The sequence below is a fragment of the Pseudomonas aylmerensis genome, assembly GCF_001702265.1.
Classification (GTDB): Bacteria; Pseudomonadota; Gammaproteobacteria; order Pseudomonadales; family Pseudomonadaceae; genus Aquipseudomonas; species Aquipseudomonas aylmerensis.
In genome coordinates this window covers 57,332-113,082 of sequence record NZ_MAUE01000040.1, presented here as the reverse complement: position 1 = coordinate 113,082, position 55,751 = coordinate 57,332, and the positions used below count along the sequence as shown (strand labels likewise).

General features: G+C 63.7%; 50 protein-coding genes and 1 pseudogene (1 of these 51 cut by a window edge). 28 read left to right on the top strand and 23 right to left on the bottom strand.

Going from position 1 to position 55,751, the window contains the following annotated elements; genetic code table 11:
- Nucleotides 1-1,038 precede the first annotated feature (1,038 nt).
- Nucleotides 1,039-2,529, bottom strand: coding sequence for an FAD-dependent oxidoreductase (locus BBG20_RS24580; protein WP_065908054.1), 1,491 nt, complete (start codon nt 2,527-2,529; stop codon nt 1,039-1,041).
- A gap of 49 nt (nt 2,530-2,578) precedes the next feature.
- Here BBG20_RS24580 and BBG20_RS24575 point away from each other — a divergent pair, with 49 nt between their 5' ends.
- The gene (locus tag BBG20_RS24575) at nt 2,579-3,076 is read left to right on the top strand and encodes a MarR family winged helix-turn-helix transcriptional regulator (RefSeq protein ID WP_226939970.1); all 498 of its coding nucleotides are present in this window, start codon (nt 2,579-2,581) and stop codon (nt 3,074-3,076) included.
- A gap of 302 nt (nt 3,077-3,378) precedes the next feature.
- Here BBG20_RS24575 and nirD read toward each other — a convergent pair whose 3' ends face one another.
- Nucleotides 3,379-3,741: a nitrite reductase small subunit NirD gene (gene nirD / locus BBG20_RS24570; protein WP_065908050.1), complete on the bottom strand. Its 363-nt coding sequence runs from the start codon at nt 3,739-3,741 to the stop codon at nt 3,379-3,381.
- Nucleotides 3,741-6,284, bottom strand: coding sequence for a nitrite reductase large subunit NirB (nirB, locus tag BBG20_RS24565; protein ID WP_065908049.1), 2,544 nt, complete (start codon nt 6,282-6,284; stop codon nt 3,741-3,743). The genes nirD and nirB overlap by 1 nt, the downstream gene beginning before the upstream one ends.
- A gap of 573 nt (nt 6,285-6,857) precedes the next feature.
- Between nirB and BBG20_RS24560 the strand changes: the two genes are divergently transcribed.
- From BBG20_RS24560 to BBG20_RS33560, 3 genes and pseudogenes are all read left to right on the top strand, one after another.
- Nucleotides 6,858-10,859, top strand: coding sequence for a bifunctional nitrate reductase/sulfite reductase flavoprotein subunit alpha (locus BBG20_RS24560; RefSeq protein ID WP_065908047.1), 4,002 nt, complete (start codon nt 6,858-6,860; stop codon nt 10,857-10,859).
- 138 nt (nt 10,860-10,997) lie between these two features.
- A pseudogene (locus BBG20_RS33565) lies at nt 10,998-12,095 on the top strand (cache domain-containing protein); the annotation flags it as partial.
- Between the two features lie 87 nt (nt 12,096-12,182).
- On the top strand, nt 12,183-12,950 hold the full coding sequence (locus BBG20_RS33560) for a methyl-accepting chemotaxis protein (protein ID WP_404940351.1): 768 nt from the start codon (nt 12,183-12,185) through the stop codon (nt 12,948-12,950).
- Here BBG20_RS33560 and BBG20_RS24550 read toward each other — a convergent pair.
- From BBG20_RS24550 to BBG20_RS24535, 4 genes are all read right to left on the bottom strand, one after another.
- Nucleotides 12,940-13,734: an alpha/beta fold hydrolase gene (locus BBG20_RS24550; protein ID WP_065908044.1), complete on the bottom strand. Its 795-nt coding sequence runs from the start codon at nt 13,732-13,734 to the stop codon at nt 12,940-12,942. The genes BBG20_RS33560 and BBG20_RS24550 overlap by 11 nt on opposite strands.
- A gap of 79 nt (nt 13,735-13,813) precedes the next feature.
- Nucleotides 13,814-14,716 carry a LysR family transcriptional regulator gene (locus BBG20_RS24545; protein WP_065908043.1) on the bottom strand — a complete coding sequence of 301 codons (903 nt, stop codon included), beginning with the start codon at nt 14,714-14,716 and terminating at the stop codon, nt 13,814-13,816.
- A 1,113-nt stretch (nt 14,717-15,829) separates the two neighbouring features.
- Nucleotides 15,830-16,624: a nucleotidyltransferase domain-containing protein gene (locus BBG20_RS24540; protein ID WP_065908041.1), complete on the bottom strand. Its 795-nt coding sequence runs from the start codon at nt 16,622-16,624 to the stop codon at nt 15,830-15,832.
- Complete coding sequence (locus tag BBG20_RS24535; RefSeq protein WP_065908039.1) at nt 16,621-17,100, bottom strand: AAA family ATPase; 480 nt, start codon at nt 17,098-17,100, stop codon at nt 16,621-16,623. Before BBG20_RS24535 ends, BBG20_RS24540 begins: the two co-directional genes overlap by 4 nt.
- Nucleotides 17,101-17,362: 262 nt before the next feature.
- Here BBG20_RS24535 and BBG20_RS24530 point away from each other — a divergent pair, with 262 nt between their 5' ends.
- The 4 genes from BBG20_RS24530 (at nt 17,363) to BBG20_RS24515 (ending at nt 20,473) form a co-directional block, all read left to right on the top strand.
- A complete protein-coding gene (locus tag BBG20_RS24530; RefSeq protein ID WP_065908037.1) occupies nt 17,363-17,686 on the top strand; it encodes a hypothetical protein in 324 nt (107 codons plus the stop codon).
- An 85-nt stretch (nt 17,687-17,771) separates the two neighbouring features.
- Nucleotides 17,772-18,194 (top strand): DUF2231 domain-containing protein, encoded by a 423-nt coding sequence (locus BBG20_RS24525; RefSeq protein WP_065908035.1) that lies wholly within the window; start codon nt 17,772-17,774, stop codon nt 18,192-18,194.
- Nucleotides 18,191-19,483, top strand: coding sequence for a PQQ-dependent sugar dehydrogenase (locus BBG20_RS24520; RefSeq protein ID WP_065908033.1), 1,293 nt, complete (start codon nt 18,191-18,193; stop codon nt 19,481-19,483). The genes BBG20_RS24525 and BBG20_RS24520 overlap by 4 nt, the downstream gene beginning before the upstream one ends.
- Before the next feature lie 69 nt (nt 19,484-19,552).
- Complete coding sequence (locus BBG20_RS24515) at nt 19,553-20,473, top strand: bifunctional helix-turn-helix transcriptional regulator/GNAT family N-acetyltransferase (protein ID WP_065908031.1); 921 nt, start codon at nt 19,553-19,555, stop codon at nt 20,471-20,473.
- Nucleotides 20,474-20,515: 42 nt separating this feature from the next.
- Here the strand turns inward: BBG20_RS24515 and BBG20_RS24510 are convergent, their stop codons facing one another.
- Both BBG20_RS24510 and BBG20_RS24505 read right to left on the bottom strand, forming a co-directional pair.
- On the bottom strand, nt 20,516-21,919 hold the full coding sequence (locus tag BBG20_RS24510) for an MFS transporter (RefSeq protein WP_065908029.1): 1,404 nt from the start codon (nt 21,917-21,919) through the stop codon (nt 20,516-20,518).
- 144 nt (nt 21,920-22,063) lie between these two features.
- Nucleotides 22,064-22,588: a GNAT family N-acetyltransferase gene (locus BBG20_RS24505; protein ID WP_065908027.1), complete on the bottom strand. Its 525-nt coding sequence runs from the start codon at nt 22,586-22,588 to the stop codon at nt 22,064-22,066.
- 479 nt (nt 22,589-23,067) lie between these two features.
- Between BBG20_RS24505 and proP the strand changes: the two genes are divergently transcribed.
- Together proP and BBG20_RS24495 are read left to right on the top strand one after the other, a co-directional pair.
- Nucleotides 23,068-24,570: a glycine betaine/L-proline transporter ProP gene (proP, locus tag BBG20_RS24500; protein ID WP_065908025.1), complete on the top strand. Its 1,503-nt coding sequence runs from the start codon at nt 23,068-23,070 to the stop codon at nt 24,568-24,570.
- Between the two features lie 51 nt (nt 24,571-24,621).
- Nucleotides 24,622-25,128, top strand: a complete 507-nt coding sequence (locus BBG20_RS24495) for a GAF domain-containing protein (protein WP_065908023.1) — start codon at nt 24,622-24,624, stop codon at nt 25,126-25,128.
- Here BBG20_RS24495 and BBG20_RS24490 read toward each other — a convergent pair.
- Nucleotides 25,103-26,026: an AraC family transcriptional regulator gene (locus BBG20_RS24490; RefSeq protein ID WP_065908021.1), complete on the bottom strand. Its 924-nt coding sequence runs from the start codon at nt 26,024-26,026 to the stop codon at nt 25,103-25,105. The two genes, BBG20_RS24495 and BBG20_RS24490, sit on opposite strands and share 26 nt — an antisense overlap.
- A gap of 166 nt (nt 26,027-26,192) precedes the next feature.
- On the opposite strand from BBG20_RS24490, the gene BBG20_RS24485 reads away from it, so the two are divergent.
- Together BBG20_RS24485 and BBG20_RS24480 are read left to right on the top strand one after the other, a co-directional pair.
- A complete protein-coding gene (locus BBG20_RS24485) occupies nt 26,193-27,215 on the top strand; it encodes an alpha/beta hydrolase (protein ID WP_065908020.1) in 1,023 nt (340 codons plus the stop codon).
- Nucleotides 27,215-28,399 (top strand): MFS transporter, encoded by a 1,185-nt coding sequence (locus BBG20_RS24480; RefSeq protein ID WP_065908018.1) that lies wholly within the window; start codon nt 27,215-27,217, stop codon nt 28,397-28,399. Before BBG20_RS24485 ends, BBG20_RS24480 begins: the two co-directional genes overlap by 1 nt.
- On the opposite strand, the gene BBG20_RS24475 is transcribed toward BBG20_RS24480, so the two are convergent.
- Nucleotides 28,392-29,213: an AraC family transcriptional regulator gene (locus BBG20_RS24475; RefSeq protein ID WP_065908017.1), complete on the bottom strand. Its 822-nt coding sequence runs from the start codon at nt 29,211-29,213 to the stop codon at nt 28,392-28,394. The genes BBG20_RS24480 and BBG20_RS24475 overlap by 8 nt on opposite strands.
- 97 nt (nt 29,214-29,310) lie before the next feature.
- Between BBG20_RS24475 and BBG20_RS24470 the strand changes: the two genes are divergently transcribed.
- Together BBG20_RS24470 and BBG20_RS24465 are read left to right on the top strand one after the other, a co-directional pair.
- Complete coding sequence (locus BBG20_RS24470) at nt 29,311-30,522, top strand: MFS transporter (RefSeq protein WP_065908015.1); 1,212 nt, start codon at nt 29,311-29,313, stop codon at nt 30,520-30,522.
- A gap of 109 nt (nt 30,523-30,631) precedes the next feature.
- Nucleotides 30,632-31,795 (top strand): GGDEF domain-containing protein, encoded by a 1,164-nt coding sequence (locus BBG20_RS24465; RefSeq protein ID WP_065908013.1) that lies wholly within the window; start codon nt 30,632-30,634, stop codon nt 31,793-31,795.
- Between the two features lie 51 nt (nt 31,796-31,846).
- On the opposite strand, the gene iolG is transcribed toward BBG20_RS24465, so the two are convergent.
- Together iolG and BBG20_RS24455 are read right to left on the bottom strand one after the other, a co-directional pair.
- On the bottom strand, nt 31,847-32,851 hold the full coding sequence (iolG, locus tag BBG20_RS24460; RefSeq protein ID WP_065908011.1) for an inositol 2-dehydrogenase: 1,005 nt from the start codon (nt 32,849-32,851) through the stop codon (nt 31,847-31,849).
- A 33-nt stretch (nt 32,852-32,884) separates the two neighbouring features.
- A complete protein-coding gene (locus BBG20_RS24455) occupies nt 32,885-33,910 on the bottom strand; it encodes a LacI family DNA-binding transcriptional regulator (RefSeq protein ID WP_065908008.1) in 1,026 nt (341 codons plus the stop codon).
- A gap of 124 nt (nt 33,911-34,034) precedes the next feature.
- On the opposite strand from BBG20_RS24455, the gene BBG20_RS24450 reads away from it, so the two are divergent.
- From BBG20_RS24450 to BBG20_RS24440, 3 genes are read left to right on the top strand one after another with little or no spacing between them, the layout of a single operon-like run.
- The gene (locus tag BBG20_RS24450) at nt 34,035-34,880 is read left to right on the top strand and encodes an SDR family oxidoreductase (RefSeq protein ID WP_065908005.1); all 846 of its coding nucleotides are present in this window, start codon (nt 34,035-34,037) and stop codon (nt 34,878-34,880) included.
- Nucleotides 34,880-36,013 (top strand): phytanoyl-CoA dioxygenase family protein, encoded by a 1,134-nt coding sequence (locus BBG20_RS24445; RefSeq protein WP_065908004.1) that lies wholly within the window; start codon nt 34,880-34,882, stop codon nt 36,011-36,013. The genes BBG20_RS24450 and BBG20_RS24445 overlap by 1 nt, the downstream gene beginning before the upstream one ends.
- 35 nt (nt 36,014-36,048) lie before the next feature.
- Nucleotides 36,049-36,972: a sugar ABC transporter substrate-binding protein gene (locus tag BBG20_RS24440; RefSeq protein ID WP_065908003.1), complete on the top strand. Its 924-nt coding sequence runs from the start codon at nt 36,049-36,051 to the stop codon at nt 36,970-36,972.
- 139 nt (nt 36,973-37,111) lie between these two features.
- On the opposite strand, the gene BBG20_RS24435 is transcribed toward BBG20_RS24440, so the two are convergent.
- Nucleotides 37,112-37,432 (bottom strand): DUF2834 domain-containing protein, encoded by a 321-nt coding sequence (locus tag BBG20_RS24435; RefSeq protein ID WP_065908001.1) that lies wholly within the window; start codon nt 37,430-37,432, stop codon nt 37,112-37,114.
- An 84-nt stretch (nt 37,433-37,516) separates the two neighbouring features.
- Here BBG20_RS24435 and BBG20_RS24430 point away from each other — a divergent pair, with 84 nt between their 5' ends.
- On the top strand, nt 37,517-38,305 hold the full coding sequence (locus BBG20_RS24430) for a helix-turn-helix domain-containing protein (RefSeq protein ID WP_065907999.1): 789 nt from the start codon (nt 37,517-37,519) through the stop codon (nt 38,303-38,305).
- 54 nt (nt 38,306-38,359) lie between these two features.
- Entirely contained in the window at nt 38,360-40,069 is a 1,710-nt protein-coding gene (locus BBG20_RS24425; protein ID WP_083221477.1) for an amidase, read from the top strand.
- A 111-nt stretch (nt 40,070-40,180) separates the two neighbouring features.
- Here the strand turns inward: BBG20_RS24425 and BBG20_RS24420 are convergent, their stop codons facing one another.
- The 3 genes from BBG20_RS24420 to BBG20_RS24410 are packed head-to-tail and all read right to left on the bottom strand — an operon-like array spanning nt 40,181 to nt 41,605.
- The gene (locus BBG20_RS24420; protein WP_065907996.1) at nt 40,181-40,915 is read right to left on the bottom strand and encodes a CPBP family intramembrane glutamic endopeptidase; all 735 of its coding nucleotides are present in this window, start codon (nt 40,913-40,915) and stop codon (nt 40,181-40,183) included.
- 4 nt (nt 40,916-40,919) lie between these two features.
- Nucleotides 40,920-41,390: a RidA family protein gene (locus BBG20_RS24415; protein WP_065907995.1), complete on the bottom strand. Its 471-nt coding sequence runs from the start codon at nt 41,388-41,390 to the stop codon at nt 40,920-40,922.
- Nucleotides 41,387-41,605: a DUF6434 domain-containing protein gene (locus BBG20_RS24410; RefSeq protein ID WP_065907993.1), complete on the bottom strand. Its 219-nt coding sequence runs from the start codon at nt 41,603-41,605 to the stop codon at nt 41,387-41,389. Before BBG20_RS24410 ends, BBG20_RS24415 begins: the two co-directional genes overlap by 4 nt.
- A gap of 249 nt (nt 41,606-41,854) precedes the next feature.
- Here BBG20_RS24410 and BBG20_RS24405 point away from each other — a divergent pair, with 249 nt between their 5' ends.
- The gene (locus BBG20_RS24405; protein WP_065907991.1) at nt 41,855-42,286 is read left to right on the top strand and encodes a nuclear transport factor 2 family protein; all 432 of its coding nucleotides are present in this window, start codon (nt 41,855-41,857) and stop codon (nt 42,284-42,286) included.
- An 80-nt stretch (nt 42,287-42,366) separates the two neighbouring features.
- The gene (locus tag BBG20_RS24400) at nt 42,367-43,008 is read left to right on the top strand and encodes a LysE family translocator (protein ID WP_065907990.1); all 642 of its coding nucleotides are present in this window, start codon (nt 42,367-42,369) and stop codon (nt 43,006-43,008) included.
- Here BBG20_RS24400 and BBG20_RS24395 read toward each other — a convergent pair.
- Nucleotides 43,005-44,333, bottom strand: a complete 1,329-nt coding sequence (locus BBG20_RS24395) for an aminotransferase-like domain-containing protein (protein ID WP_065907989.1) — start codon at nt 44,331-44,333, stop codon at nt 43,005-43,007. The two genes, BBG20_RS24400 and BBG20_RS24395, sit on opposite strands and share 4 nt — an antisense overlap.
- Nucleotides 44,334-44,423: 90 nt before the next feature.
- Here BBG20_RS24395 and BBG20_RS24390 point away from each other — a divergent pair, with 90 nt between their 5' ends.
- Nucleotides 44,424-45,314: a DMT family transporter gene (locus BBG20_RS24390; protein ID WP_065907988.1), complete on the top strand. Its 891-nt coding sequence runs from the start codon at nt 44,424-44,426 to the stop codon at nt 45,312-45,314.
- Here BBG20_RS24390 and BBG20_RS24385 read toward each other — a convergent pair.
- Nucleotides 45,311-45,865: a YceI family protein gene (locus tag BBG20_RS24385; RefSeq protein ID WP_065907985.1), complete on the bottom strand. Its 555-nt coding sequence runs from the start codon at nt 45,863-45,865 to the stop codon at nt 45,311-45,313. The genes BBG20_RS24390 and BBG20_RS24385 overlap by 4 nt on opposite strands.
- 121 nt (nt 45,866-45,986) lie before the next feature.
- On the opposite strand from BBG20_RS24385, the gene BBG20_RS24380 reads away from it, so the two are divergent.
- Nucleotides 45,987-46,481: a PaaI family thioesterase gene (locus BBG20_RS24380; RefSeq protein ID WP_065907984.1), complete on the top strand. Its 495-nt coding sequence runs from the start codon at nt 45,987-45,989 to the stop codon at nt 46,479-46,481.
- A 44-nt stretch (nt 46,482-46,525) separates the two neighbouring features.
- Complete coding sequence (yghX, locus tag BBG20_RS24375) at nt 46,526-47,413, top strand: YghX family hydrolase (RefSeq protein ID WP_065907982.1); 888 nt, start codon at nt 46,526-46,528, stop codon at nt 47,411-47,413.
- Between the two features lie 71 nt (nt 47,414-47,484).
- On the opposite strand, the gene BBG20_RS24370 is transcribed toward yghX, so the two are convergent.
- Entirely contained in the window at nt 47,485-48,669 is a 1,185-nt protein-coding gene (locus BBG20_RS24370) for a DUF2252 domain-containing protein (protein ID WP_065907980.1), read from the bottom strand.
- Nucleotides 48,670-48,912: 243 nt separating this feature from the next.
- Here BBG20_RS24370 and BBG20_RS24365 point away from each other — a divergent pair, with 243 nt between their 5' ends.
- The 3 genes from BBG20_RS24365 (at nt 48,913) to BBG20_RS24355 (ending at nt 52,328) form a co-directional block, all read left to right on the top strand.
- Nucleotides 48,913-50,184: an aspartate aminotransferase family protein gene (locus BBG20_RS24365; protein ID WP_065907979.1), complete on the top strand. Its 1,272-nt coding sequence runs from the start codon at nt 48,913-48,915 to the stop codon at nt 50,182-50,184.
- Nucleotides 50,181-51,683, top strand: a complete 1,503-nt coding sequence (locus BBG20_RS24360) for an APC family permease (RefSeq protein ID WP_065907977.1) — start codon at nt 50,181-50,183, stop codon at nt 51,681-51,683. Before BBG20_RS24365 ends, BBG20_RS24360 begins: the two co-directional genes overlap by 4 nt.
- 69 nt (nt 51,684-51,752) lie before the next feature.
- Nucleotides 51,753-52,328: a DUF1349 domain-containing protein gene (locus BBG20_RS24355; protein ID WP_065907976.1), complete on the top strand. Its 576-nt coding sequence runs from the start codon at nt 51,753-51,755 to the stop codon at nt 52,326-52,328.
- On the opposite strand, the gene BBG20_RS24350 is transcribed toward BBG20_RS24355, so the two are convergent.
- Nucleotides 52,329-53,222, bottom strand: a complete 894-nt coding sequence (locus BBG20_RS24350) for a LysR family transcriptional regulator (RefSeq protein WP_065907975.1) — start codon at nt 53,220-53,222, stop codon at nt 52,329-52,331.
- 286 nt (nt 53,223-53,508) lie between these two features.
- Nucleotides 53,509-54,384, bottom strand: a complete 876-nt coding sequence (locus BBG20_RS24345) for a LysR family transcriptional regulator (RefSeq protein WP_065907973.1) — start codon at nt 54,382-54,384, stop codon at nt 53,509-53,511.
- Between the two features lie 125 nt (nt 54,385-54,509).
- Here BBG20_RS24345 and ampC point away from each other — a divergent pair, with 125 nt between their 5' ends.
- A complete protein-coding gene (ampC, locus tag BBG20_RS24340) occupies nt 54,510-55,664 on the top strand; it encodes a class C beta-lactamase (RefSeq protein ID WP_065907972.1) in 1,155 nt (384 codons plus the stop codon).
- A 79-nt stretch (nt 55,665-55,743) separates the two neighbouring features.
- Here ampC and dctM read toward each other — a convergent pair whose 3' ends face one another.
- On the bottom strand, nt 55,744-55,751 hold the final stretch of the coding sequence (gene dctM, locus BBG20_RS24335) for a C4-dicarboxylate TRAP transporter large permease protein DctM (RefSeq protein WP_065907971.1). The gene runs 1,273 nt beyond the window's last position; only the last 8 of its 1,281 coding nucleotides appear in the window; the start codon falls outside the window, past its right edge; the stop codon is at nt 55,744-55,746.

Below are 55,751 nucleotides of genomic sequence, written 5' to 3'. Positions count from 1 at the left end.
ATGGGGTGTGACTCAAGGCTGCTTGCGGTGGGCCAGAATCGAGGCCAACACCGCCGATTCCCTGTGGGAGCCGTCGAGCCCCGGCGAGGCCGCGAAGGCGGTGGGTCAGGCCCTAAATTCATTGGCAATGCCGCCTTCGCGGCCTCGCTGGGGCTCGACGGCTCCCACATTTGATCTTTGGGGCGGCGGATTATGGGGTGTGACTCAAGGCTGCTTGCGGTGGGCCAGAATCGAGGCCAACACCGCCGTTCCCCTGTGGAAGCCGTCGAGCCCTGGCGAGGCCGCGAAAGCGGTGGGTCAGGCACTAAATTCATTGGCAATGCCACCGCCTTCGCGGCCTCGCCGGGGCTCGACGGCTCCCACATTTGATCTTTGGGGCGGCGGATTATGGGGTGTGACTCAAGGCTGCTTGCGGTAGGCCGGTATCGAGGCCTACACCACCGATCCCCTGTGGGAGCCGTCGAGCCCTGGCGAGGCCGCGAAGGCGGTGTGTCAGGCACTAAATTCATCGGCAATGCCGCCGCCTTCGCGGCCTCGCTGGGGCTCGACGGCTCCCACATTTGATCTTTGGGGCGGCGGATTATTGGGGTGTGACTCAAGGCTGCTTGCGACAGGCCGGTATCGAGGCCGACACTGCCGATCCCTTGTGGGAGCCGTCGAGCCCCGGCGAGGCCGCGAAAGCGGTGTGTCAGGCACTAAATTCATTGGCAATACCGCCGCCTTCGCGGCCTCGCTTGGGCTCGACGGCTCCCACATTTGATCTTTGGGGCGGCGGATTATGGGGTGTGACTCAAGGCTGCTTGCGGTAGGCCCGTATCGAGGCCAACACCGCCGATTCCCTGTGGGAGCCGTCGAGCCCTGGCGAGGCCGCGAAAGCGGTGTGTCAGGCACTAAATTCATCGGCAATGCCGCCGCCTTCGCGGCCTCGCTGGGGCTCGACGGCTCTCACAGGAGGGGATCGGGGCGTTTGCTCGGACTCGTTTAATGCCCACGACAATCCGTGTAGCGCCAGCGAGTCTGCGATGGCGGTGGCGCTGTCTAGAGCAAGACCCGCTGAAGGTAACCCTCAAGAACGTCAACCTGCGCGGATGAAACAATCGCGGCGATATACCCGTCAGGGCGCACCAGCACCCAGTCACCGAGCGCCAGTTCATAAGCGCGCTGAAAGTGTCCCTGCGCATCGATCATGTCGCCTTGCAGGCCGAACCGATGGATATGCAGCCCCGGCCGCGCGGCCACTGAGCCGCGTTTTACCCCGTACCCGAGCAATGTCCAATGCGTGCCCTGGAAGAGGTTGAACAGTCGCAACGATTGGCCTGCCGCACCCCGGATCGGAGCATCCGGTGCCCGGTCGCCGGCGCGCAGGCTGGCGGTACGTGTCGGCTGCGCCAGGGCCAGCGAGGACTGCGGGTAGCCGATATCCAGCTGGTGCACTTCCCTGCCCCGGCGCAAGTCGCCGTTGGCCATCGCGCCCAACAGTTGGGTGGCCAGGCCGAGTACGGATGCGGCGACGGGACGGCGCTCTGCCTCGTAGCTCTCGAGCAGATCATCGGATGCGCCGTGAGCCGCCGCGGCGAGTTTCCAGCCGAGGTTGTAGGCGTCCTGCACGCTGGTATTGAGGCCCTGGCCGCCGGTGGGTGGATGGATATGGGCGGCGTCGCCCACCAGCAACACACGGCCGACGCGGTAGTGGTCGGCCAAGCGCGCATTCATGCTGTAGGCCGATGCCCAGGACACGCAATGCACTTCAATATCCTCACGCCCGGTGCGCTGGGCGATGAGCGCCGTCAGCCCTTCTGCACTCATGTCGACATCAACCTCCAGAGGAATCGGGCCCTGGATCTGGAACAGATCGGTGCCGGCCAACGGGCATATCGCGACTTGTCGCTGCACATCGCCCTCGCCAAAACGGTGCCAATGGTCACGCGACAGCCCGGTGAGCACCACGTCCGCCACCAGCGCGCGTACGCCCAGCGTCCTGCCAGGAAAGCCAATCTGCAGCGCATGCCGCACAAAACTGCGACCGCCATCGGCGCCCACCAGCCAGCGCGCGCGAACGGTGTCGGCGCCCGTCGGCCCCATCACCTGCGCCGTGACGCCGTCATCGTCCTGGACAAAGTCCAGCAGTTCACAGCCGAATTCAGGCCGATGCCCCAGCTCCAGCAGACGCTCGCGCAGCACTTGCTCAGTCAGAAATTGCGGCACCATCAGCGGCTGTTGATAGGGCTCGGCCGGTGTCGCAGGATGCTGCGCGATAGAATTGCCGTCACTGAAGCTGCCATCGTCGCGGTGGCGCCGTTCAGTCGGATAGACTCCCCCCATTGCCACCAGGCGGTCGAGAATCCCCAGGTCTTCGAAGACTTCCTGTGACCTTGGCTGGATGCCCTTGCCGCGCGAGCCATGGAACGGCTGTGGGCTCTTCTCGATCAGACGGAAGGTGATGCCCCGTCTGGCTAAGTCGATCGCGAGGGTCAAGCCGGCAGCACCGGCACCGCAAATCAGTACATCGACAGCGCATCGCTCGTTCATACGGGCCACCTATATGTGCAATACGCACATATTAAGAGGGAGAAGCACAGTGTCAATTAAAAATGTGCAAAGCGCATATATATCCGCCCAACTGCGCGACCTGCATGGATCGCTGGTGGAAATCGTCGGCGTGATGAATCGCCCGCAACGCGACGAGGCGATGGTGCGCGAAGCCGGGATTTCCCTGGATCGCGCGCTGTTTCCGCTGCTTGTGCTGGTGGAGCGGCTGGGCCCGATTGGCGTGGTCGAACTGGCCGATCGTGTTGGCCGCGACTACACCACCGTAAGCCGGCAGGTGGCGAAACTGGAAAGCCTCGGCCTGATCCTGCGCCAGGAAAGTGCAGCGGACCGCCGCGTGCGTGAGTCGGTGATTACCGACAAGGGCAAGGCCATGACGGACCGTGTCGATGAGGCGCGGGAGAGGATCGGCCAGTCGATCTTCTCGACCTGGGACGAGGGTGATTTCGACAACCTGGTGCGGCTGATGCGCAAGTTTGCCGAGGACATCAAGGACGATTCAGTGCGGGCGACGAAGGGGATGAAATGAAGCCATCCACTGCGCTCTGGTGAGCCAAGCTGAGTTGTTGAGGCAAGCGGGCATCCTATGGTGAGCGGGATTGTTGTGGCGAGCGGGCTTGCCCCGCGTTGGGCTGCGCAGCAGCCCCAAACCCAACCCCTCGGTTTACCTGAAACAGCGCAGTGATCTTGAGAGGGGCCGCTGCGCGCCCCAACGCGGGGCAAGCCCGCTCACCACAACAGGATCGCTAGCCACAACAGGCCCGCTAGCCACAGGAAGCCACTCACCACAACAAACCCGCCAGCACATAGGCACAACCGCCCCGCGCCCTATCAATCCACCCCCAACTCCACCACCCCGCCGTTCAACCGCACCGGCCATACCCGCAACCGCTGGTCCGGCGCCTCAAGGCATTGACCGTCCTGCAGCCGATAATGCTGCTTGTAGATCGGCGCAGCCACCACCAGTTGGCCCTTGATGCTGCCGACCAGGCCACGGCCGATGACGTTCGCGCCGGACTGCGGGTCATGGTTGTCGATGGCGTACAGCGTCTGGTCCGGCGCCTGCGGCAGGTAGAACAGCGCCACCTGCACGCCGTCGACCCATACCACCACGCCGGAATTGCTCACCAGGTCTTGTTCGGTACACACGCGTTTCCAGCTGGCCAGGTGTCGCTGGCTATTGGGCTGGCTCATCAGGCAATCTCCTCGGTGACGGCAATCAGGTTGAGTTCGGCGGCCATGATCGGCCGGCGCTGGCCGCGTTCCTGCACAAAGTGAATGTCCGGATCAGCGCGCTTGTCGTTGACGAACGTGCGGAAGCGCTTGAGTTTCTCCGGGTCCTTGAGGGCGTTGGCCCACTCGCATTCATAGCGGTCGACCACCCGTTGCATCTGCGCTTCAAGTTCCGCGCCGAGGCCCAGGCTGTCGTGCACGATCACGTCCTTGAGGAACTCCAATCCGCCCTCCAGGCTTTCGCGCCACACCGAGGTGCGTTGCAGCTTGTCGGCGGTGCGGATGTAGAACATCAGGAAGCGGTCGATGTACTGGATCAGCGTGGCGTCATCTAGGTCGGTGGCGAACAGTTCCGCATGGCGTGGGCGCATGCCCCCGTTGCCGGCGATATACAGGTTCCAGCCCTTCTCGGTGGCGATCACGCCGACGTCCTTGCTCTGCGCTTCGGCGCACTCGCGGGTGCAGCCCGACACCGCGAATTTGAGCTTGTGCGGCGAGCGCAGGCCCTTGTAGCGGTCTTCGATCAGCAGCGCCATTTTCACGCTGTCCTGCACACCGTAGCGGCACCAGGTGCTGCCCACGCAGGACTTCACCGTACGCGTGGACTTGCCATACGCATGCCCGGTTTCAAAGCCGGCGGCGATCAGCTCGGCCCAGATGTCCGGCAGCTCATGCAGTTGCGCGCCGAACAGGTCGATGCGCTGGCCGCCGGTGATCTTGGTGTAGAGGTCGTATTTCTTCGCGACCTCGCCGATCACGATCAGCTTGTCGGCGGTGATCTCACCGCCCGGAATACGCGGGACCACCGAGTAGGTGCCGTTCTTCTGCATGTTGGCCATGAACGTGTCGTTGGTGTCCTGCAGCGGCACCAGGGACGGGTCCATGATCGGCTGGTTCCAGCAGGAGGCGAGGATCGAACCCACCGCCGGCTTGCACACATCGCAGCCGGTGTGGCCACGCCCATGCTTGGCCAGCAGCTCCTCGAAGGTGCTCAGCCCTTCCACCCGCACCAGCGCATACAACGCCTGCCGGGTGTGGGCAAAGTGTTCGCACAGGCTTTTATCGACACTGACGCCACGCGCGATCAGCTCATGCTCGAACACCTGCTTGAGCAACCCGGCGCAGCCGCCACAACCGGTGCACGCCTTGGTCTGGGACTTGAGCACGTCGAGGTCGCTGCAGCCGCCGTCGATGGCCGAGCAGATCGCGCCTTTGGTGACGTTGTGGCACGAACACACCGTGGCCGATTCCGGCAACGCGCCAGGCCCGAGTGTCGGTGCGCCGCTGGACGACGGCAGGATCAGGCTCGCCGGTTCCGCCGGCAACGCGATGCGGTTCTGGAGGTATTGCAGCAAGGTGTCGTAGTAGCTGTTGTCACCGACCAGCACCGCGCCGATCACGTGCTTGCCGCTCGCATCCACCACCAGGCGACGGTAGCTGGCGCTCGCCTCGTCGATAAACTGGTAGCTGCGCGCGCCGGGCGTGTGGGCATGCGCATCGCCGATGGAGCCGACGTCGACGCCAAGCAATTTGAGCTTGGTCGACATATCGGCGCCCACAAAAGGCTCGGCGGCCTCCCCGCTCAATAACGCTGCCACGCCGCGGGCCATCTGGTAGCCCGGCGCGACCAGGCCGAACAGGCTGCCGTTCCAGGATGCGCACTCGCCAATCGCGTAGATGTTTGGGTCGCAGCTCAGGCATTCGTCGTTGATCACCACCCCGCCGCGCGGGCCGATCTCCAGCCCGGCCTGGCGAGCCAAGGCGTCCTGGGCGCGGATACCGGCAGAGAACACGATCAGGTCGGTTTCCAGATACGCCTCACCGGCGAAGTTCATGCGGTAGCGGTACTGCTCGCCCGCACTGATCGATTGAGTGGCGCGCGACAAATGCACGCCGACGCCGAGGCGTTCGATCTGGGCCTTGAGCGCCAGGCCGCCAAAATCATCCAGCTGCACCGGCATCAGGCGCGGCGCGAACTCCACCACATGGGCTTCCAGGCCCAGGCTCTTCAAGGCGTTGGCGGCTTCCAGGCCCAACAGGCCGCCGCCAACCACCACGCCGCGTCGGGCATTGGCTGCCGCCGCGCGAATGGCGTCGAGGTCTTCAAGGGTACGGTAGACCAGCCGCGAATCGCCTTCGGCGCCTTCAATCGGCGGCACAAACGGGAAGGAACCGGTAGCGAGCACCAACTTGTCGTAGGCCACGCAACCATTGGCGGTGATGACCTCGCAACGGGCGCGGTCGATTTCCAGCACCGGCACGCCGAGGTGCAGGGTAACGCCCGGCGTCTGGTACAGCGACGCCTCGGACAGTGCCAACGATTCGGCATCGCGGCCGGTGAAGTATTCGGAAAGGTGCACACGGTCATAGGCACGCATCGGCTCTTCGCTGAACACGTGCAACCGATAATGCGCCAGCGCGCCGCGCTCGATCAGTTGCTCCACACAGTGGTGGCCGACCATGCCATTGCCGACGACGATCAGGGTTTTCATCTGTTTATTCATTCCAAGCACCCGGCAACGTTCATCACGGTTTTAAAAGCAAAAAAAAACGCCTGAAACCTTGCGGTTCCAGGCGTCTTTGCCTGTTCTTCTGCGGGATCGGATCGGCGACTGCGCCGGCTCTGCCGCGATTGCCCCTGGTGTCGATCGTCGTTGACCGAGATGGGTTGAGGATGAACTTGCAGGCGGCGTGCCAACCCGCCCAGGTGCCCGTAACAGCCACACCCGGCGCCTCCTCTGCCCCTCCAATACGCCGAATCCCGCCTCCAACTGGTGCGCCCTGCTTCATAACTGCGCACTGGAGCGTTTATGTGGCGAGGGTGCTGGCTCTCGTTGGCGTGCGTAGCGCACCGAGGATTTTGGCGCCTCTGCGCAGCCCGGCGGGAGCCAGCGCCCTCGCCACGACACGTGAGCCCGCCTGCGTTCAAACCTGGCGCGTGACTTGCTAGGAACCCCACATACAGCAGTCAACGCTGACTGCCCAATCACGACAAAGGCGCCGTGCAATCCCCGTTTCCAACGGAGGGTTGCAGGGCGCTTTTTTTATGCCGGGCACAAAGCAGTCGAGGGGTACGGATGGCAATTCAAAGCGTGCGCAGCGTGTGCCCTTATTGTGGTGTGGGCTGCGGCATCGTCATGCAGATCGAGCGCAACAAGGTGGTCAAGGTGATCGGCGACAAGGCCCACCCCACCAACTTCGGCCGCCTGTGCACCAAGGGCACCACCTGCGGGCAAGCCATTGCCGAGTCCGGCCGCATGGAAAACGCCTACGTGCGTCAGGCGCGCGCTCACGACCCGGTGCGCATCGGCATCGACACGGCCATCAGCGACACAGCCAGCCGTTTGCGCCACATCCTCGACACCCACGGGCCCGACGCGCTGGCGTTCTACGTGTCCGGGCAAATGTCCCTGGAAGCCCAATACCTGGTCAACAAACTCGCCAAGGGGTTTGTGCGCACCCAGCACATCGAGTCCAACTCGCGCCTGTGCATGGCCAGCGCCGGCAGTGGCTACAAGCTGTCCCTGGGCGCCGATGGGCCTCCGGGATCCTATGCAGATTTCGACCGCGCCGACCTGTTCTTCGTGATCGGCGCGAATATGGCCGACTGTCACCCGATCCTGTTCCTGCGCATGATGGACCGGGTCAAGGCCGGGGCGAAACTCATCGTGGTCGACCCCCGACGCAGTGCCGCGGCGGACAAGGCCAACCTGTTCCTGCAGATCGCCCCCGGCACCGACCTCGCCCTGCTCAACGGCCTGTTGCACCTGCTGGTGAAAAACGGCCACACGGACCCGGCCTTTATCGCGGCCTTCACCGAAGGCTGGGACGCCATGCCCGGTTTCCTCGAGGACTACTCGCCGGCGCGGGTTGCACAACTGACCGGCCTGGCTGAAGCCGACATCCGCCAAGCCGCCGCCTGGATCGGCCAGGCCGGCGATTGGATGAGCTGCTGGACCATGGGCCTCAACCAGAGCACCCACGGCACCTGGAACACCAACGCGCTGTGCAACCTGCACCTGGCCACCGGCGCGATCTGCCGCCCCGGCAGCGGGCCGTTTTCCCTCACCGGCCAGCCCAACGCCATGGGCGGGCGCGAAATGGGCTACATGGGCCCGGGCCTGCCGGGGCAGCGCTCGGTGCTGGTCGAGGCCGACCGCGCCTTTATCGAAGACCTCTGGCAACTGCCCGCAGGCAGCCTGCCGCGCCAGGTCGGCGGCGGCACCGTGGCGATGTTCGAGCAGATGGCCGCCGGGCAGATCAAGGCCTGCTGGATCATCTGCACCAACCCGGTGGCCAGCGCGCCGAATCGACGCAAGGTCATTGAAGGTTTGCAGGCCGCCGAACTGGTGATCACCCAGGACGCCTTCCTCGACACCGAGACCAACCGCTACGCCGACATCCTGTTGCCCGGCGCACTCTGGGCCGAAGCCGAAGGCGTGATGATCAACTCCGAACGCAACCTGACCCTGATGCAGAAAGCCGTCGACGCCCCCGGCGAGGCCTTGCCCGACTGGCAGATCATCGCCCGGGTCGCCTGCGCGATGGGCTTTGCCGAGGCCTTCACCTACACCTGCGCCGGCGACGTCTTCGAGGAAATCAAGCGCGCCTGGAACCCCAAGACCGGCTATGACATGCGCGGCGCCAGCCATGCCCGCCTGCGCGAAACGCCCTTGCAATGGCCCTGTACATCCGCCGATGGCGCCGACCGCAACCCGATCCGCTACCGGCATGGCGACACACTCAAGTTCGCCACCGAAACCGGCAAGGGCCAGTTCCTCGCACGTCCGCACATGCCGCCGGCGGAGATGCCCGATGCGGCGTTTCCCTTTGTGCTCAACACCGGCCGCCTGCAGCACCAGTGGCACACCCTGACCAAGACCGGCAAGGTCGCCACGCTGAACAAACTCAACCCCGGCCCGTTCGTGGAACTGCACCCCGAAGACGCCGCGCAACTGGGCATCAAGGACCAGGACCGAGTCGAAATTCGCTCATCACGCGGGCATGCCGTGCTGCCTGCGGTGGTCACCGACCGCGTGCGGGCGGGCAACTGTTTTGCGCCGTTTCACTGGAACGATGTGTTTGGCGAACACCTGGCGATCAATGCAGTGACCAACGACGCCGTCGACCCGATTTCGCTGCAGCCGGAATTCAAGTTCTGCGCCGTGGCCCTGACACGGATCGAGCTGATCGATCATCAGTTCCTCGACGCGCCCAAACCCGCAACCTGCGTTATCCCCCCTTCAGCAGAGGACCTCACCATGTCGCGCCTCGACGCCTTCGCCGATCTCGCGGGCCTGCGCAACGTGCCGGCGCCGGCACTCAGCGACAGCGAACGCACCTACCTTGCGGGCTTTCTCAGTGGCCTGCGCGCCAGCAGCGGCCACGAAACCGGCGTACCGGTGATGCCGGCGCAGGCCCCCTTGGCCAAAGACACTCGGTTGTGGCTCGACGGCCTGCTGGGTGGGCTGTTCAGTCGTGCGCAAGCGGGCGAAGCCAGCGCCCTGCCCGGCCCGGCCGTCACCCTGCTGTGGGCCTCGCAAACCGGCAACGCCGAAACCCTGGCCGAGCGCTGTGCCCAACGCCTGCGTGACGCCGGCATAGAGGTGGTGCTCAGCGCCATGGCTGACTTCCCCGCCAGCAGACTCGCCAGTACCCACACCCTGGCCCTCATCACCAGTACCTTCGGCGACGGCGACCCACCGGACAACGGCGAAAGTTTCTGGCACAGCCTCAGCAGCGCCGACACTCGCCTTGAATCGTTGCGCTATGCGGTGCTGGCGCTGGGCGATCCCAATTACGACCAGTTCTGCAAGCACGGCAAACAGCTCGACCAGCGCCTGCAGGAATTGGGCGCCACCCGCCTGCTGGAACGCGTCGACTGTGACACCGAATTCGAAAGCCGTGCCGACGCCTGGCTGGCGCAATTGCAGCAAACCCTCAACCCGGCAAAACCTGCAGCGCCCGCCACACCCGCCGGCAAAACCAAGCTGTTTGGGTCACGGCTGCTGCTCAACCGGCACTTGAACCCGCAGAGCGCGCACAAGGAAACCCGCCAGTTCGCCCTCGACCTGGCCGACTCCGGGCTGAGCTATGAAGCCGGCGATGCGTTAGGGGTGATGCCGCGCAACTGTCCGGAACTGGTCAGCGAACTGCTCGACCTGACTCGCCTGCGCGCCAGCACCTGCGTGAATGTCGACACCTTCGGCGAAGTGGCCCTGCAACAGGCGCTGACCCAGCACTTCGAAATTGCCCGTCCCAGCAGCGACACGCTTGCGTTTATCGCCGAGCGCAGCGCCAATCCGGGCCTCAAGCAGTTGCTCGAACCCGAGCGCAAAGCCGAGCTGAAGGACTGGCTGTGGGGCCGACAGCTGGCGGACGTGCTGCACCACTATCCAATTGAATGCACGGCGCAGGAGCTGCTCGGCACCCTCAAGCGCCTGCAACCGCGCCTGTATTCAATCGCCTCCAGCGCCAAGGCTTATCCGCGCGAAGTCCATCTCACGGTGGCTGCGGTGCGTTATGGCCGGCGCAAAGGCGTGTCGTCGACCTTCCTCGCCGACCGCGCCGGCGACGCCGAGGTGCCGGTGTTTGTGCAGCCGTCGCGGCACTTTCGGACACCCACCGACGGTGATGTGCCGATGATCATGATCGGCCCCGGCACCGGTGTGGCGCCGTTCCGCGCGTTTTTGCAGGAACGCCGGGCACAGGGGCATCAAGGCCGCAACTGGCTGTTCTTCGGTGAACAACATGCGGCCAGCGATTTTTACTACCAGGAGGAACTGCAAGACTTGCAGCACGATGGCCTGCTGACCCACCTGAGCCTGGCGTTTTCCCGCGACCAGGCGCAGAAGGTCTACGTGCAGGACCGCCTGCGCGAACACGGTGCGGAGCTGTGGCGCTGGTTGCAGGAAGGCGCGCAGCTGTATATCTGCGGTGACGCCAGCCATATGGCCAAGGATGTCGACCAGGCACTCCGTCAGATCGCGCAAACCCACGGCGGGCTTGGCGCGGAGAGCGCGGCGGAGTACTGGCGCGCATTGAGCGAGCAGAAGCGTTATCTGCGTGATGTGTACTGATTGGATACAGAACAATAAGCATTTTGTATTGTGTACAAAAAACCCTAAAGATTTATCCGACCCGGGCCGAAACAGCAGGCATAGCAAATCGCCGCCACTCTAGGTTGGACGGCGTCGATTTGGCCGCCCTCCACGCTGATGGTCGTCTCGATGAAAATAAAAAATAAGCTTGTACTCGCGTTTGTCTCGGTCGCATTCATCCCGGTAAGCCTGGTCGCCGTGATTTCGGTGATGAACACGCGGACCCAGGCCGTCGATCAGTTCATCGACGGCAGCACGCGGGAAATCCGCCAGATCGATGGCAACATCCGGCAGTTCTTTGATGGCACGCTGCAAAACGTCGATCAAATGGCCACGGATCCTGTATACACTTCCGTGAACACCCTGAAGAACTATCAACCCGCCGATGCCGCCAGCCAGCCTATGCCGGCCGAGGCCCAAGCGATGATCGAGCGCTTCGCGCGCTTCGGTGCCACGCACCCGGCGGCGGCCATCCTGTCCATCGGCCTGGAAGACGGCACCTACGTGAAATGGCCGGATGACCCGCAGCTGGCCAAGTACGATCCGCGCACACGCCCCTGGTACAAGGCGGCAATGGCCAGCCCCGGCAAGACCGTACGCACCCCTGCGTACTATTACGACAAGGACGACGTGGCCCTGGTCGGCACTGCGCGCGCCTTGCTGGATAACAGCGGCAAGGCCAAGGGCGTGTTCGTGGTCAGCGTGTCGCTGAAGAACCTCACCGAGTTGGTCAAGAGCATCAAGCTCGGCGAAAGCGGCTACGTGATGCTGATCGAAGACGGCGTGGTGCTGGTCGACCCGCGCGACGCCGCCCACAGCTTCAAGCCACTCAAGGACCTCGGCGCCGCTTATGCGCAACTGGCCGCGACGCCCCAGGGTTCCACCGAGGTCGAGATCGACGGCGTGCGCTATATGGCTAACGTCTGGACTTCCCCGGGCCTGGGCTGGCGCTACATCGGCCTGATCGAACATCGCGAAGTCATGGCCGAAGCCATGCGCATGACCTACCTCACCGCCGTCATCGTCGGTGTGCTGGTGTTGATCTTCGGGCTGATCGCCGCGGCGTTCTCCAAGGTCATCGTCAAGCCCATCGGCCAGGTCAGCACCGGCCTGCAGTCGATCGCCCAGGGCGAAGGCGACCTGCGTCATGAGCTGCAGGTGCAGGGCAAGGATGAAACCGCCGAACTGGCCGGCTGGTTCAATAAGTTTCTCGCCGCCATTCGCCAACTGATCCAGCATATCGGCGCGGCGTCGGCCAACTTGCAGAACGCCTCGAAGGTCAACAGCGAAGTGGCGCACAACATGAACGAGGCCGCCGGGCGCCAGCGCGAAGCGGTGGAACTGGTCTCCACCGCGTTCAACGAAATGGTCGCCACCGCCAACGAAGTCGCGCGCTCCTGCAGCGGCGCGGCGGAGTCTGCCGAGAACGGCCACCGCCGTGTCGCCGAGGGCAAGCAGCAGATCGAAGTCACCACCGACAACGTCAACCGCCTGGGCCGCCGCCTGACCGAATCGTCGCAGGCGATGGTCGAGCTGGAGGCCGGCAGTCGCAGCATCAATCAGATCCTCGGCACCATTCGCGCGATTGCCGAACAGACCAACCTGCTGGCGCTGAATGCCGCCATCGAGGCCGCCCGCGCCGGTGACCAGGGCCGTGGTTTTGCCGTGGTCGCCGACGAGGTGCGCGCGCTGGCCAAGCGCACCTCCGACTCCACCGGCGAGATCGAGCAACTGCTCGGCACCCTGGAAAACAAGACCCAGGAAGTCACGCAAAAGATGGGCAGTTGCCTGGACCTGTCACGCGCGAGTGTGTCGTCCATCGAAAGCGCGCGCGACAGTTTTGAAGGCATCCAACTGTCGGTCAACGAGATCCGTAACCAGAACCTGCAGATCTCCGCCGCCGCCGAGGAACAACACAGCGTCGCCGAAGAGATCAACCGGCATATCCAGCAGATCTACGACGAGGCGCGACTGGTGGAAAGCCTGGCCAACTCGGCGCAGGACGACTCCGGACGGCTGTCGAACCTGTCGGATGAGCTGAATGGGTTGGTGGGCCGCTTCAAGTCCTGATGAACGCCGAGATCTGTTGCCACATGGCACGCGGGTTGGAATACATCGGGAAGTGCCCGCACTCGGCAATCGGCGCCAGGCGCACACCGTGTGCCTGGATATGCGCGAGGTAGGACAGCCCGGCGTTCTGCTCGCCGTACATGAACAGACGCGGGCACGGCAGGCCGAGGAACTTGTCCATCAGCCCGGCGTTATCCGACAGTTCCACCATCGACTGGAAAATCCCGAGCACCGCGCCGGCCCGCACCTTGTGGCGCAGGCTGGCCGAGTACAGCGCGCTGGCATACGCCGGGGCCTTGCGGGTGCGCTCGATAAAGGCGCGGAAAAACGCCTCGGGATCGTCCGCCGGGTAGTCGACGATCTGGCGGCTGAGGAAGCAGTCTTCCGGGGCGATGTTGCCCTCTATGTCGGTGAAGCTCAGCACACGCCCGGGAAAACGGTGCGCCAGCATCAGCGCCGTCAGGCCGCCCATGGAGTGGCCGACCAAATGAAAGCGCTCGATCTGGAAATGCGCCAGCACCTGCAACGCGGTGTCGAGCAGGAACGGGATGCTGATCTTCGTCAGGTCGGGGCACTGGCTTTCACCGCATCCGGGGGCGTCGTAGGCAATGAACGGGTGCCCGTCGAACGCCGGGTGCAGGTCGATATCGGCGTAGTCTTCCTTGGTCGAGCCAAACCCGTGCAGGAACACGATGGGCGCGCGGTCGCCAGCGCGATGGATCGCGGCGATGTCCAGCGATACGCCGTCTACCGTCAGCGGCAAGTAGGTGTGAGTGAACGACATGGTGGGGTTTCCTGGAACAGACAGCCCGGCAATTTCAGCGGTTTGCTGCCGGCTGTAAATGACGGATAACGGAACGCATTCATACGCCAATCGTATGGGTCTGGAAGTGCTCGATCAGCTCGCTGACCAGCGGGTTGGGCCGTTCGGTGTTCCAGGCGACTGCGGTGGTCACCACGTTGAGTTTCTGCGTCAGGGCGCGCAAAACCACGTTGTCCGGCGCCAGTTTTTTCAGCGCTGCCGGCACCAGCGCAATGCCCTGGCCGCAGCTGACAAAGGCGATTTGCGAGGCCACCGAGCGCACTTCGTGCAGGACCCGTGGCGAGAAACCACTGGCACGGCAGGTGGCGATGAGGTTATCGAAGTACACCGGGCTGACCTTGCGCGAAAACATCACCAGCGGCTCGCTGGCCAGGCTCGACAGGCTGATGCGCGTGCGCGACGCCAAGGGGTGATTGCTGGGCAAGGCCACCATCAGGCGATCCTCGCGCAGCGGCAGCGACTGGATCGCCGGGCCGAGGTCGCCGTCCAGCCGGGCGAAGGCCAGGTCGATGTCACCCGCTTCCAGGGCCGGCACCGCCTCGACGCTGTCGATCTCGCGCACCGACACGGTGAGGTGCGGGTAGCGTTGCTTGAGTTGGTCGATCAAGCCAGGCAACACATCGAACATCGCCGTGGAAATCGCACCGATGGTCAGCATGCCGGACTGCCCCGCTACCGCCTCTTCGACCGCCAGCTCCAGGCGCTCCAGCTGCTCGGCAAACTTGCGCACCGCCGGCAGGATCGCCGCGCCGACCGGCGTCAACTTCGCCCCACGCCGCGAACGCTCGAACAAGGTGACTTTGAGCGCCTGCTCCAGCACCTGGATCTGCTCGCTCAACGGCGGCTGCGACATCCCGAGACGCTTGGCGGCGCGGCCGAAGTTCTGCTCTTCGGCAACGGCGAGGAACAGCCAGAGGTGGCGAATCAGGCGGAAGTTGATCATGGGCGGTCCATAGGCTGTGCGTATGTAATGATGCGTTGATCGCCAATATACCTATCATTGGTGTCGACCGGCATGGGTGTTTTGATCACCGGTTTCCTCGGGCGCGGTTATGGGGCTCGGACTCCAGCTACCCCACCGCCCAACTGTAGGCGCTGTCGCGCTTTAGCGAGGCTGCGAAGGCGGCAGTACTGACAGCCCTTCGGTGCCTGACCCACCGCCTTCGCGGCCTCGCTAAAGCTCGACGGCTCCCACAGGAGAGCGCCTGTGTGAGTGGGATCTTCTGCAGCAAGCCAGCACAGGGGTCCGCGATATTCAGCAGTATATGAAGGGGATTTGAGCAGCACCTTGCCCCACAGGGAGGTGTGCTGTGTGGCTGGGATTTGAGCAAGCACCGGGTTTCGCTGTGTGGCTTGGATTCCAGCTACCCCACCGCCCCACTGTGGGAGTTGTCGAGCCCCAGCGAGGCTGCGAGGGCGGCGGCACTGACAACCCTTCAGTGCCTGACCGACCGCCTTCGCGGCCTCGCTAAAGCTCGACGGCTCCCACAGGAAAGCGCCTGTGTGGGTGGGATCTTCTGCAGCAAGCCAGCACAGGGGTTCGCGATATTCAGCAGTATATGAAGGGGATTTGAGCAGCACCTTGCCCCACAGGGAGGTGTGCTGTGTGGCTGGGATTTGAGCAAGCACCGGGTTTCGCTGTATGGCTTGGATTCCAGCCACCCCACCGCCCAACTGTAGGAGCTGTCGAGCTTTAGCGAGGCTGCGAAGGCGGCAGTACTGACAGCCCTTCTGTGCCTGACCCACCGCCTTCGCGGCCTCGCTAAAGCTCGACGGCTCCCACAGGAGAGCGCCTGTGTGAGTGGGATCTTCTGCAACAAGCCAGCACAGGGGTTCGCTATATTCAGCAGTATATGAAGGGGATTTGAGCAGCACCTTGCCTCACAGGGAGGTGTGCTGTGTGGCTGGGATTTGAGCAAGCACCGGGTTTCGCTATGTGGTTAGAATTTCAGCCACCCCACCGCCCAACTGTGGGAGTTGTCGAGCCCCAGCGAGGCTGCGAAGGCGGCGGCACTGACAACCCTTCAGTGTCTGACCCACCGCCTTCGCGGCCTCGCTAAAGCTCGACGGCTCCCACAGGAGGATGAGTCACCATCCAGTCCAGGAACGCCTGCAACCGGGTACAGAACTGGTCGCCCGCCGCACTCGGGTTCCTGGCTTCAAACAGAAAGAACGCCACATGAGTAACCCTGGCCGGGTACCGCTGGACGAACAGCGCCACATATTCTTCCAGCGTCTGCGGCCATGTCACTGCCGACTCAGCACTCAAGACATGCGTCGCCCTGATCAACTTGCGAGACGCCTCGCGCTGCAAACGAAGGCGCTCCTGCTCAGTGCCGGCCTGTGCGATGCGGGTGAGGTAGGCACCCAACACCTCGGCGAAGTCCGCATTCACCGCTGACGCAATCTCACGGCAGGGCCGAAACCGCTCGAACTGCAGCGACAGGTCGTCACCCCACAGGCAGCGGCAGTGATGCTTGAGCCAGAAACCCCAACTGTTGCGGTGCTCAGCCGACAACACCTGCGCACGGCTGCCGATATCGAAATCTATCTTGATGACCTCGGGATGCCGCCGCTCCAGCGCAAGGCGCAGCACCTCCAGTTGCTGCACACTCTGCGCAGTCGGCGGCTCGCGCAGGACCAGCGTCAGGTCCAGGTCGCTGACACCCGGTGTGGCCTCGCCGCGCGCGACACTGCCATACAGGTAAATACCGTCCAGCCCCAACGACGGCAGCGACAACGAGCTGCACACATCCGCCAGCAACGCCTGGAACGCCGGCTGCACGGGCACCTGGCCTACCGTCAGGATAAAGCCCTCGGCATCAAGGCCGGTGGAATGTACGGTACTCACGGACGATGCACCTCGATCACCAGTCCTTCCTCCGCACTCGGCACACAGAAATGGCGGGTGATCAGCTCAAACTCGGCATCGGTGGCGGCGAAGTCATGCTCGCCACGTGCATTGCGTGCGTGCAGCCGCGCGCGGCAGCTGGCGTCATCGAGTTCCAGGTAATGCAGGCAGTGCGGCGCCCCGGCGGCCTGCGCCAACCCCAGCAGTGCTGCGCGATTGGCCAGGGTGTTGGCAGGAAAATCCAGTACCACATTGACGCCTGCTCCCAGCAGATCAACCACCAGCGGCCCCAACACTCCTTGAATCCGTTGGGCGCAGCGCAGGTAGTCGGCGATCGACAGCACTTCACCCGGGTATAAGCGGGCGAGCCAGGCATCTTCGCTGAGCAGGATGGCCGCGTGCTCGGCCGCCAAGGTCTTGGCCAGTGTCGACTTACCGGCGGCGATCTTGCCGCACAGCAGGTGCAGGGTAGGCATGGGCACAGCTCCATTGTCTGAATCAAGGACGCCAACGCTGCCACATTTTTGCCCCGCGTGTCGAAGCACAGCGGTGCACGCTCGATCAATTAAGTTGAATTCCTGCGTTTACAGGGCGGTCACCTATAAGGACGACAGCGAGACGACAACGCAATGGAGGTGGTTATGAACCTTGCAATGACACTCTTCAGCCTGTTTGCCGGTTGGATGGCTATTGTGATTTCAATGATGTGGGGCGTACTGCGGGTGCTGCGCTGGCACCATGATTAGCACGCCGGATGGGCGCTACTTTGTGGTCAAGGGCCAACTCTGGCGCTGCACGGACCCGGCGCTGGATGACGCCACGCGACAACGCTGGGTCAATGACTTGATGGACGCCCGCCGCGCGGTCAAGGCGGCCAAGGCCAGCGGCGATCCCCAACAACTCAAGGCAGCACGCCAACAGGTGCAGCGCGCCAAGGTCGCCCTCGGCGAGCGCGGCCCCGTATGGTGGACCGATGGCAGTCCGGATTTCAATCGGTGCCAGGTTGCCAACACGCCCTATGCCGCCTGGTTCGAAAAACATCTCGACACGAAACCCCACTGAACTTTCTTGCAAACGGCACGTTCCTTTCCTATGCGAAGTCATCGCGCCCCCCATGGGCGCAGAACGATAAGGAGCCGCCACCCCCATGACCACCCTCCCCACCTACCGCTACACCCCAGGGCCGCTGCATGCGACGTTGCTCGCCGGCAGTGTGCCGCTGTTTCTCGGGGCCTTGCTCAGTGATATTGCCTACGGGCAGACCTACCAGATTCAATGGGCCAACTTCGCTTCCTGGCTGATCGCCGGCGCGTTGGTGTTCAGCGGTTTTGCACTGCTGTTCGCACTGGTCAATCTGCTGCGCGCCCGGCCCAAGGCTGGGCGCCCGACCGTGTACTTCCTGCTGTTGCTCGCGGCCTGGGTAGTGGGGCTGGTCAACGCCTTCCAGCATGCCAAGGACGCCTACGCCATGATGCCCACGGGCCTGGTGCTGTCGGCGATCGTCACGCTGCTGGCGGTGGCGGCGACGTGGACCGGCCTGACCAACCTGCGCTCGGGAGATGCCCAATGAAAACGTCCAGCACCCTGACCGTATTGAGTGCAGCGCTGCTGCTGAGCGCCTGCGGTGGCGAAGGTGACAAGACCCAGGCCCGCGGCCCCGACCCGAAGTTGCCGGAGCAGCAAAGCAGCCTGCTGCCGAGCATGAAGATCGCCGAACCGACGCCATGGGGCGAACAGAAACCCCAGGTCCCCGAGGGCTACAGCGTCACCGCCATTGCCACCGACCTGGCCATCCCGCGCCAGACCCTGGTGCTGCCCAACGGCGACATCCTCATCGCCGAAGGCCGTGGCGGCAGCGCGGCCAAGCTCAAGCCCAAGGACGTGATCGCCAGCGTGATCAAGGCCCAGGGCAACACCAAGGTCAAGGGCGGCAACCGCCTGACCCTGCTGCGGGATGCCGACGGTGATGGCACCTACGAACTGAAGACCGTGTTCGCCGACAACCTCAACGCGCCCTACGGCCTGGCGTTTGCCGACGGCAAGCTCTACGTCGCCAACCAGGACGCGCTGGTGCGCTTCGATTACGTCGACGGCCAGACCAAAGCCAGCGGGCCGCCGACCAAGGTCACCGACCTGCCGGCGCAGATCAACCACCACTGGACCAAATCCCTGGCCGTGAGCGCCGATGGCCGCCAGCTCTACGTGGGCATCGGCTCGAACAGCAACATCACCGAACGCGGCATGGAAGTCGAAATCGACCGCGCCATGGTCTGGCAGATCGACGCGCAAACCGGCGCCCACAAGCCCTACGCCACCGGCTTGCGCAACCCGACGGCGTTGACCATCCAGCCCGATTCCGGGCAACTGTGGACGGTGGTCAACGAACGCGACGAGCTGGGCCCGGACCTGGTGCCCGACTACCTGACTTCAGTACGCGAAGGCGCCTTCTACGGCTGGCCCTACAGCTACTGGGGCCAGAACGTCGACCCGCGCGCCCAACCACAGAACCCGGCCAAAGTCGCTGCCGCGATCAAGCCGGACTACAGCCTGGGCTCCCACGTGGCGGCACTCGGCGTGGACTTCTCCATCCCGGCCCTGGGCGAGAAATTCGCCGACGGTGTGTTTGTCGGCGAACACGGCAGTTGGAACCGCGACAACCCTGTGGGCTACAAAGTGATCTTCGTGCCGTTCAGCAATGGCAAGCCTTCCGGCGAGCCGATCGACTTCGCCACCGGCTTTCGCGGCGACGACGGCAAGACCCGCGGGCGCCCGGTGGGCGTGACGGTGGACCCGAAAGGTGCGCTGATCATCGCCGACGACCTGGCCAACACCGTTTGGCGGGTGACGCGTAACCGCTGAGTAAAATGTTTGACTTGGTTGCCTGAAGCAACAATATAATTGCTTCAGGCAACCATTCGAGCATCCGCCATGTCTACACCCCAGCTTGTCGAACGCGCCGGCATCGTGCGCGGCTTCAACCGCTTCTATACCCACCAGATCGGCGTGCTGCAGGAACACCTGCTGCAGAGCGATTTCTCCCTGACCGAAATCCGTGTGATGTACGAGTTGTCATCGCGAGGCGACCTGACCAGCGCCGACCTGTGCCAGATGCTCAGCCTTGACGCGGGTTACCTGAGCCGGCTGACCAGCGGCCTGGAAAAAAACCGCCTGATCCAGAAAGTCCGTTCGCCCACCGACGCACGTGCGGTGCTGTTGCACCTCAGTGATCTGGGCCGCGCCGTGCTGGCCCCGCTGGAGCAGCAGACGCAGAACGAAGTCATCGCCCTGCTCGATGCCCTGCCCGACGCCCAGCAACGCCAACTCACCGGCGCGATGCAACGCATCCAGGCCCTGCTGCAAGGCACTGCGCCGACCTACCTGCTGCGCGACCCGCAACCTGGCGACATGGGCCTGGTGGTGCAACAGCAATCGGCCTTGTACGCGCGTGAATATGGCTGGAACTGGGAGTTCGAAGCGCTGGTGGCGGAGATTGTCGCCAAGTACCTGCGCGAGTTTGACCCAACGTGCGAGCGCTGCTGGATTGCGGAAAAGGACGGCGAGGTGGTGGGTTCGGTGTTTGTGGTGCGCCATGACGCCACCACCGCCAAGTTGCGCATGCTGTATGTCGACGCCAGCGCCCGAGGCATGGGGATTGGCCAGCGGCTGGTGGATGAATGCCTGCGTTTTGCCCGGCAGGCCGGCTATACAAGCATGCTGCTGTGGACGGTGAACATCCTCACCGACGCGCGCAAGCTGTATCAGAAGGCGGCCTTCGAACTGACCGAGGAGGAACCCACCGTCAGTTTCGGCAAGACCCTGGTCAGTGAGACGTGGGTACGCGCACTGTAGAAAAATACCTCCCGCGCTGTACTCGGCGCGGGAGGCCAGGCGTTACAAATCAGTGATTTCCTTGTGGCGCGGCACCAGCGTTTTCATCACGCTCCACGCTACCAGGTAGGCCAGCGCACAGATCGCGAACATGATCATGTAGCCGGTATGGATATCGTTGATCGACTTGTAGTAATCAAATACCCAGCCGCCGATCTTGGTCATCACCACCCCGCCGATACCGCCGGCCATACCGCCGATGCCGACCACCGAGGCCACGGTTTTCTGCGGGAACATGTCGGACACGGTGGTGAAGATATTGCACGACCACGCCTGATGCGCCGACGCCCCAACCCCGATCAGCAGCACCGGCACCCAGAAGCTGATGTAGCCCAGCGGCTGCGCCAGCAATACCACCAGCGGGAACAGCGCGATCACCAGCATGGCTTTCATGCGACCGTCGTACGGTGCGTCGCCGCGCGCCATGAAGTAGCTGGGGAACCAGCCGCCGCCGATGCTGCCGACCATGGTCATGCTGTACAGCACCGCCAGGGGCATGACGATGTCGGCGCCTTTCATGCCGTATTGCGCGGACAGGTAGGTGGGCAGCCAGAACAGGAAGAACCACCACACGCCGTCAGTCATGAACTTGCCGAAGGCGAAGGCCCAGGTCTGGCGGTAGGTGAGCAATTTGAACCACGAGACTTTTTTCTCCGGCGTGCCGGCCGGCGCCGCCGTGAACGGCTGCACGGTCTGGTCGCTGCGGATATACGCCAGCTCTTCAGCGGACAGGCGTTTTTGCTGGTCGGGTTTTTCGTACAGCGCCGACCACACCGCCACCCGCACGAAGCCCAACATGCCGATCACCATGAAGGCGGCTTCCCAGCCCCACAGGCCGGCAATCAATGGCACGCAGATGGGGGCCAGGATCGCGCCTACGTTGGCGCCGGAGTTGAAGATACCGGTGGCCAGCGAGCGTTCTTTCTTCGGGAAATACTCGGCAGTGGCCTTGATCGCGATCGGGAAGTTACCCGCCTCGCCAATCGCCAGTACCGCGCGGGAGAGCATGAAGCCGGCAATCGACACCGGAATCACCGCCAGCCCGATCGCCCCGCTGACCGCCGCGATGCCCTCGCCCATCGGCACCGCGAACGCGTGCATGATTGCGCCGGTGGACCAGATGCCAATCGCCACGACATACGCGGCCTTGGTGCCGATCTTGTCGACGAAGCGCCCGGCGAACAGCATCGAAATCGCGTAGACGAACTGGAACACAGCGGCAATGTTGGCGTAGTCGGTGTTGCTCCAGCCAAATTGCGTCGACAACTGCGGCGCCAGCAGGCTGAGCACCTGGCGGTCGAGGTAGTTGACGGTGGTCGCGAAAAACAACATCGCACAGATGGTCCAGCGATAGTTGCCTACCGCCTGGCCAACGCGGTGGGCGTTGATGGGCTCATTCAAGTTCATGGCATCACTTTTTATTTTTGTTAGTCAGGACATATGTAACGTCATATGTCGTCGTACAACTGTGACTTTTATAGCGGGCTGCCTGACGGCTGTCAATCTGAAAGATTGCGGTTTTTGTGGGGTATCACACCGGTGTAAAAACTGTCAGGCACGACAAGTTGTAGGATGACGCACGCACATGACCACGCTCGGGGCTTGGCCGGGTACGTCATCGAGTTCACCGAATGGCTGCATGCCGACTTTCTCCAGCACGCGAATCGAAGCGGCATGGTCCGGCCGCACCAAACCGAACACGGCGGGCAGCCCCAGGGTGTCAAACGCCAGCCTCAAGGCATCACGCGCGACTTCAGTGGCATAGCCCTGCCCCCAGGCCTCCACGGCAAAGCGATAACCCAGGTTGATGCGCGGTTGCGTGAGGTAGTTCAGCGGCGCAATACCGCCGAACCCGATGATGTGCGCCGGCGCTTCGCGCCGAGCAATCGCCCACCAGCCATAGCCATGCGCCGCCCATTGCTGCAGCCAGTGATCGAGCAGGCGCTGGGCCGCTGCCAGGTCTTGCATCGGGCCGGCCGGATTGAAGAGGTTGGTTTGCGGGTCACCGAAGATCGCGAACAATCGCGCCACATCCGTGGGCTGGGGCTGGCGGTAGGTAAGGCGTGGGGCGGTCATCGGCTAGCTCTCGTTTCTGTTTGTAGATAGAAGTGTGGCTGTTTGCGGCGCACCGACCTGGGGTGAGCTGACTTATGCTGAGCAGGCTTATGGTGTGCAAGCTTATGGTGAGCAGGCTTTTTGTGGTGAGCGGGCTTGCCCCGCGTTGGGCTGCGCAGCAGCCCCCATAAGTACCCCCTTTAAACATCAGGTATACCGTGGCGCCTGGTTTTGGGGCTGCTGCGCAGCCCAACGCGGGGCAAGCCCGCTCGCCACAAAAAAATCCAGTTCACTACAAAAAAATCCAGCTCACTATAAAGAAAGCTAGCTCACCCCAAACCAACCCCCCCATAAAACCCAATCGGTTTAAAACCAGTTTCCCCGCCAAGCAAAAAAACACAAATAGTGGTGAATTATTTCGTGTCCCCTTGTATCTGAAGTGACAGAGCGGTGCCATCGCAACGATGGCACCTCCCCTGTTCTGCTTTAGAGTGGCCCGCATGAAATTACGTAAGAAAAGCGTCAAACCCATCGGATTGAAAGACATCACCATCGTCGACGACACCAAGATGCGCAAGGCGATCACCGCCGCCGCCCTGGGTAACGCCATGGAATGGTTCGACTTCGGTGTCTACGGGTTCGTCGCCTATGTGTTGGGTAAAGTGTTCTTCCCGGACGCCTCGCCCAGTGTCCAAATGATCGCCGCCCTCGCCACCTTCTCCGTGCCTTTCCTGATTCGTCCGCTGGGCGGCCTGTTCTTCGGCGCGTTGGGGGATAAATACGGGCGACAGAAAGTCCTCGCCGCGACCATCGTGATCATGTCGCTGAGTACCTTCGCCATCGGCTTGATTCCAGGCTACGCCTCCATCGGCATCTGGGCACCGATCCTGTTGCTGCTGTGCAAGATGGCCCAGGGTTTCTCGGTGGGCGGCGAGTACACCGGCGCGTCGATTTTCGTTGCCGAATATGCGCCAGACCGCAAGCGCGGCTTCCTCGGCAGTTGGCTGGATTTTGGCTCGATTGCCGGCTTCGTGCTGGGTGCGGGTGTAGTGGTGCTGATTTCCAGCGTGCTCGGCGAAGCGGACTTCGAGGCCTGGGGCTGGCGCCTGCCGTTCTTCCTGGCCCTGCCCCTGGGCATCATCGGCCTGTACCTGCGCCATGCGCTGGAAGAGACCCCGGCGTTCCAACAACATGTCGACAAGCTTGAACAAGGCGACCGCGAAGGCCTGACCCACGGCCCGAAAGTGTCGTTCAAGGAAATCGCCACCAAGCATTGGCGCAGCCTGCTGACCTGCATCGGTATCGTCGCGGCCACCAACGTGACGTACTACATGCTGCTCACGTACATGCCCAGCTACCTCTCGCACAACCTGCACTACGCCGAAAACAGCGGCGTGCTGATCATCATCGCGATCATGGTCGGCATGCTGTTCGTGCAGCCGTTCATTGGCTTTGTCAGTGACAAGATCGGCCGCAAGCCTTTCATCATCGCCGGCAGCATCGGCCTGCTGTTCCTGGCCATCCCGGCGTTCATGCTGATCACCAGCGGCAAGACCGGGCTGATCTTCGCTGGCCTGCTGATCCTCGCGGTCGTGCTGAACTTCTTTATCGGCGTGATGGCTTCGACGCTGCCCGCGATGTTCCCCACCCACCTGCGCTACAGCGCGCTGGCCAGTGCGTTCAACGTGTCGGTATTGATCGCCGGCGTGACGCCAACCGCCGTGGCCTGGCTGGTGGAAAGCACCAATGACCTGTTCATGCCCGCCTACTACCTGATGGTGTTTGCCGTGATCGGCCTGATCACTGGCCTGACCATGAAGGAAACCGCCAACAAGCCTTTGCGCGGCGCAGCCCCGGCCGCCTCGGACATGGAAGAAGCCAAGGAACTCCTGCAGGAGCACCACGACAATATCGAGCAGAAAATCGAAGACATCGATGCCGAGATTGCCGCCCTGGAAGCCAAGCGCCAGAATCTGGTGCAGCAGCATCCACGGATTAATTAAGCCCTTACCCGGCGTGGCGGCCCCGGCCGTCGCGCCATTGGAGTGTCAAGCATGGTTTCAAGCGTCACCGCTGCACAATCGCTACTCAGCGCCGATGAACGCGCTGCCATCGCCGAAATAGAAGCCACCACCAGCATCCTGCAATTGGTCACCCGCCTGACCGGCATGCGCTTTGCCGGCATCGCCAAATTCACCGACCTTGAATGGATCGTCTGCTCCGTGCATGACACGGTCGACATGGGCATCCACGTCGACGACGTCCTCGACCTCGAAACCACCCTGTGCAGCGAGTTCTGCATCGACCCCCAGGCCCTGTTCATTCCGCAGATCAGCGACAACGGCCGCTTTGCATCGCGCCCGGTGGTCAAGCAATACGCGATCGAGAGCTACGCCGGTGCGCCGATATTCCTGCCCGACGGCCGCCTGTTTGGCGCGCTGTGCGCACTGGATTCGCGGTCGATGCTGTTTGATGACCCCAACCTGCCGGAAACCCTCAGCCTGTTTGCACGCCTGATCGGCTGCATTTTCTACGCTAATCTGACCCCCGCAGATCAGTGACCGCCGCCTTGCCACGCAACGCGGCCATGTCGCGTTTGGGTGGTACTCCAAACAGTCGGCTGTATTCGCGACTGAACTGCGACGGGCTTTCATAGCCAACCTTGAACGCAGCACTGGACACGTCCTGATGCTCGTTCAACATCAAGCGCCGCGCCTCGTTCAGGCGCAGCCATTTCTGATACTGCAATGGACTCATCGCCGTCAGCTGGCGAAAGTGATGGTGAAAGGTCGCGGCACTCATTTGCACGCGCGCGGCCAATTCATCTACGCGCAAAGGGCCGTGGTAATTGAGTTTCAGCCAGTCGATTGCCCGGGCAATCCGGTAACCCTGGCCGTCCACCGAACAGATCTGCCGCAGGCGACCAGCCTGATCACTTTGCAGCAGCCGGTAGTGAATCTCGCGTTGGACCAAGGGGGCCAGCACCGGTATCGCCTCAGGCTCATCAAGCAATTCCACCAGGCGCGCGAACGACGCCAGCATGCCGGTGGTGACCGTGCCGATTCCCACGCCTTTGAGCACCGCCCGCTCGCGCCTGGGCGGCGCCTCACTCTGGGCGATCAGCTCGGCGAGGATGCGCAGGTCAAGCTTGAAGGTCAGGCCGAGGCAGGGTTTTTCCGGGCTGGCGGTGAGCACTTCCGAGTTGGCGGGAATGTCCAGCGAGGTCACCAGGAAGCGCGAGGTGTCATAAGGGTAACCCTCGCCGCCCACCCACAGTCGCTTCTCGCCCTGGGCCACCAGCACGATGCTCGGCTCGACCATGCACACCACCGGGGTCGCCGGCTGCTCACGCCGATAAAAGCACAGGCCCGGGATCGGCATGGGGCTGTCCCCGGGTACCCGGACGCGCGCGCCAATGGCCTGGATCAGCACGTCCAGGGGCGTTGAATGAATGCTCATGAAGGGCCCTTTTTTCTGTTGATCGAACTGTACCGCGGCCGCCCGCAGGTGTCCCTGGCAAACGGCGAAACTCAGAGGATCAGGCAAGTAATCCACTGAAACGCACTACAGCTCGCGTGGCCGTGCCGGGAAAATGCGCAGACTCATTTTTCTCAAGGAACCGCTCATGAACAGCCTCTTGCTCGCCCTGGGTTTGCTGGTGACTTCTCTTTCTGCGCTGGGAGCCGATATGTCCAACGGTGCTGACAACTTCTATACGAGCGACAAGGTGACCGTCGAAAAAGTCACCTTCAACAACCAATATGGCATGGCCGTCGCAGGCAACCTGTTCGTGCCCAGACATCTCGCCCCCGACGCCAAGCTTGCCGCGATTGTCGTCGGCCACCCGATGGGCGCGGTCAAGGAACAGAGCGCCAACCTCTACGCCACCAAGATGGCCGAGCAGGGTTTCGTCAGCCTGTCACTGGACCTGTCGTACTGGGGTGCCAGCGCGGGCCAACCGCGCAACGCGGTACTGCCCGACCTCTACAGCGAAGACTTCAGCGCTGCCGTGGACTTTCTCGGCACCCGGCCCAACGTCGACCGCGAGCGCATAGGCGTGATCGGTATCTGCGGCAGCGGCAGTTTCGCCATCAGTGCGGCGAAGATCGACCCACGCCTCAAGGCCATCGCCACGGTCAGCCTGTACGACATGGGCGCGGCCAACCGTAACGGCCTCAAGCACGGCGTGACCCTCGCGCAACGTCGCCAGGTGCTGCTGCAGGCTGCCAACCAGCGCTACGTGGAGTTCCAGGGTGGCGAGACCGTGTACACCGGCGGCACCCCACACACCCTGACCGGTGATCCTGTGGGTGATGAGTTCTACGACTTCTACCGCACCCCGCGCGGCGAATTCACCCCGGCCGGGGCCTCGGCGCGCACCACCACGCGGCCGACGCTGACCAGCAATGTGAAGTTCATGAATTTCTACCCACTCAACGACATCGAGACGCTCTCCCCTCGCCCGCTGCTGTTGATCACCGGCGCCGGAGCGCACTCCCGCGAGTTCAGCGAGGACGCCTACCAGCGCGCCGCCGAGCCCAAGAAGCTGGTGATCATCCCCGACGCAGGCCATGTCGACCTCTACGACCGGGTCGACCTGATCCCTTTCGCCACGCTCACGGAATTTTTCAAAGGCAACCTGAAGTAATGGCCAATACCTCTAAAACTCACTGGGGCGCGGTGTTCGCCATGGCGCTGGCCGCCTTCGCCCTGGTCGCGTCAGAGTTCCTGCCGGTCAGCCTGCTGACCCCGCTGGCGGCCGACCTGCACATTACAGAGGGCCAGGCCGGCCAGGGTATCTCGGTGTCCGGGCTGTTTGCCTTGCTCACCAGCCTGGTGATCGCCAGCGTGGCGGCGCGGGTCGAGCGCAAGCGCCTGCTGCTGGCATTGACGCTGCTGATGATTCTCTCCGGCAGCGTGGTCGCCCTCGCGCCGAACTACCTGACGTTCATGCTCGGTCGCGCGCTGATCGGCGTGGCCATCGGCGGCTTCTGGTCCCTGTCGGCCGCCACCGCCATGCGCCTGGTGCCCACGGCCCAGGTCCCGCGCGCGCTGGCGCTGGTGAATGGCGGCAATGCGTTGGCCATGGTGATTGCGGCGCCGCTGGGCAGCTTTCTTGGCGGACTGATCGGCTGGCGGGGCGCGTTTTTCTGCGTCGTGCCGGTGGCCGCGATCGCGGCAGTGTGGCTGCTCGCGAGCCTGCCGACGATCAAGGCCGACGGCACGGCGAAAACCGGCAATGTGTTGCGGCTGATGAAACACACACCCGTGGCCTTGGGCATGCTCGCCGTCAGTGTGTTTTTCATGGGCCAGTTCATGCTGTTCACCTACCTGCGGCCATTTCTGGAAAGCGTCACCCAGGTCAGTGTGTCCACGCTGTCGCTGATGCTGCTGGTCCTCGGCCTGGCCGGGCTGGCCGGTACGTTGCTGATCGAACGTGTGCTCAAGCACAACCTGTTCGTGCCGTTGATTGCCATCCCGCTATTGATGGCAGGAATCGCCGTGCTGCTCGTCGCCCTCGGCCGTTCACCGATCATCACCACGGTCTTGCTGGGCGGTTGGGGCCTGGTGGCCACTGCCGCGCCGGTCGGCTGGTGGACCTGGCTGGCGCGCACGCTGCCCGAGGACGCCGAGGCTGGCGGCGGGTTGATGGTCGCGATCATCCAGTTGGCAATTGCGGCTGGGGCTACGGTCGGTGGCGTGACATTCGATCGCAGCGGCTACCCGGCGACGTTCGAACTGAGCGCCGCGTTGCTGGTGATTGCCGCCGTGCTTGCCGGCCTGGCCTCCCACCCGGCCTTGAGGTCTGCCGAAGCGCGCCGCGCTACCTGAAAAAATGACTCGGCGTCTTGCCAAACTGTTTCTTGAACATGCTGGTAAAGGCGCTCGGGCTGTCATAACCCAGCTCCAGGGCCACGTCGATGATCTTCTCTCCCACCGCAATACGCTCCAGCGCCAGCAGCAGCCGTGCCTGCTGGCGCCACTGGCCGAAAGTCATGCCGGTTTCCTTGCGGAACAGGCGCTGGATGGTTTTCTGGTCCAGGGCCAGGCGCTCGCTCCAGTCGGCTACGGTGGAGGCATCACCCGGATCCTCCTGCCACGCCTCGCAGATCTGATTGATGCGCGCGTCGGCGGGCTGCGGCAACGACAGCGGCAACGCCGGCAGCAGCGCCAGTTCGTCGAGGATCAGGTGCATGATCCGCGCATCCCGCGAATCCTCGGCGTACGGCGGCTTGAGGCTGACCGAGGCCTTGATCAGTTCGCTCAACAGCGGCGAAATGCTCACTGCCTTGGTCTCGGTCGGCAGGTTGGGAAAACTGTCGGGGCGCACGAACACGCTGCGCATTTTCAGCGCACCCACGCAACGCAGTGAATGCACCTGCCCGCTGGGCATCCAGAAACCGCGATTGGGCGGCACCGTCCACTGGTTATGCGCCGAATGCACCACCATCACGCCTTCGGTGGCGTACAACAGCTGGTGCTTTTCGTGGCGATGGTCGGGGATCACCCAGTTTTCCGGGTAGTCGGTGGCTGAGCTGATCACGGCCCAGTCGCCCGCATCGATCTCCTGCAGAAAAACATCGAGTGATTTAATCATTTCGCCCTTTTTGCGATGGTTGCTTCCCGAATTACGCGAGACAGGCATTTTCGGCGACTCTAGCATAACCATCGAAACAATTTGAAATGGACAGCCTGCTCAAGTACGGGCTGTCCCTGATCGCTGCCTTGTATGGAATGCCTGCATGTCGACCTTGACCGCATCACCTGCTGCCACCTCGAGTCCGCCTCAAGTAAGCCCGTTAGTCATGCGTATCCTCGGCGCCTGCGCCCTGGCGCATCTGATCAACGACCTGATCCAGGCCGTACTGCCCTCGATCTACCCGATGCTCAAGGCCAATTACGGGCTGAGCTTCACCCAGGTCGGCCTGATCACCCTGACATTCCAGCTGACCGCCTCGCTGCTGCAACCGTGGATCGGCTACCACACCGACCGTCATCCCAAGCCGTGGCTGCTGCCGGCCGGCATGGTGTGCACGCTGATCGGCATCCTGATGCTGGCGTTTGTCGGCAGCTTCCCGGCGATTCTGCTGGCGGCAGGCCTGGTGGGCGTCGGCTCGTCGACCTTCCACCCGGAAACCTCGCGCGTCGCGCGCCTGGCTTCCGGTGGGCGCTACGGCCTGGCGCAATCGACCTTCCAGGTCGGCGGTAACACCGGCAGTGCCCTCGGCCCGTTGCTCGCGGCGGCGATCATCATTCCCTACGGCCAGGGCCATATCGCCTGGTTCGGCCTGTTTGCGGTGTTCGCGATCCTGGTGCTCTATGGCTTGAGCCGCTGGTACCGCAACCACCTCAACCTGTTCAAGCTCAAGCAAGGCAGCAAAGCCACCCACGGCCTGTCGAAACGCCGGGTGACGTTTGCCCTGGTGGTGCTGGCGGTGCTGGTGTTCTCCAAGTACTTCTACATGTCCAGCCTGACCAGCTACTTCACCTTCTACCTGATCGAGAAATTCAACCTGTCGGTGGCCAATTCGCAGCTGTACCTGTTCCTGTTCCTCGGTGCAGTGGCGGCGGGCACATTTTTTGGCGGCCCGATTGGCGACAAGATCGGCCGCAAGAAGGTCATCTGGTTCTCGATCCTCGGCGCCGCGCCCTTCACCCTCGCCCTGCCCTACGTCGATCTGTTCTGGACCGCCGTGCTCAGCGTGGTGATCGGCTTTATCCTGGCCTCGGCCTTTTCGGCCATCGTGGTGTTCGCCCAGGAACTGGTGCCAGGCAACGTCGGCATGATCGCCGGGGTGTTCTTCGGCCTGATGTTCGGCTTCAGCGGGATCGGCGCGGCCTTGCTCGGCCTGCTCGCCGATAACCATGGCATCGAGTATGTCTACAAGCTGTGCTCGTTCCTGCCGCTGGTGGGCATCCTGACCATCCTGTTGCCGTCGACCAAAGGCGTCTAGACCGCCGGTCATCGGATGGCTGTGTGCCATCACCCTAAGTGTTCTGAAAAACCTGCGTGTGCGCTTACAATCCCGGTTTAAACGCACACCCAGGCAGACCCGGCACGAAATGACGCTCGACCCTCCCACGATCTTGGCACTCACCGTTGCCCTGGCAGCCGCTGCCGCCCTGTACCTGGCCGTTGAATGGCGCAGCGTACGCGAACCTTCGCTGCTGTTCTGGAGCGCCGGTTTCGCCACCATTACCCTCGGTTCAACCCTGGCCCTGCTGCGCAGCAGCGGTTTCCTGATGATCGGCATCTGGTTCGCCAACGGCCTGCTGGTGGCTGCGCACCTGTTGTTTTTACTCGGCGTGGCGCGGTTCACCCAGGTGCGCCTCTCGCGCCTGTGGTGGTTGCTGCTGGTGGCCTGGCTCGGGATGCTGATGCTGCCGGCTGACCTGCCCTGGTCCAAGGCCATGCTCGGCGTGCAATCGCTGCTGGTGGCGCTGCCGACGCTGCGCGCGAGCTTCCTGCTGCGTCCGCACGGTAAATCGCTGAGCATCGGCGCGGTGCAACTGCGGTACGTGCTGCTGATCCATGGCGTGTTCTATCTGGCCAAGGCGCTGTCGGTGCTGATCCCCGGCACGTTGATCGACCTTGCCGCGTTCAAGGGCGAAATTATCCAGGTGTCGCTGGTGGAAGGCGCCATGGCGATCATGCTGATCGCACTGTCGATGACCGGCTCGGAACGCTACCGGCGCGAACAACAGATCGCCCGCCTCGCCGCCCGCGACCCGCTGACCGCGCTGTACAACCGCCGCGCCCTCGACTTGCGCGCGCCACGCCTGCTGGCCCAGGTATCACCGGCGCAACCGGGTGCGCTGCTGCTGATCGACATCGATAACTTCAAAGGGGTCAACGACCTTTACGGCCACACGGCCGGCGACCGCCTGCTGATCGCCCTGAGCGAGATGATCCGCAGTGTGGTGCCCCGTGGCGCACTGGCCGCACGCCTGGGCGGTGACGAATTTGTGATCCTGCTCACCCCGGCGTCGAGCGAGCAGATCATCGAACTGGGCAGCAGCCTGCGCGACCAGTTTTATCAACTGGCCGCGCAGACCGTGCCTACCCCGCAGCCGGTGACCCTGAGCATCGGCGCCAACCTGTTCGACCAACCGCCGGCGAGCCTCACCGCATTGATCGAGCAAGGCGACACCACGTTGTATGAATCCAAGCGTGGCGGGCGCGATAGCATCCGGTTGGTGGACCGCCGGACGATGCAGGCGCCCTAGTGACGCCGCAATCGGCCCGGCGTTGACGCGCCAACGCCGGCAAGCCAACGCCTACAGGTCGTAGTTAACGGCCACGCTGCGCCCGGTCTGCACCGAAGCCAATGCGCAATCGGCCAGGTGCAGGGCGTACAGGCCGTCGCGCATGCTGGTGGGCAGTGCGTGGCCGTGGTTCAGCGCCTCGATGAACTGCGTCAGCTCATTGCGATAAGCATCGGCGTAGCGCTCCAGGAAGAAGTGCTGCAGCGGTTCCAGCGCCTCGGTGTGTTCGGCGCTCCAGTGGCGCACGGTACTGGGACGATGGTTATCGGTGAGCAACACGCCGTTGGCGCCGGAAACTTCGACCCGCTGGTCGTACCCGTACACCGCCTGGCGGCAGCAGTTGATATGGCATTGCTTGCCCGAGGCGGTGCGCAGCAGGACCATCACGCTGTCGTAGTCGTCGATCGCTTCCAGGCTCGGGTCCACCAGGCGGCTGGCGATGGCGCTGACTTGCACCGGCTCTTCGCCGAGCAAGTGGCGGGCGGTGTCGAAGTCGTGGATGGTCATGTCGCGCAGGATGCCGCCGGAGTGTTCGAGGTAATCGCGGGGCGCGAGGCCGGGGTCGCGGCTGGTGATGATGACCTGGCGCACTGCGCCGATCTGCCCGGCGTCGAGGGCCTGGCGCAGGCGCAGCATGTCGGGGTCGAAGCGCCGGTTGAAGCCGAGCATCACCTTGCCGCCCTGGCGCTCCACCGCTTGGGCGGCGCTGCGGGCCTTGGCGATATCAAGATCGATGGGCTTCTCGCAGAGCACCGCCTTGCCTTCGGCGACCGCCGCCAGCAGCAGATCGACATGGGTGTCGGTGGGCGTGCCGATCACCACGGCGTCGATGTCCTTGCGCGTCAGCGCGGCGGCGCAATCGTAGGCCGCCTCGCAGCCCAGTTGCGCGCTGAGCGCATCGACGCCTTCGCGCCAGGGGTCAGCCACCAGCACCAGCGTGGCATTGGGATGGGCGGCGACGTTGGCGGCGTGGATCTTGGCGATGCGCCCGGCACCCAGAACGGCGATACGTAGCATGGTCGAACTCCTGATGTTGTTATTGAGGGAGATTCAGTCCGGCAGGTTGAACGGCGTGACGATCTGTACCTGTGACGGCGCAATCGGGCCGGCCTTCCATAACCGGTGGTAGTGCAGGATGTGCAGGAACACGTGGCGGGCATCGATCTGCAGGTTGTGATCGATGATCGCGGCGATTTTTTCGTCGAGCAGCAACTGGCGGTTTTCCTGGTCGAGGTCGTGGCCGATAAACACCTCCAGCGGGCGATCAAGCGCGGCGAAGGCATCGACAATCGCGCGGTTGCCGCCGCCGACGCTGTACACCGCCTTGAGGTCGGGATGCTGTTGCAGCGCCTCGGTGACCCGCTCGAACGTGCGCGCATATACGCCGTAGCCACCACTGATATCGAGCACGCGCAAGTGCGGGGCACGCCCGCGCAGCCAGGCACGAAAGCCCATCTCGCGCTCCTCTTCGCCGCGAAACAGCTCGCTGCCGATCACCACCGCGACGTCCTGGGGCTGCGTCGGCAACCAGCGCGACATCAGGTAGGCGGCGGTCTGGCCGGCGGTGCGGTTGTCCATGCCGACGTAGCCGATGCGCTCGCTTTGCGGCAGATCCGTGACCAGGGTCACCACCGGAATCCCCGCCGCGATCAGTTGCTTGACCGCCTGGTTCACCGCCGGCTCATCGGCCGCTTTGAGCACCACGCCCTGGCTGCCGGTGTCGAGGCACCGCAGCAACTGGTCGTGCATGGCCTGCGGCTCGATTTCTTCGAACAGGTGAAAACGCGGGGCAATCCGAAACGGCGCCAGGCTCGCCAACTGCGCGGTGATTGCCGCCTGCACCGCCGCGCTGAAGCGTTGCGGGGTGTGCATGATCACGTCGACATGAAACGTGCGCCCCACCGCCAGGCCGTTTTTCTCCTGGGCCTCCAATTCCTCCAGCGCCTGCTCGATCCGCCGCCGGGTCTGCGCGTGCACGCTGCCGCGCTGGTGCAGCACGCGGTCGACCGTGGCTTTGCTCACCCCGGCCTGGGTGGCGAGTTGCTTGATGGAGAAATGTTTTGCGCGTTCGAGCATGGGTTTCGCCTGAGGTGTTTTTGAGGTCTTTTTTGGGCGTTACTGAGGTTTTGCAATGCTAGTCTCAGTTTTGCCCGGCGTCGAGCCGGACGATCCACAACAACAAGAATCCAGGAGAAACTGCATGCCCTCTACCGATCTCGCCACCTCGTTTTCAGGTCAATACTTTGTCGTCACTGGCAGCACCCAGGGCCTCGGCGCGGCAGTCGCCCACACCCTGGCGCGCCGTGGCGCCGCCGGGCTGATCATCTGCGGGCGCCGCCGCGCCCAGGGCGAAGAGCAGGTGCGACTGCTGGCTGAACTCGATTGCCCGGCGTTTTTTGTCGAGGCCGACCTTGAGAAAGTCGAGGATTGTCGCGCGATCATCGAGGCGGCACGCACCCACTTCGGCACCTTGCACGGGCTGGTGAACTGCGCGGGCATGTCGGATCGCGGCACCATTCTCGATACCTCGCCGCAGCTGTTTGATCGGTTGATGGCGGTGAACGTGCGCGCACCGTTCTTCCTGATGCAGGACGCATTGAAACTGATGATCAGCAACGGTGTGGAAGGCGCCGTGGTGAATATCCAAAGCGTGACCGGGCACGGCGGGCAGTCGTTCCTCAGTGCTTACGCGGCGTCCAAGGGCGCGCTGGCGATTCTGACCAAGAACGTCGCGTTCAGCGCGCTGCGCAACCGCATCCGCGTCAATGGCCTGAATATCGGCTGGATGGACACGCCCCACGAGGATGAAATCCAGCGCCACTATCACGGTGCCGAGGATGGCTGGCTGGCCAAGGCCGAAAGCGCGCAGCCGTTCGGGCGCCTGCTCAAGCCCGAGGAGGTCGCGCAAAGCGTGGCGTTTTTGCTGTCACGCGAGTCGGGGATGATGACCGGCTCGATCATCGACCTGGAACAAGGCGTGGTCGGTTGCACCGACGGCGGTAGCCCGCAACCGCACCAGGCGCTGAGCCTGCCAGGAGGTGCGTGATGTCCGCATTCGTGACCGAAGAGGCCGTGCGCCTGGCTGACTTCAGCCGCGTCTGCGCGCAGAAGGCGCATGCCGAGGACTATCCGCTGGCCGCTGAAGTGGTCAGCAACGTGCCGATCTACCAGGCGCAGACCTTGCGCAACAGCGACCGCCTTGCGGTCATGAACGAACTGCATCGACTGTTTCGCGACGGGCCGGGGGTAATGGTGGTGCGCCGCGCCTATGAAGACCTGGAGGTGGTGGATCGGCACAGCCAGGTGTTCGACGCGATCTTCGCGCATGAGGCCGCGCAAGGTGTGGCCGCCGACCACTTTGCCAAGGCCGGCAGCAACGGGCGCATCTGGAACGCGTTGCAAAAGGCCGCGTTGCAGTCGCCGGAATCGTTTGTCGAGTATTACGCCAACCCGTTGCTGGGGCTGATCGCCGAGGCGTGGCTGGGCCCGAGTTACCAGGTCACGGCGCAGGTAAACGTGGTGCACCCCGGCGGCCAGGCGCAACAGCCGCACCGCGATTATCACTTGGGCTTCCAGACCGTCGAGGTGGTGGAGCGCTTCCCCCTGCCCTTGCACCTGCTGTCGCAGTACCTGACGTTGCAGGGCGCGGTGGCTCACTCGGACATGCCGCTGGAAACCGGCCCGACCCAGCTGCTGCCGTTTTCCCAGCAATACGCCCTGGGCTACCTGGCCTGGCGCCGCGCAGAGTTTATCGACTACTTCCAGCACCATGCCGTGCAACTGCCACTGAACAAGGGCGACCTGCTGTTCTTCAATCCGGCGCTGTTCCATGCCGCCGGCACCAATCGCACCGCCGACTGCCAGCGCATGGCCAATCTGCTGCAAATCTCCTCGGCGTTCGGCAAGCCCATGGAAGCCCTCGACCGTGACCGCATGATGCTGGCGGTGTACCCGGCGTTGCTGGCCAATACCGGCCTGGACGCGCAGGCGGTTGCTGCGGTGGTGGCCTGCACCGCCGACGGCTATGCCTTCCCGACCAACCTCGACACCGACCCACCCTTGCACGGCCTGGCACCGCAAACCGGACAGGCACTGATGCTGCAAGCCCTCGACGAACGCTGGACACCTGCAGACTTCGCGGCGGCCGTCGTGCAGCTGCGGGCCAAGCGACAGGCGTGATGCTTTAACAACAACAAAAACAACGGAGCAATATCATGAAGAAACACCTCCTTGCGGCACTCTTCACCCTCGCCATCAGCCCCTGGGCACTCGCCGATATCCGTATCGGCGTAAGCATCGCCCAGGTCGACGACGTATTCCTCGCGCAGATGCGTGACTACATGGCCGCCCATGCCAAGGAGCTGCCGGGCGTGACCCTGCAATTCGAAGACGCCCAGGGCGATGTGGTCCGCCAGCTCAACCAGGTGCAGAACTTCAGCGCCCAGGGCATGGACGCGATTATCGTCAACGCCGTCGACACCGCCGCCACGCAGAAAATGACCCTGAATGCCCAGCAGGCCGAGATCCCGCTGGTGTACGTCAACCGCCGTCCCGAGTTCAAGGAGGTGCCACCGGGGGTGGGCTATGTCGGCTCGGATGAGATCAAGGCGGGCGAGATCCAGATGCGCTACCTGGCCGAGAAAATGGGCGGCAAGGGCAACCTCGCGATCATGCTCGGGCTGCTGTCCAACAACGCCACGCACAACCGCACGCAGGGCGTGAAAAACGTGCTCAAGGACTACCCCGGCATCAAGATTGTCGAGGAGCAAAGCGCGGAGTGGCAGCGTAGCAAGGCGATTGACCTGATGAACAACTGGATCGTGTCCGGACGCAAGATCGACGCAGTGGCGGCGAATGCCGATGAGATGGCGATTGGCGCGGCCATGGCGATCAGCCAGGCGGGCATGCAACCGGGCAAGGACATTCTGGTCGCCGGCAGCGATGGCGGCGCGGCCGGGCTGGATGCCGTGAAGAAAGGCCAGTTGCTGGTGACGGCGTATCAGGACAACAAGGGGCAGGCCGTGGGCGCAATTGACCTGGCAGTGAAAATGGTCAAGCAAGAGCCCTACGTGGCTGAGCTGACCATCCCTTACCAGCAGATCACCAAGGACAACTACCAGGCCTTCCTCAACCCTTGACCCTCCTCTACCTCCGTGGCGAGCGGGCTTGCCCCGCGTTGGGCCGCGCAGCAGCCCCAAAACCTGACACCTCGGACTGTCTGAAGAAACGGGGTGGCGATGACTGGGGCGGCTGCGCAGCCCAACGCGGGGAGTTGCGTCAGACCGGGGGCTGTGCGCGTCGCGAACACTGGTTGACGACGATATACAGCAGCGGCCCTACCGACACGAACACCGCCGTCAGCAAAAAATACGGCAGCACCGACGCCAGCGACCGCCCTCGCCCGCGAGCATCGCGGTACATCCACACGCAGGCGAGTACTGCCATCAGGTACAGGTCAATCACCACCTGCGCGGTGTCCGGGCGCGAGATCAATTCCAATCCAAACGCCATGAGCGACTGCTCGGCCATGAGCATCGTAGCCAGGGTATACAGCGAAAACCCGAGCAAGGCCGCCAGGGCGATAGAGGGTCTGAGCATGGTTTCTTCCTTGTAGTGATCGAGCCGTCACCCTAGTGATAAGGTGGGCGCCCTCGCAATGACCTCGGAGGTCATGAACACGCCATGGACACGCCTGTTACCGCCGGCGCCTACCTGCGCCAACTGCGTCGCCACGCCAAGCTGAGCCAGCTCGACCTGGCGCTGATCACCGGTGTTTCCCAGCGCCACCTCAGTTGCCTCGAAACCGGCCGCGCCAAGCCGAGCCCCGGCACCCCGCATAACCTGCTGACCGCGCTGGAAGTGCCGCTGGACGAATGCAACCGCGTATTCCTCGCCGCCGGCTTCGCGCCGCGCTACACCGCCACGCCACTCGCCGCACCCGGCATGGCGGCGATTCGCGAGGCGGTCAGCCATGTGCTGCACGCCAACAACCCGGCCCCGGCGATCCTGCTGGGCAGCGAATGGCAGGTGCTGGCCGCCAACGCCAGCACCGCGGTGCTGTTCGAGCTGGTGGGCATCCCGCCGCAGGCCAGCGACGGCTTGAACCTGCTGGCCACCCTGCTGGAACCGTGCGGCCTTGGCGATCACCTGATCAATGCCGACGAAATCCGCACCCTGGCCTGGCAGCGCGCCAGCCGGGAGGCGCTGGGTAATCCGACGCTGGCGGCGTTGCTGGCCTCTCTGCCGGCGCCGGCCAGCACCGAGCGGTCCGAGGCGCTGCCGCCGTTGGTGCTCACCCGCGTGCGCTCGACCCGTGGCGAACTGAACTTCCTGTCGACCTTCACCACCTTCGGCATGCCCCAGGACATCACCCTCGCCTCGCTGCGCATCGAACATCTGATTCCCGCTGACGACGCCACCTGGCAGGTGATGCGCGGCGCCCATGCGGATTATGCGGCGCTGGTTTTGTGAAATATCTGTACGTAGACTGCCGCCATACCCCCACTTGAAGGCGGCGAAAAAAATCTGATGCAAGTTACCGAAGTCTCCATTGCCCAATTGCGCGCGGCGCTTGAAACCGGCCAGACCACGGCCGTTGAACTGGTCCAGGCGTACCTGGCGCGGATCGATGCCTATGACGGTGCGCAGACCGATACCGCACTCAATGCCGTGGTGGTGCGCAACCCTCAGGCCCTGAAGGAAGCCGAGGCGTCCGATGCGCGCCGGGCCAAGGGCGAAACCTTGGGGCCATTGGACGGTATTCCCTACACCGCCAAGGACAGTTACCTGGTCAAGGGGCTGACGGCTGCGTCGGGCAGCCCGGCCTTTGCCAAGCTGGTCGCCCAGCGTGACGCCTTCACCATCGAGCGCCTGCGCGCCGGTGGCGCCATCTGCCTGGGCAAGACCAATATGCCGCCGATGGCCAATGGCGGCATGCAACGCGGTGTGTATGGCCGCGCAGAAAGCCCGTACAACGCCGACTACCTGACCGCGCCATTCGCCTCCGGCTCGTCCAACGGTGCCGGCACCGCGACCGCCGCGAGCTTCGCGGCCTTCGGTCTGGCGGAAGAGACCTGGTCGAGCGGGCGTGGCCCGGCGTCCAACAATGGCCTGTGCGCCTACACGCCGTCGCGGGGGGTGATTTCGGTGCGCGGCAACTGGCCGCTGACGCCCACCATGGACGTGGTCGTGCCCTACGCGCGCACCATGGCCGACCTGCTGGAAGTGCTTGACGTGGTGGTCGCCGACGATCTGGACACGCGCGGCGACCTGTGGCGCCTGCAGCCCTGGGTGCCGATTCCGAGCGCCACTTCGGTGCGCCCGGCGTCTTACGCGCAACTGGCGGTGACGGCCGAATCCCTCGTGGGTAAACGCTTCGGCGTGCCGCGCATGTACATCAACGCCGACCCGGACGCCGGCACCAGCGAAAAACCCGGCATCGGCGGGCCGACCGGGCAGAAGATCAACACCCGCGCCAGCGTGATCGACCTGTGGCAGGCCGCGCGCCAGGCCCTCGAAGCTGCTGGCGCGGAAGTCATCGAGGTGGATTTCCCGCTGGTGTCCAACTGCGAAGGCGACCGCCCCGGCGCGCCGACCGTGTTTACCCGTGGCCTGGTGTCCAAGGAATTCCTGCACGATGAACTGTGGGAGCTTTCCGCGTGGGCCTTCGATGATTTCCTGCGCGCCAACAACGACCCGGCGCTGAACCGCCTGGCGGATGTCGACGGCCCGCAGATCTTCCCGCACGACCCCGGCACCCTGCCCAACCGTGAAGATCACCTGGCCGCCGGCATGGACGAATACGTGCGCATGGCCGAGCGTGGCATTACCCCCTGGAACGAGATCAGCACCGTCCCCGATGGCCTGCGCGGTCTTGAGCAGACCCGCCGGATCGACCTGGAAGACTGGATGGACACGCTGGGGCTCGACGCGGTGCTGTTCCCCACCGTGGCCGATGTCGGCCCGGCGGATGCCGACGTCAACGAAACCAGCGCCGACATCGCCTGGAGCAACGGCGTGTGGGTGGCCAACGGCAACCTTGCGATTCGCCACCTCGGCGTGCCCACCGTCACCGTGCCGATGGGCGTGATGGCGGATATCGGCATGCCGGTCGGGCTGACGTTCGCCGGGCGCGCGTACGATGACTCGGCGTTGCTGCGCTTTGCGGCGGCCTATGAAGCGACGGGCAGCAAACGCCAGATTCCACCGCGCACCCCGCCATTGCCCTGCACGTAAGCCGGTGGGAACGGAAAACGCTGGCTCGCTTGCAATGCCGGCCCGTACCCCACTGACTCGCCAGCAATACCGGTCCTGTAGGAGCTGGCGAGCCAGCTCCTACAGGCGGTGCTACACCATCGGCACGGCAATCAGCAGGATCGCCGTGCCGTGGGTCAACGTCGCGGCCAGCACGCCGTAACGCATGCGCACCAGCGCACACGCCAGCCCCTCGATCAGGGTAAACAGCAACACCGGCCAGCCCAACTGGGTGACGCTCAAGGCCAAAAAGGCATGGCAGGCGGCAAACGCCACGCCGCTGAGCAAGGCTGCGCGCAACGGCGTGACCTGTTGTTCCAGGTAGCCCTGCAAGAACCCGCGAAACAACACTTCCTCAAGCGCATTGGCGCCATACGCCAGCACCAGCATGCCCGGCAGCCACGCCCAATAGCCGGGGATCGCCTGCACCTCAATCCCTTGATAGAGCCGCAACGGCACCCCGATCAGGCCGCCGACACCCAGCCCGACCACAAGCCCGATTGCACGCGGCCCCTTGACCCACACCACCCACCGCCATAGCTCGGGGGCGACATAGGCCAGCCCCCCGATCAGCACCAGCGACAGCCCACCCAAGGCGGCCAGCACCAACGCATTGTCGGTGAAGGCGATGCTTACCGCATCGCTCAATGCCCACAGGCCCAAGGGCGTCATGGCATCGCGCATCAGCACAAATGCCGCCAGCAGGATCAGGATGCGCATCGCCGCAAGCGACCTGGGCGTCAGCGCGAACCACAGGCCAAACAGCAACAGTCCCGGCGCCAGGTAGGCACCGTAATTGACCAGAACCGCGATGCCCTGGGTGATCATCGGTTCAGTCGTGGGCAACGGCGATCATGTCGATCTCCACCGCTGCCGACTTCGGCAACTGCATCACACCGACCGACGTGCGCGTATGCACCCCGGCGCTGCCCAGAATCTCGTGCAGCAAGTCGGAGGCGCCATTGGCGACTTCACTCTGCTGATCAAAGTCCTCGGCGCTGCGCACATACACGGTAATGCGAGGGATGGCCTTGACCCGGTCCAGCGAACCCAAGGCTTGCTTGAGCAGCCCCAGGCAACGCAAGGCGCTGATGCCGGCGGCGATTTGCGCCTGGGCCAGGGTGATGCTGTCGCCAACCTTGCCCGGCAGCACGATGGTGTCGCCTACACGTGGAATCTGGCCACTGATGTACAAGTGGTTGCCGTCACGGACCAGCGGCGTGTAGTTGCCGCCCACCTTGAATTCGTCCAACTGATAGCCGAGGCGTTGCTGGGCTGCCTGGTATTTCTCATCGGGGGTCATGCGCGTGCTTCCTCGTGGCGACGTCGCCATTCATCCACGACATCGCCCAGGGTCTTGGGCACGTCGTTGCGAATCCAGGCCATAAAAGGCCGGTCGAACTTGAACCCCGGACCACAGTGTTCAAGCATGAAACGGCGAACGTTCTGGGTGTTTTTATAGTGGCGGGTGACAGGTGTGGCACGCGTGATGGGATCGCTGTGCCAATCAAAATCCATGTTGTCGTCTCCGGGCAATCAGGGTGTCCGGGCGTAGCATAGCGATGTGCTACCTGCACAGGAAGAGTCGGTAAGGATCAGCCTTGTGTTGAGACGTCGTATAAGTCGCCCAGGGTTTTAAAACGTCTTCAAGGCTAATCTTTTCAAGATATTTCAAAATTTCACTTTCCTTCAGCGCAGGAAATATTGCATGGTTGTACGACGACCTAACCGGTCGTGCCAGCCCCCAACAACAATAAGGAAACACCCATGCAAAACGTCAAAGTGCTGATCGGTTTTCTGTGCCTGTTCAGCGGTTATGTCGCCGCCGCGCCGGCCGCCGCCGAAAAGGATGTGGCCCAAGCGGTCGACCAACTGACCCAAGCCATGCTGCACCTGGACCTCAAGCAACTGCACGCGCTGACCGCCGATAAACTCACCTACGGCCACTCCAGCGGCAAGGTGCAGAACAAGGACCAATTCATCGCCGACCTGGAAACCCACACCAGCGCGTTCAAGACCCTGGAAATGCAAAACCAGACCATCACCCTCAACGGCGACACCGCGCTGGTGCGCAACCACTTCCACGCGCTGGCGGTGAACAGCGGCGTCGAAGTACCGACCGATATCGACAACTTCCAGGTCTGGCAGAAACAAAAAGGCAAGTGGCTGCTGATCGGGCGCCAGGCTTACAAATATTGATCGCCCGTGACTGAGGAACACTCTGCGCGAAGGTGAGGATCGGGTTAGCATCAGCACTCCGAAACTCACCGAGCCTGAATATGGACACTCACTCGATCCTGGCCTTTACCCTCGTTGCCGCCATCGCCATTGCCAGCCCAGGCCCGGCCATCCTGATGGCCCTGAACAACAGCCTGGCCTATGGCGCGCGCTCCACGTTGTGGTCAACCGCAGGCAATGCCAGCGGGTTGTTCTGCATGTCGGCGGCAGCGATGCTGGGATTGGGTGCGTTGATCATCAGCTCCGAGTGGGTCTTCAATGCCGTGAAGGTGCTCGGCGCCGGCTACCTGTTCTACCTGGGCGCCAGCAGCCTGCTGAAAAAAACCGGCACACTCGCGCCCGGCTCGCAGGGCCCCGCCCGCGTCAATCCACCGAGTCGCTGGAAGCTTTACAAGCTGGCGTTCCTGACCGCAGTGACCAATCCCAAGGCGGTGCTGTTTTTCACCGCACTGTTTCCACAGTTCCTCGACCAGCACGCCCCGCTGGTGCCGCAGTTCCTGGTGTTGACCCTGATTTTCATCCTGCTCTCGGCGTTGTCGTTGAGCCTGTATGCCCTGCTGGCTTCGCAGGCCAAGGGCTGGCTGGCGCGCCCGGTGTTTTCCAGGTGGGTCAACCGTGTGGTGGGGGCAACGTTTATTGGCTTCGGCGCCGCGCTGCTGAGCCTGCGACGCCAGACGCTCTAGTACGGCCCGACAACCCGGCGCACGGTCAGCAAGGCTTCGCGCAGCGCAGGCATGTCCACCGACCCCAAGGCCAGGCGCAGTGCGTGCGGCACATGGGCGGAGACAGCAAACGGCTCGGCTGTCGACACGCTGACCCCCTCGCGCTGCAGGGTCATGGCGACCTGGTCGGCGCGAACCTCTTCCGCCAGGGGCAACCATAGAAAGTACGACGTGGGATGGCTGATGGTCGCCAGCCCTTTTAGCACCTGCGCGGCCAGGGCTTGCCGGGCGCGGGCGTCCTGGCGTTTCTGCGCTTCGAGTTGCGCCACCGTGCCGTCCTCGATCCACGCTACGGCGATGGCACTCATCACGCCGGGCACGTTCCAGGTGGTGGCCATGATGGTCCGCTCCAGCACCTTGACCCACGCCGGCGGCGCGGCAATAAAACCCACGCGCAAGCCGGTGGCGATGCTCTTGGACAGCCCACCGACATACACCGTGCGCTCGGGTGCCAATGTCGCCAGCGGTGGTGGCGGGTTTTCGACCAGAAACGCGTAGGCCGCATCCTCGATGAGCATCAGATTGTGCTGACGGGCAATGCTCACCAACTGCTCGCGCTGCGACATTTCCATCACCCAGCCCAGCGGGTTATGCAGGGTCGGCATGCAGTACACGGCCCGCACCGGGCGCTGGCGACACAACGTTTGCAGGGCCTGCAGGTCGGGCCCGGCGGGGGTGACCGGCACGGCGAGTATTTCCAGGTGCAGGGTCTCGGCCAGCACCTTGAAGCCCGAATACGTCAGCGCGTCGACGGCGATCACATCCCCCGGCTTGAGCAATGCCATCAGGGTCACCGCCAAGCCGTGCTGGGCGCCACTGACCACCAGCACCTGCTCGGCCTCGACCGTCAGCCCACGGTTGAGCAGGTGCCGCGCGACGGCAGCGCGTTCGTGCAGGCGGCCGGCGTGCGGCTGGTAACGCAGCAGCGCCTCAAGGTCGCCGGACAGCGCCAACTGCCGCAAGGCGGTGCGCAGCAAATCTGCCTGGCCCGGCAGTGACGGGTAGTTGAAATTGAGGTCGAGCAGGCCGGCCGCGACGTTCATCTGCCCACTGCCCTGCCCCGGCGGCAACGCGATTTCGCGCACGAAGGTGCCGCGCCCGGTCTCGCCGCTGACCAGCCCCATCGCTTCCAACTCGGTGTACACGCGACTGGCCGTGACCAGCGCCAGGCCATGGTCGGCGGCGAGTTGCCGATGAGTCGGCAGGCGCGTGCCGGGGGCCAGCCTGCCGCTGCGGATGTCGTCGGCAAAGGTATCGACCAGGGATTTGTAACGCGCGCGCGGCATAGGTGATGTATCCATGACAATTTTTTGATTGTCCTAATACTCGCCTCTAGGATGGCGCGAACGCAACCGCAGTTTTCTTGGATACCCCTCATGGAACGCACAACCCCCTTCAGCAACCTGGACACCCGTACCCAAGGCTGGATCAACGGCTTTATCGGCGTGGTGATTTTCAGCGGCTCGCTGCCGGCCACGCGCCTGGCGGTGATGGAATTCGACCCGGTGTTCCTGACCCTGCTGCGCGCCACCATTGCAGCCGTGCTGGGCCTGCTGTTGCTCCGGCTGTTCAAGGAGAAACGGCCTGCGCGCCACCAATGGGCGCCCCTGGCGGTCGTCTCGCTGGGCGTGGTGATCGGCTTCCCTTTGCTCACGGCCCTGGCGCTGCAATACGTGACCTCGGCGCACTCCATCGTGTTTATCGGCCTGCTGCCTTTGGCCACGGCGGTGTTCGGCGTGCTGCGCGGTGGCGAGCGGCCACGCCCGGTGTTCTGGCTGTTTTCGGTCCTCGGCAGTGTGCTGGTGATGGGCTATGCCGTGGCCCAGGGCTTGAGCGCCGCCCCGGCGGGTGACCTGCTGATGCTGCTGGCGGTGCTGGTGTGCGGCCTGGGGTATGCCGAAGGCGCCACCTTGTCGCGCAGCCTCGGCGGTTGGCAGGTGATCTGCTGGGCGCTGGTGGTGGCGCTGCCGGTGGTGGCGCCGCTGAGCCTGCTGCTGGCGCCGTCGACCTTGAGCGGGATCAGCCTGCCGGCCTGGTTGAGCCTGGGTTATGTGGCGCTGTTCAGCATGTTGATCGGCTTCGTGTTCTGGTACCGCGGGCTGGCCCAGGGTGGCATCGCCGCTGTCGGCCAGTTGCAACTGCTGCAGCCGTTCTTCGGCCTGGCGCTGGCGGCGGGACTGCTGCATGAACAGGTGAGCCTGGGCATGGTGCTGGTGACGCTGGCGGTGATCGGTTGCGTCGCAGGCGCCAAGCGCTTCGCCCGCTAGCGCTGTGGCGCAACCATCTTGAACTTGATGTCGATACCGTCGGAGACCACGCTGTTGCCGGCCCATTCACCCTCGCCGATCTTGAAATCGCTGCGCTTGAGGATGAATTTGCCGTCGAACACGCCAATGCCGCCTTGCTCCTTGAGCACCACGTCGACCTCCACCTGGCGCGTGGCGCCCTTGATTGTCAGGTTGCCACTGATCTTGAAGCGGTTACCTCCCAGGGGCGTGACGGCGGTGGATTCATACACGCCCACCGGGTAAGTCGCAGTGTCGAACCAGGAGGCGCGTTGCAGCTCGTCGTTGGCGTCGGGGCTGCCGGCGTCGATGCTCGCCAACTGGATCTTCAGCAACGCATGCCCGGCCTCGGGCTTTTGCGTGTCAAAGCTCAGCGTGCCCTCGAAATCGCCGAAGGTGCCATACACGCTCTGCCCCAATTGCTGGTAGGTAAAGCTGATCTGGCTGGCGGTGCGGTTGACGTCCGTGTACTCCACCGCCTGGGCGCTGGCGCAACCACCGAGGAGGACAGCCAGGTAAATGAAAGGCTTCATGCAACGCTCCGCAAGAGGACAGGACACAGTACTGAGCTAACACCTCATGCCACGGATTTATTCCCATCCGGCGCGCGCCCTGCTAAATAGAGTAGTCGCCCGAGAATAATAAGGACGTTGCATGCACTCCCCTTCGCTACAGGACATCACCGCGCCGCAAGGCATCTGTTACGGCTGCGGCAGCAGCAACCCACACGGCTTGCATATCAAGAGCCGCTGGGATGCCGACGGCGTCCACGTGGTCGCCGAGCACCTGCCCGACGCCCAATACAGCGGCTGGCCCGACCTGGTCTACGGCGGCCTGATCGCGATGCTGGTGGACTGCCATTCCAACTGGACCGCCATGGCCTATCACTACCGCGCCGAACACCGCGAGCCCGGCAGCCTGCCGCGCATCGACTGCGTCACCGGCAACCTGGGGATCAAATTCATCAAGCCCACGCCGATGGGCGTGACGCTGACCTTGCGCGCCCGCGTCGAGGGCGAGGTGGGACGTAAGACCCGCGTGGTCTGCGAGGTCTACGCCGGCGACGTGCTCACGGCCATCGGCGACTCGCTGTTCGTGCGGGTCGACACCGGTCAATTGGCCGCCGCCGCCCATGGCCGCGCAGACTGAGGCTGGTCTACAGTGTCTGTCACCGCTAATCGAGGATTGCACCGATGACTCGTCTCACCGCGAAAGACTTTGCCCCCGAACTGCTGGAACTCTACGACGGCTACGCCCACGGCAAGATCAACCGCCGTGAATTCCTCGACCGCGCCGCGCTCTTCACCTTCGGCGGCCTCACCGCCTCCGCCCTGCTCGCCGCCCTGAGCCCCAACTATGCGTTGGCCGAGCAAGTGAAGTTCACCGACCCGGACATCGTCGCCGACTACATCACCTACCCCTCGCCCAAGGGCAATGGCAACGTGCGCGGCTACCTGGTGCGTCCGGCAAAAGCCGCCGGCAAGTTGCCGGCGGTGGTGGTCGTGCACGAAAACCGTGGCCTCAATCCCTATATCGAAGACGTCGCGCGGCGCTTGGCCAAGGCCGGGTTTATCGCGCTCGCGCCGGATGGCCTGACCTCGGTCGGCGGCTACCCCGGCAATGATGAAAAAGGCGTGGAATTGCAGCAGAAAGTCGATCCGACCAAGCTGATGAACGACTTCTTCGCCGCCATCGAATGGCTGATGCACCACGACAGCAGCACCGGCAAAGTCGGCATCACCGGCTTCTGCTACGGCGGCGGCGTGACCAATGCGGCCGCAGTCGCCTACCCGGAACTGGGCGCGGCGGTGTCGTTCTATGGGCGCCAGCCGGAGGCCAAGGACGTGCCGCGCATCAAGGCACCGATCATGCTGCACTACGGCGAGTTGGACACGCGGATCAACGAGGGTTGGCCGGCCTATGAGCAGGCGTTGAAGGCGGCCGGTACTACGTACGAAGCCTATATCTACAAGGGCGCCAACCACGGTTTCCACAATGATTCGACGCCGCGTTATGACGAGGCGGCGGCGAACCTGGCGTGGGAACGCACACTGGGCTGGTTCAAAAAATACCTGGCCTGACCACGCCATGGCCGGCGATCACGGTGTGTCAGGCAGACCGCGATCGCCGGCACACCGACTCCTGCAGCAGATCAATGTTCCAGTGCGTAGCGCCGGCAATGATTGAGGTAGCCCTGCTCATGGCTCCCCACCAGTTGCACCACACTGGTCCATAACCAGGACGGTGCATCCAGCTGCTTGGAGCGATTCTCCTGCAACACTGCCATCCAGTCCTTGCGCGCGTCACGGTCCATCTGCCGGGCATGCGCGATGCCGACGACCCGCGCCAGGTAGCCGGCGGCATGCATCGCATCGGTCTCGCTCAACTCATCCAGCTCCAGCTTCATGTCCTGGGGCAGCAGTTCCCGGATAAAAAACCCATGGTCGAGAAACCGCGTCGCCACCATGCGTTCGCCCAGGCTCGGTGACAGCTGGCGCGCGCCCTCCACCACCCGACGCCCGTTATCCCGCGGCATCTTGGCACGTGCCGCACGCGGTGCCGCGGCGCCGACGGCTTCCTTGATATCGATCAGGCAATATTCCTGGTCGTCCTTGTCCCCCACCCCCAGCAACGCCGCGTAACGCAGCAGGCCCAGCGAACTGCAGCCCTTGACCCAATAGGCCGAGTCCAGCAACTCAACCTTGGCATCCTTGGGCCGCCCTTTGAGCGAGGTGACCAACTGGTGGATTTCATCGGAGGCGCAGACGCTTTCCAGCGCGGTTTTTTCGGCGCGAGACAACGACCAGAAATGCTTGCCGAGTGGAATCGTCGGCCGCACGTTTTCAATGCGCTCACGCGCAAGATTCTTCCAGGTGCGCGCCACTGCACTGCGCATCCCGGCCTTGACCTGGGACGGACGCGGCGGCGCCTCGTCGGGCTTGTCCTTGAACGCCTGTTCGTAGCCGATCATCATTTCTTCGAGCATGCGCGCGGTGGTCACTCCGGGCAGGTCCGAGCCCCGTGCGGCAGTGGCCAGGGACAGGGCCAGGCGCACCAGGTCATGGGTCGGGTTGCCGATCACCGCCTGGTCCAGGTCGCGGATATGCATGTCGATGCGGCCCTTGGTATCGCCGGTCGGGCCCAGGTTGCCGGCGTGGCAATCGCCGCAGATCCAGATGGCCGGCCCCTGCGGCAGGCGCCTGCCCATCTGGCTGTGCAGCCACTCGTAGAACTGCACGGTGCTGCCGCGCACATAGGCGTGGGCCGAGCGCGCCATCTTCAGGTTGCGCAGTTGGGTGAGGTGCGGCATGCGGGCGGAGGGACGCGGTATTTTCATGGAAGAACTCAGTGCAGGTGTAGCGGTAGAGCCTCGTCCTCGGGAGAATGTTTCATTATGTTTCAAAAATAAATGGCATAACGCCGCCACCATTTATAAGCCACGCCAAACAATCCCACGCCAATCGGTCTTTCTAATCGTCGTCCCCTGCGCGCTAGCATCGGTCTCACTCGATGCAGCGAGTCATAACCCTAACTGCACACATCCACAAACACTGCCGCCCTAATAAAAGAGATAACGCAGATGAATGACGTGATGAACACCGCACCCCAGGCGTCCGCCAAGATCAACCTGGTCAAGGCCCGTGGCTCGCTGGTATGGGACGACCAAGGCAAGGAATATATCGACTGCACCGCCCAGGCGTGGTCGAACAACCTGGGGGCCAATGACCCTCGCGTCGTGGAGGCGGCGATCGCGCAACTGCGCGACATGACCCACATCCGCCCCAACTTCGGCTCGCCGGCCCACACCCGGCTGGTGGCCAAGCTGCGCGAAGTCTCGCCGGCCTCCCTCAACCAGATGGGCTTCGCCCTGCATGGCAGCCTCGCCGGTGAAATGGCGATGAAGCTGGCGTTCAAGAACCGCCCCGGCGCGCAGAACCTGCTGGTGCTGCAGGACGGTTACCACGGCCGTTCCCTGGCCACGCTCGGCGCCAGCTGGCCGCACCCGAACAACCCGTTCCTGGCGATCCAGCCACGCTTCACCCGCGTGCCGCACCCCAACCCCTACCGCACCCGCCTGGGCCTGGATCCGGAAACCGAGTCCCAGCTGTGCCTCGGCCTGCTCGAAGACACCATCCTCAAGGGCGTCGACGGCGGCGTGGCGGCGGTGATGATGGAGCCGATCCAGGGCAATGGCGGGCATATCGAGTTCCCGCGTTCGTACTACAAGGGCGTGCGCGAGATCTGTGATCGCCTCGGCGTGCTGTTGATTTTCGATGAAGTGCAAACCGGATTCGGGCGCATGGGCACCATGTGGGCCGCGGACTATTACGACGTACTGCCCGACATCATTGTGTTCGGCAAAGGCGTGGGCGGTGGCTTCCCGCTGGCCGGGATCCTCGCCGATGACAAGCTCAAGTGGTTCGACGAAGGCGAAGAAGCACTGACCTTCGGCCACTTCCCGGTCTCGCTGGCCGCCGGCTACGCGGCCGTGGAGGCCATCGTCGCCGACAACCTGTGCGAGAAGGCGCGCGATTCCGGCGACTACATCACCGCGCGGCTCAAGGAGATGCAGAGCCGCCATCCGCTGATCGGCGATGTGCGCGGCCCGGGCCTGATGGCGTCCATCGAGCTGGTCAAGGATCGCACCACCAAGGAGCCGGCGTGCCGTGAATCCCAGGAGGTGTATCGCCTTGGGGTGGAACGCGGCGTATTGTTCGGCGAGAGCCGCTACGCCGGCCTGGGCAACCTGATCAAGGTCAAGCCGCCGCTGGACATCGAGCGCCCGCTGCTGGCCAAGGCCCTGGATGTGCTGGACGACGTCATCGGCATCCTCGAGGAGCAACGGTCATGAGCACGATTGTCGACACCCCGGTGACCGCCCCACCGAATGCGCAGGCACCACTGTCCGGCGACGATGCCGACCTGGCGAGCCTCGGCTACGAGCAAAAAATGCACCGCACCATGAGTGCCTTCACCTCGTTTGCGCTGGCCTTTTCCATGGTCTCGATCAACACCGGCGTGGTCACGCTGTTTGCCGACCCGTTCAACCGGGTCGGCGGTATCGGCATCCTCCTATGGCTGCTGGTGATCCCGTTGGTGTGCTGCATCGTCATGGTCTACTGCCACCTGGCCGGGCGCATTCCGCTGACCGGCTACGCCTATCAATGGTCGAGCCGCCTGGCCGGCAATCACTTCGGCTGGTTCACCGGCTGGGTGGCGTTCACCTCGTTTGTCGCCGGCACCGCCGCCACCTCGGCGGCGATCGGCACGGTGTTCGCGCCGGAGATCTGGGCCAATCCCACCCAAGGCCAGATCCAGGGCCTGAGTATCGGCGCCACGCTGGTGGTGGGCCTGCTGAACATCTGCGGGATTCGCCTCGCCACGCGGATCAATGACATCGGCGCGATCATCGAAATCATCGGCACGGTGCTGCTGGCCATTGCCTTGTTCCTGGGAGTGCTGTTCTTCTTCGAGCACACCCAGGGCGTGGCGATCCTGACCTCGGCGCAACCGGTCAGCGGTGGCGAGATCAGCTTCACCACCCTCGCCCTCGCGACCCTGCTGCCGGTATCGGTGCTGCTGGGCTGGGAAGGCGCGGCGGACCTTTCCGAAGAAACCAAGGACCCACGCCGCGCGGCGCCCCGGGCGATGATCCGTGCGGTGCTGGTGTCCAGCGTGCTGGGCTTCGTGGTGTTCGCGCTACTGAGCATTGCCATCCCCGGCTCGGTCAGCGACCTGCTCAGCCACAGCGAAAACCCGGTGATCAATATCGTGCGCCTGCAACTGGGCAACGCAGCGGGGGTGGGCATGATCGTAATCGCGTTCGCGTCGATCCTCGCGTGCCTGATCGCCAATATGGCGGTGGCCACGCGCATGACCTTCGCCCTGTCGCGCGACAACATGCTGCCGGGCTCCAAGGTGCTGGCGAAGATCAACCCGCACTTCGGCACGCCGGTGGCCGCCATCGTGCTGATCACCGCCATCGCCGTGCTGCTCAACCTGGCGAGCGGCGGGTTTGTCACCGCGATCTACTCGATGGTCGGGCTGACTTACTACTGCACCTACCTGCTGACGCTGATCGCGGCGTTCCTGGCCTACCGCAGCGGGCGCATGCCCGGCGCGCCCGAGGGCGTCTTCAGCCTCGGCCGCTGGCTGTTGCCGATGATCCTGCTGGGCGGCGCCTGGGCCATCGCGGTAATCCTCACCCTCAGCGTGCCCGAAGAAAGCCACACCGGCGCCCTCACCACCGGCGTTACACTGGGCGTCGGTGTGCTGTGGTGGCTGTTCTCGCTGCGCACGCGCCTCAACAATGGCAGTGCCGGGCCGAGCAGCAAATTGCTGGATCACTAACCCGCACCAGGCCCTGCATAAAACCCCGTACGCGGGGTTTTGTGTTGTCACCCTCAAGGAGATTGACCGATGTTTGCACAGGCCACCTGGCTCAACCCGCCGCAACAATGGACGCGGCAGGCTGACCACCTGACCGTCGTCACCGATGCCCACGCTGACTTCTGGCGTGAAACCCATTATGGATTTGTCCGCGACAACGGCCACTTCCTGCACGTGCAAACTGCCGGCGCATTCACCGCCCAGGTGAAAGTCGAAGGCGCCTTCGCCGAGCTTTACGACCAGGCCGGCTTGATGGTGCGAGTGGATGAAGCGCATTGGGTGAAGATCGGCGCCGAGTTGTCGGATGGCGTGACGCTGCTCAGCAGCGTGTTGACCGACGAGGTCTCGGACTGGGCCACCGGTGTCTTTCCCGGTGACCCGCAGGCATTCTGGATTCGCGCCACGGTGGCCAATGGCGTGCTGCGGGTGCAAGTGTCAGTGGACGGCGTGCACTGGCCGCTGGTGCGCCTGGCGCCCTTCCCGGTCGCCGCGTCCTACCAGGTGGGCCCCTACTGCTGCACACCGGAACGCGCAGGGCTGCAGGTGCGGTTTTCCGAATGGCAGGTGGGCGCGCCCAACGGCAAGTCACTGCACGACCTGTCCTGACTAGCCCCGGCTGCGGGCGACTTCCAGCGCCAATTCGGCAAAGTTGCGCGCGGCCACGCTGGGATGTGGCGGCAAGGCCACCGCGACGGCGCACATCGGCATATCAGCGATCACCGGAAACGCCAGCCCCGGCCGCGCGTAGAAGCGTGCCGTGGACAGCGCGGTGATGCTGATGCCGCGCTCGGCGGCGACTGCCTGCAATTCGGTTTCCACCGTCGAGGCTTCGTGCACGATGCGCGCCGGCTGGCCATTGCGATAGGCGTCGGCGGTCCAGTAGCTGCGCCATACACCGCTGCCCGGCGCGGCGATGATCGGCTCGTCGAGCAGGTCATGAATGCTCACGCGACTCTCGCCGGCCAAGCGATGCCCGGACGCCAGACAGGCCACGCACGGCTCGGTGACCAGCGTGTGCAACTCGATCTCCGACAGGCCCAGCGGCGGGCGCAACACCGCGACGTCCATACCGTCGTCAATGCCGGCGTGGGGCGAACCGAAATCGTATTCACGCACCACCAGTTCAATCTCGGGATAGCGCCTGGCGAACACGCTGAGGATCTGTGGCATCAGGTCGACACCCGCGCCGATCAAGAAACCGATATTCAGGGAACCGCGTACCCCGCGTGCATGTTCCTGGGCGGTGCGTACCAGGCGGCTGACACCGTTGACGATGTCTCGCGCTTCCACCAGCAACGCCAAGCCCGCCTCCGTCAGTGCGACGTTGCGGGTGTTGCGCTGGAACAGCTGCACGTCCAGCAGCGCCTCGAACTGGCGGATCGTCTGGGACAGCGCCGGTTGCGAGACATGCAGGCGAGTCGCGGCGCGCACAAAACTGAGCTCCTCGGCCACCACCACAAAGGCCTTGAGTTGACGGATGTCCACGCCGGAAGTTTGCATCGAGGCTCCTTGTGATAAGCCTTTGGGCCAAGGGTGAGAATCGCATGAGGCGTGACACCAAGGACAGCACAAATACTGTGGGGGGAGTTTGTCCTCTGCAGAGGTTGTCCTGTGCCAAGGGGAGTTGTCCTGGGCAGAGGGGTTGTCCTGTGGCAAGGGGGCTTGTTCTGGGCAGAAAGGGTTTCCTGTGGTGAGGGGGCTGTCCTGGGCAGAAGGGGTTTCCTGTGGTGAGGGGGCTTGCCCCCTCACTACAGGACTAGCCCCCTCACCACAGGTCGACCCAACTTCAGTGATCAGGCACTTCGCACAACCATGCCTTGAACGCCGCCATCGCCGGTGTTTCAACCCGCGACTGCAAGCGCGTCAACCAATAACTGCCCGTGGTAATGCCCACCGCGAACGGCTGGCGAATCGCATCACTCTCCAGTTGCCGCGAGAACATCATCGCCGGTGCCAGTGCCACGCCGATGCCTTGCAGCGCCGCTTCCATCATCGCCAGCGACGAGTCGAACACAATGCTGCGCGGTACCAGGGTGTCGGCGGGCAGCCCGGCGGCCTGGAACCACAGGTTCCACTCATCGGCACGGTAGGAGCGCAGCAGCGTGTGCTTCAACAGGTCGGCCGGCGCGTGCAGTTGCTCGGCGATCTGCGGGACGCACAACACGGTCAAGGGGGCTTCGAGCAGTTGGCATGCATCGGTGCCGTGCCAGGCACCGGCGCCGAAGCGGATCGCGTAATCCAGGCCTTCGGCAGCTACGTCGACGCGGTTGTTGTGGGTCGACAGGCGCAGGTCGATAAACGGGTAGCGGCTCTGGAAGTCCGGCAGGCGTGGCAGCAGCCAGCCGACGGCAAAGGTGCCGACCGCACCGACCGTGAGGACCTCGCGGTAATGCCCGCCCTCGAACTGGCCTAAGGTATGTGCAATGCGGTCGAACGATTCACGCACCACCGGCAGCAGGGTCTCGCCTTCGCGGGTGAGCATCAGCCCGCGTGGCAGGCGCTTGAACAAGGTGACATTGAGCTGCGCCTCCAGGCTCTTGACCTGATGGCTGACCGCCGCCTGGGTCACGCACAGTTCGATGGCGGCGCGGGTAAAGCTCAGGTGCCGGGCGGCGGCTTCGAAGGCGCGCAAGGCATTCAGCGGCAGATGGGAGCGAAGCATAGTGACCCCAGAATTTCTAATGGCTGCTGCGAGATATCATCGTTTGCCCAGGGTTGGCGAACTGCATACATTTGCCTCGCCCGCGCAGGCTCTTTTCAATCGATCACTCTCATGGAAGCCTTATCATGCCCAAACATTTACGGTCTGGCGTGCTTAATTTCACCGCCATCGCGGCCTTTTTAAGTGCCAGCCACTGCCTGGCCGCCGCCGACCTGCAGGCCGTTGCCGACGCCAGCATCAAACCCCTGATGCAGCAGCAGTCTATTTCCGGCCTGGTCGTCGGCGTGATCAAGGACGGCAAGGCGCAATACTTTAACTACGGCGTCGCCAGCAAAGACACACAGCAAGCCGTCAGTGAAGACACCCTGTTTGAAGTCGGTTCGGTGAGCAAGACTTTCGCCGCGACCCTCGCCGGTTATGCGGTGGCCAGCGGCACACTCACGCTCTCCGACAAAGCCAGCCACTATTTGCCCGCACTCGCCGGCGGCACGTTCGATCACGTCAGCGTGCTCAACCTCGGCACCTACACGGCCGGCGGCCTGCCCCTGCTGTTTCCCGCCGAGGCGGATAACAACCAGCACATGCTCAGCTACTTCCAGCACTGGAAACCCGACTTCGCGCCTGGCACCCAGCGCTTGTACTCCAACCCGAGCCTGGGCCTGTTCGGCTACCTCGCGGCACAAAGCCTGAAGCAGCCGTTCGATCAACTGATGGAAAACACCCTGCTGCCCCAACTCGGGCTCAAGCACACCTTCATCAACGTGCCGAAAAGCCAAATGAGCCTCTACGCCCAAGGCTATGGCAAGGACGGCAAACCGGTACGCGTCAGCCCCGGCGCCCTGGACAGCGAAGCCTACGGGATCAAGACTAGTGCCGCTGACCTGCTGCACTACGTTGAAGTGAACATGCACCCGACGCGCCTGAGTAAAACCTTGCAGCAGGCGATAGGCGCCACTCACACCGGCTATTACACCGTGGACGGCATGACCCAGGGGCTCGGCTGGGAAATGTACCCCTACCCGGTCCCGCTTCAGGTATTGCTCGACGGTAACTCCACAAAAATGGCCATGCAGCCGCACCCGGTCAACTGGCTGACCCCGCCACGAGCGCCGCTCGCCGATACGTGGGTGAACAAGACCGGTTCCACCAATGGCTTTGGCGCCTATGTGGCCTACGTGCCGAGCAAGGGGCTGGGGGTGGTGATCCTGGCGAACAAGAACTACCCGAATGGTGAGCGCGTGAAAGTCGCGCATGCGCTTTTGAGCGCGATGGATAACTGAGATCCGACACAAAACTGAACTGTGGGAGCGGCGGTGCGACTCGCCCGGCTCCCACAGGGTAGTGCAGTGTTTTCGCCGGTTACATGC

Bases quoted from the DNA above. Each gene is read 5' to 3' on its own strand.
- BBG20_RS24580 (WP_065908054.1), bottom strand. From the start codon at position 2,529: ATGAACGAGCGATGCGCTGTCGATGTACTGATTTGCGGTGCCGGTGCT.
- nirD (WP_065908050.1), bottom strand. From the start codon at position 3,741: ATGAGCCAGCCCAATAGCCAGCGACACCTGGCCAGCTGGAAACGCGTG.
- nirB (WP_065908049.1), bottom strand. From the start codon at position 6,284: ATGAATAAACAGATGAAAACCCTGATCGTCGTCGGCAATGGCATGGTC.
- BBG20_RS24560 (WP_065908047.1), top strand. From the start codon at position 6,858: ATGGCAATTCAAAGCGTGCGCAGCGTGTGCCCTTATTGTGGTGTGGGC.
- BBG20_RS33560 (WP_404940351.1), top strand. From the start codon at position 12,183: ATGAACGAGGCCGCCGGGCGCCAGCGCGAAGCGGTGGAACTGGTCTCC.
- BBG20_RS24550 (WP_065908044.1), bottom strand. From the start codon at position 13,734: ATGTCGTTCACTCACACCTACTTGCCGCTGACGGTAGACGGCGTATCG.
- BBG20_RS24545 (WP_065908043.1), bottom strand. From the start codon at position 14,716: ATGATCAACTTCCGCCTGATTCGCCACCTCTGGCTGTTCCTCGCCGTT.
- BBG20_RS24535 (WP_065908039.1), bottom strand. From the start codon at position 17,100: ATGCCTACCCTGCACCTGCTGTGCGGCAAGATCGCCGCCGGTAAGTCG.
- BBG20_RS24530 (WP_065908037.1), top strand. From the start codon at position 17,363: ATGATTAGCACGCCGGATGGGCGCTACTTTGTGGTCAAGGGCCAACTC.
- BBG20_RS24525 (WP_065908035.1), top strand. From the start codon at position 17,772: ATGACCACCCTCCCCACCTACCGCTACACCCCAGGGCCGCTGCATGCG.
- BBG20_RS24520 (WP_065908033.1), top strand. From the start codon at position 18,191: ATGAAAACGTCCAGCACCCTGACCGTATTGAGTGCAGCGCTGCTGCTG.
- BBG20_RS24515 (WP_065908031.1), top strand. From the start codon at position 19,553: ATGTCTACACCCCAGCTTGTCGAACGCGCCGGCATCGTGCGCGGCTTC.
- BBG20_RS24510 (WP_065908029.1), bottom strand. From the start codon at position 21,919: ATGAACTTGAATGAGCCCATCAACGCCCACCGCGTTGGCCAGGCGGTA.
- BBG20_RS24505 (WP_065908027.1), bottom strand. From the start codon at position 22,588: ATGACCGCCCCACGCCTTACCTACCGCCAGCCCCAGCCCACGGATGTG.
- proP (WP_065908025.1), top strand. From the start codon at position 23,068: ATGAAATTACGTAAGAAAAGCGTCAAACCCATCGGATTGAAAGACATC.
- BBG20_RS24495 (WP_065908023.1), top strand. From the start codon at position 24,622: ATGGTTTCAAGCGTCACCGCTGCACAATCGCTACTCAGCGCCGATGAA.
- BBG20_RS24490 (WP_065908021.1), bottom strand. From the start codon at position 26,026: ATGAGCATTCATTCAACGCCCCTGGACGTGCTGATCCAGGCCATTGGC.
- BBG20_RS24485 (WP_065908020.1), top strand. From the start codon at position 26,193: ATGAACAGCCTCTTGCTCGCCCTGGGTTTGCTGGTGACTTCTCTTTCT.
- BBG20_RS24480 (WP_065908018.1), top strand. From the start codon at position 27,215: ATGGCCAATACCTCTAAAACTCACTGGGGCGCGGTGTTCGCCATGGCG.
- BBG20_RS24475 (WP_065908017.1), bottom strand. From the start codon at position 29,213: ATGCCTGTCTCGCGTAATTCGGGAAGCAACCATCGCAAAAAGGGCGAA.
- BBG20_RS24470 (WP_065908015.1), top strand. From the start codon at position 29,311: ATGTCGACCTTGACCGCATCACCTGCTGCCACCTCGAGTCCGCCTCAA.
- BBG20_RS24465 (WP_065908013.1), top strand. From the start codon at position 30,632: ATGACGCTCGACCCTCCCACGATCTTGGCACTCACCGTTGCCCTGGCA.
- iolG (WP_065908011.1), bottom strand. From the start codon at position 32,851: ATGCTACGTATCGCCGTTCTGGGTGCCGGGCGCATCGCCAAGATCCAC.
- BBG20_RS24455 (WP_065908008.1), bottom strand. From the start codon at position 33,910: ATGCTCGAACGCGCAAAACATTTCTCCATCAAGCAACTCGCCACCCAG.
- BBG20_RS24450 (WP_065908005.1), top strand. From the start codon at position 34,035: ATGCCCTCTACCGATCTCGCCACCTCGTTTTCAGGTCAATACTTTGTC.
- BBG20_RS24445 (WP_065908004.1), top strand. From the start codon at position 34,880: ATGTCCGCATTCGTGACCGAAGAGGCCGTGCGCCTGGCTGACTTCAGC.
- BBG20_RS24440 (WP_065908003.1), top strand. From the start codon at position 36,049: ATGAAGAAACACCTCCTTGCGGCACTCTTCACCCTCGCCATCAGCCCC.
- BBG20_RS24435 (WP_065908001.1), bottom strand. From the start codon at position 37,432: ATGCTCAGACCCTCTATCGCCCTGGCGGCCTTGCTCGGGTTTTCGCTG.
- BBG20_RS24430 (WP_065907999.1), top strand. From the start codon at position 37,517: ATGGACACGCCTGTTACCGCCGGCGCCTACCTGCGCCAACTGCGTCGC.
- BBG20_RS24420 (WP_065907996.1), bottom strand. From the start codon at position 40,915: ATGATCACCCAGGGCATCGCGGTTCTGGTCAATTACGGTGCCTACCTG.
- BBG20_RS24415 (WP_065907995.1), bottom strand. From the start codon at position 41,390: ATGACCCCCGATGAGAAATACCAGGCAGCCCAGCAACGCCTCGGCTAT.
- BBG20_RS24410 (WP_065907993.1), bottom strand. From the start codon at position 41,605: ATGGATTTTGATTGGCACAGCGATCCCATCACGCGTGCCACACCTGTC.
- BBG20_RS24405 (WP_065907991.1), top strand. From the start codon at position 41,855: ATGCAAAACGTCAAAGTGCTGATCGGTTTTCTGTGCCTGTTCAGCGGT.
- BBG20_RS24400 (WP_065907990.1), top strand. From the start codon at position 42,367: ATGGACACTCACTCGATCCTGGCCTTTACCCTCGTTGCCGCCATCGCC.
- BBG20_RS24395 (WP_065907989.1), bottom strand. From the start codon at position 44,333: ATGCCGCGCGCGCGTTACAAATCCCTGGTCGATACCTTTGCCGACGAC.
- BBG20_RS24390 (WP_065907988.1), top strand. From the start codon at position 44,424: ATGGAACGCACAACCCCCTTCAGCAACCTGGACACCCGTACCCAAGGC.
- BBG20_RS24385 (WP_065907985.1), bottom strand. From the start codon at position 45,865: ATGAAGCCTTTCATTTACCTGGCTGTCCTCCTCGGTGGTTGCGCCAGC.
- BBG20_RS24380 (WP_065907984.1), top strand. From the start codon at position 45,987: ATGCACTCCCCTTCGCTACAGGACATCACCGCGCCGCAAGGCATCTGT.
- yghX (WP_065907982.1), top strand. From the start codon at position 46,526: ATGACTCGTCTCACCGCGAAAGACTTTGCCCCCGAACTGCTGGAACTC.
- BBG20_RS24370 (WP_065907980.1), bottom strand. From the start codon at position 48,669: ATGAAAATACCGCGTCCCTCCGCCCGCATGCCGCACCTCACCCAACTG.
- BBG20_RS24365 (WP_065907979.1), top strand. From the start codon at position 48,913: ATGAATGACGTGATGAACACCGCACCCCAGGCGTCCGCCAAGATCAAC.
- BBG20_RS24360 (WP_065907977.1), top strand. From the start codon at position 50,181: ATGAGCACGATTGTCGACACCCCGGTGACCGCCCCACCGAATGCGCAG.
- BBG20_RS24355 (WP_065907976.1), top strand. From the start codon at position 51,753: ATGTTTGCACAGGCCACCTGGCTCAACCCGCCGCAACAATGGACGCGG.
- BBG20_RS24350 (WP_065907975.1), bottom strand. From the start codon at position 53,222: ATGCAAACTTCCGGCGTGGACATCCGTCAACTCAAGGCCTTTGTGGTG.
- BBG20_RS24345 (WP_065907973.1), bottom strand. From the start codon at position 54,384: ATGCTTCGCTCCCATCTGCCGCTGAATGCCTTGCGCGCCTTCGAAGCC.
- ampC (WP_065907972.1), top strand. From the start codon at position 54,510: ATGCCCAAACATTTACGGTCTGGCGTGCTTAATTTCACCGCCATCGCG.